Annotated in this window: 43 protein-coding genes and 1 riboswitch; of the genes, 31 read left to right on the top strand and 12 right to left on the bottom strand. The window is 52.4% G+C overall.

Annotation, left to right across the window (positions count from 1 at the left end; translation table 11 throughout):
* Nucleotides 1-89 precede the first annotated feature (89 nt).
* The 7 genes from PBOR_RS30670 (at nt 90) to PBOR_RS30640 (ending at nt 11,310) form a co-directional block, all read left to right on the top strand.
* Complete coding sequence (locus PBOR_RS30670; protein ID WP_052429713.1) at nt 90-2,366, top strand: PAS domain-containing hybrid sensor histidine kinase/response regulator; 2,277 nt, start codon at nt 90-92, stop codon at nt 2,364-2,366.
* 496 nt (nt 2,367-2,862) lie between these two features.
* Nucleotides 2,863-3,939: a bifunctional 3-deoxy-7-phosphoheptulonate synthase/chorismate mutase gene (locus tag PBOR_RS30665; RefSeq protein WP_042217724.1), complete on the top strand. Its 1,077-nt coding sequence runs from the start codon at nt 2,863-2,865 to the stop codon at nt 3,937-3,939.
* Nucleotides 3,940-4,135: 196 nt separating this feature from the next.
* Nucleotides 4,136-5,590 carry a SulP family inorganic anion transporter gene (locus PBOR_RS30660; protein WP_042217722.1) on the top strand — a complete coding sequence of 485 codons (1,455 nt, stop codon included), beginning with the start codon at nt 4,136-4,138 and terminating at the stop codon, nt 5,588-5,590.
* A gap of 202 nt (nt 5,591-5,792) precedes the next feature.
* Nucleotides 5,793-7,550: a methyl-accepting chemotaxis protein gene (locus tag PBOR_RS30655; protein ID WP_042217721.1), complete on the top strand. Its 1,758-nt coding sequence runs from the start codon at nt 5,793-5,795 to the stop codon at nt 7,548-7,550.
* Between the two features lie 127 nt (nt 7,551-7,677).
* The gene (gene deoC, locus PBOR_RS30650; RefSeq protein WP_042217719.1) at nt 7,678-8,355 is read left to right on the top strand and encodes a deoxyribose-phosphate aldolase; all 678 of its coding nucleotides are present in this window, start codon (nt 7,678-7,680) and stop codon (nt 8,353-8,355) included.
* A gap of 308 nt (nt 8,356-8,663) precedes the next feature.
* Nucleotides 8,664-9,959, top strand: coding sequence for a homocysteine synthase (locus PBOR_RS30645; RefSeq protein ID WP_042217716.1), 1,296 nt, complete (start codon nt 8,664-8,666; stop codon nt 9,957-9,959).
* 289 nt (nt 9,960-10,248) lie between these two features.
* Nucleotides 10,249-11,310, top strand: a complete 1,062-nt coding sequence (locus PBOR_RS30640) for a hypothetical protein (protein ID WP_157764172.1) — start codon at nt 10,249-10,251, stop codon at nt 11,308-11,310.
* A gap of 48 nt (nt 11,311-11,358) precedes the next feature.
* Here the strand turns inward: PBOR_RS30640 and PBOR_RS37850 are convergent, their stop codons facing one another.
* Nucleotides 11,359-11,532 (bottom strand): hypothetical protein, encoded by a 174-nt coding sequence (locus PBOR_RS37850; protein WP_157764171.1) that lies wholly within the window; start codon nt 11,530-11,532, stop codon nt 11,359-11,361.
* 1,084 nt (nt 11,533-12,616) lie between these two features.
* Nucleotides 12,617-13,417 (bottom strand): polysaccharide deacetylase family protein, encoded by an 801-nt coding sequence (locus PBOR_RS30630; RefSeq protein ID WP_042217713.1) that lies wholly within the window; start codon nt 13,415-13,417, stop codon nt 12,617-12,619.
* Between the two features lie 223 nt (nt 13,418-13,640).
* Between PBOR_RS30630 and PBOR_RS30625 the strand changes: the two genes are divergently transcribed.
* Nucleotides 13,641-13,838 (top strand): hypothetical protein, encoded by a 198-nt coding sequence (locus tag PBOR_RS30625; RefSeq protein WP_042217712.1) that lies wholly within the window; start codon nt 13,641-13,643, stop codon nt 13,836-13,838.
* Nucleotides 13,839-13,865: 27 nt separating this feature from the next.
* On the opposite strand, the gene PBOR_RS30620 is transcribed toward PBOR_RS30625, so the two are convergent.
* Nucleotides 13,866-14,732, bottom strand: coding sequence for a helix-turn-helix domain-containing protein (locus tag PBOR_RS30620; RefSeq protein ID WP_042217711.1), 867 nt, complete (start codon nt 14,730-14,732; stop codon nt 13,866-13,868).
* Nucleotides 14,733-14,898: 166 nt separating this feature from the next.
* On the opposite strand from PBOR_RS30620, the gene PBOR_RS30615 reads away from it, so the two are divergent.
* The 3 genes from PBOR_RS30615 to PBOR_RS30605 are packed head-to-tail and all read left to right on the top strand — an operon-like array spanning nt 14,899 to nt 22,140.
* Nucleotides 14,899-15,495: a hypothetical protein gene (locus PBOR_RS30615; RefSeq protein WP_245647949.1), complete on the top strand. Its 597-nt coding sequence runs from the start codon at nt 14,899-14,901 to the stop codon at nt 15,493-15,495.
* Entirely contained in the window at nt 15,492-19,670 is a 4,179-nt protein-coding gene (locus PBOR_RS30610; protein ID WP_245647948.1) for a glycoside hydrolase family 2 TIM barrel-domain containing protein, read from the top strand. Before PBOR_RS30615 ends, PBOR_RS30610 begins: the two co-directional genes overlap by 4 nt.
* Nucleotides 19,671-19,686: 16 nt before the next feature.
* The gene (locus PBOR_RS30605) at nt 19,687-22,140 is read left to right on the top strand and encodes a GH36-type glycosyl hydrolase domain-containing protein (RefSeq protein WP_081972257.1); all 2,454 of its coding nucleotides are present in this window, start codon (nt 19,687-19,689) and stop codon (nt 22,138-22,140) included.
* A gap of 134 nt (nt 22,141-22,274) precedes the next feature.
* On the opposite strand, the gene PBOR_RS30600 is transcribed toward PBOR_RS30605, so the two are convergent.
* Nucleotides 22,275-22,886, bottom strand: coding sequence for a class I SAM-dependent methyltransferase (locus PBOR_RS30600; protein ID WP_042217708.1), 612 nt, complete (start codon nt 22,884-22,886; stop codon nt 22,275-22,277).
* A 408-nt stretch (nt 22,887-23,294) separates the two neighbouring features.
* Between PBOR_RS30600 and PBOR_RS30595 the strand changes: the two genes are divergently transcribed.
* The 4 genes from PBOR_RS30595 to PBOR_RS30580 all read left to right on the top strand — a co-directional run bounded on the left by PBOR_RS30595 (nt 23,295) and on the right by PBOR_RS30580 (nt 27,230).
* Nucleotides 23,295-25,241, top strand: a complete 1,947-nt coding sequence (locus tag PBOR_RS30595; RefSeq protein ID WP_425415508.1) for a heavy metal translocating P-type ATPase — start codon at nt 23,295-23,297, stop codon at nt 25,239-25,241.
* 198 nt (nt 25,242-25,439) lie between these two features.
* Nucleotides 25,440-26,381, top strand: coding sequence for a thioredoxin-disulfide reductase (trxB, locus tag PBOR_RS30590; RefSeq protein ID WP_042217706.1), 942 nt, complete (start codon nt 25,440-25,442; stop codon nt 26,379-26,381).
* Between the two features lie 82 nt (nt 26,382-26,463).
* Nucleotides 26,464-26,697 (top strand): glutaredoxin family protein, encoded by a 234-nt coding sequence (locus PBOR_RS30585; RefSeq protein WP_039308604.1) that lies wholly within the window; start codon nt 26,464-26,466, stop codon nt 26,695-26,697.
* 89 nt (nt 26,698-26,786) lie between these two features.
* Nucleotides 26,787-27,230 carry a GNAT family N-acetyltransferase gene (locus tag PBOR_RS30580; protein ID WP_042217705.1) on the top strand — a complete coding sequence of 148 codons (444 nt, stop codon included), beginning with the start codon at nt 26,787-26,789 and terminating at the stop codon, nt 27,228-27,230.
* 132 nt (nt 27,231-27,362) lie between these two features.
* Here PBOR_RS30580 and PBOR_RS30575 read toward each other — a convergent pair whose 3' ends face one another.
* Together PBOR_RS30575 and PBOR_RS30570 are read right to left on the bottom strand one after the other, a co-directional pair.
* Nucleotides 27,363-27,563: a hypothetical protein gene (locus PBOR_RS30575; RefSeq protein ID WP_042217704.1), complete on the bottom strand. Its 201-nt coding sequence runs from the start codon at nt 27,561-27,563 to the stop codon at nt 27,363-27,365.
* A 163-nt stretch (nt 27,564-27,726) separates the two neighbouring features.
* Entirely contained in the window at nt 27,727-28,887 is a 1,161-nt protein-coding gene (locus PBOR_RS30570) for an ROK family transcriptional regulator (protein ID WP_042217702.1), read from the bottom strand.
* 456 nt (nt 28,888-29,343) lie between these two features.
* On the opposite strand from PBOR_RS30570, the gene xylA reads away from it, so the two are divergent.
* The 9 genes from xylA to PBOR_RS30525 all read left to right on the top strand — a co-directional run bounded on the left by xylA (nt 29,344) and on the right by PBOR_RS30525 (nt 44,361).
* A complete protein-coding gene (gene xylA, locus PBOR_RS30565; protein WP_042217700.1) occupies nt 29,344-30,663 on the top strand; it encodes a xylose isomerase in 1,320 nt (439 codons plus the stop codon).
* Nucleotides 30,664-30,849: 186 nt separating this feature from the next.
* Nucleotides 30,850-32,346 carry a xylulokinase gene (gene xylB / locus PBOR_RS30560; RefSeq protein ID WP_042217698.1) on the top strand — a complete coding sequence of 499 codons (1,497 nt, stop codon included), beginning with the start codon at nt 30,850-30,852 and terminating at the stop codon, nt 32,344-32,346.
* Between the two features lie 375 nt (nt 32,347-32,721).
* A complete protein-coding gene (locus PBOR_RS30555) occupies nt 32,722-34,278 on the top strand; it encodes a response regulator transcription factor (RefSeq protein ID WP_042217696.1) in 1,557 nt (518 codons plus the stop codon).
* Between the two features lie 178 nt (nt 34,279-34,456).
* The gene (locus PBOR_RS30550; RefSeq protein WP_042217694.1) at nt 34,457-36,247 is read left to right on the top strand and encodes a sensor histidine kinase; all 1,791 of its coding nucleotides are present in this window, start codon (nt 34,457-34,459) and stop codon (nt 36,245-36,247) included.
* 113 nt (nt 36,248-36,360) lie between these two features.
* Entirely contained in the window at nt 36,361-37,347 is a 987-nt protein-coding gene (locus PBOR_RS30545; protein WP_081972256.1) for an ABC transporter permease, read from the top strand.
* 14 nt (nt 37,348-37,361) lie between these two features.
* On the top strand, nt 37,362-38,261 hold the full coding sequence (locus tag PBOR_RS30540) for a carbohydrate ABC transporter permease (RefSeq protein WP_042217693.1): 900 nt from the start codon (nt 37,362-37,364) through the stop codon (nt 38,259-38,261).
* A gap of 187 nt (nt 38,262-38,448) precedes the next feature.
* A complete protein-coding gene (locus tag PBOR_RS30535; protein ID WP_042217691.1) occupies nt 38,449-40,194 on the top strand; it encodes an ABC transporter substrate-binding protein in 1,746 nt (581 codons plus the stop codon).
* A 97-nt stretch (nt 40,195-40,291) separates the two neighbouring features.
* A complete protein-coding gene (locus tag PBOR_RS30530) occupies nt 40,292-42,670 on the top strand; it encodes a glycoside hydrolase family 95 protein (protein ID WP_052429712.1) in 2,379 nt (792 codons plus the stop codon).
* Between the two features lie 551 nt (nt 42,671-43,221).
* Nucleotides 43,222-44,361, top strand: coding sequence for a transglutaminase domain-containing protein (locus PBOR_RS30525; RefSeq protein ID WP_042217689.1), 1,140 nt, complete (start codon nt 43,222-43,224; stop codon nt 44,359-44,361).
* A gap of 26 nt (nt 44,362-44,387) precedes the next feature.
* Here PBOR_RS30525 and PBOR_RS30520 read toward each other — a convergent pair whose 3' ends face one another.
* The gene (locus PBOR_RS30520) at nt 44,388-44,705 is read right to left on the bottom strand and encodes a DUF3889 domain-containing protein (protein ID WP_052429711.1); all 318 of its coding nucleotides are present in this window, start codon (nt 44,703-44,705) and stop codon (nt 44,388-44,390) included.
* A gap of 149 nt (nt 44,706-44,854) precedes the next feature.
* On the bottom strand, nt 44,855-45,223 hold the full coding sequence (locus PBOR_RS30515; RefSeq protein WP_042220102.1) for a MerR family transcriptional regulator: 369 nt from the start codon (nt 45,221-45,223) through the stop codon (nt 44,855-44,857).
* Nucleotides 45,224-45,323: 100 nt separating this feature from the next.
* Between PBOR_RS30515 and PBOR_RS30510 the strand changes: the two genes are divergently transcribed.
* From PBOR_RS30510 to PBOR_RS30495, 3 genes are all read left to right on the top strand, one after another.
* The gene (locus PBOR_RS30510; protein WP_042217687.1) at nt 45,324-45,974 is read left to right on the top strand and encodes a nitroreductase family protein; all 651 of its coding nucleotides are present in this window, start codon (nt 45,324-45,326) and stop codon (nt 45,972-45,974) included.
* Nucleotides 45,975-46,606: 632 nt separating this feature from the next.
* A complete protein-coding gene (locus PBOR_RS30500; protein ID WP_042210202.1) occupies nt 46,607-46,903 on the top strand; it encodes a transposase in 297 nt (98 codons plus the stop codon).
* On the top strand, nt 46,900-47,772 hold the full coding sequence (locus PBOR_RS30495; RefSeq protein ID WP_157764190.1) for an IS3 family transposase: 873 nt from the start codon (nt 46,900-46,902) through the stop codon (nt 47,770-47,772). Before PBOR_RS30500 ends, PBOR_RS30495 begins: the two co-directional genes overlap by 4 nt.
* Nucleotides 47,773-48,046: 274 nt before the next feature.
* On the opposite strand, the gene PBOR_RS30490 is transcribed toward PBOR_RS30495, so the two are convergent.
* The gene (locus tag PBOR_RS30490; RefSeq protein ID WP_042217684.1) at nt 48,047-49,534 is read right to left on the bottom strand and encodes an amino acid permease; all 1,488 of its coding nucleotides are present in this window, start codon (nt 49,532-49,534) and stop codon (nt 48,047-48,049) included.
* Between the two features lie 154 nt (nt 49,535-49,688).
* Nucleotides 49,689-49,904: riboswitch (Lysine riboswitch) on the bottom strand.
* Between the two features lie 97 nt (nt 49,905-50,001).
* Complete coding sequence (locus PBOR_RS30485; protein WP_042217682.1) at nt 50,002-51,135, bottom strand: virulence factor; 1,134 nt, start codon at nt 51,133-51,135, stop codon at nt 50,002-50,004.
* Between the two features lie 334 nt (nt 51,136-51,469).
* Between PBOR_RS30485 and PBOR_RS30480 the strand changes: the two genes are divergently transcribed.
* Both PBOR_RS30480 and PBOR_RS30475 read left to right on the top strand, forming a co-directional pair.
* Nucleotides 51,470-52,465 (top strand): MBL fold metallo-hydrolase, encoded by a 996-nt coding sequence (locus PBOR_RS30480; RefSeq protein ID WP_042217680.1) that lies wholly within the window; start codon nt 51,470-51,472, stop codon nt 52,463-52,465.
* Between the two features lie 169 nt (nt 52,466-52,634).
* A complete protein-coding gene (locus tag PBOR_RS30475; RefSeq protein ID WP_042217679.1) occupies nt 52,635-54,260 on the top strand; it encodes an ABC-F family ATP-binding cassette domain-containing protein in 1,626 nt (541 codons plus the stop codon).
* Between the two features lie 199 nt (nt 54,261-54,459).
* Here the strand turns inward: PBOR_RS30475 and PBOR_RS30470 are convergent, their stop codons facing one another.
* Entirely contained in the window at nt 54,460-54,645 is a 186-nt protein-coding gene (locus PBOR_RS30470; RefSeq protein ID WP_042217677.1) for a hypothetical protein, read from the bottom strand.
* 138 nt (nt 54,646-54,783) lie between these two features.
* On the opposite strand from PBOR_RS30470, the gene PBOR_RS30465 reads away from it, so the two are divergent.
* Together PBOR_RS30465 and PBOR_RS30460 are read left to right on the top strand one after the other, a co-directional pair.
* Nucleotides 54,784-55,653, top strand: coding sequence for a cation diffusion facilitator family transporter (locus tag PBOR_RS30465; RefSeq protein WP_042217675.1), 870 nt, complete (start codon nt 54,784-54,786; stop codon nt 55,651-55,653).
* Nucleotides 55,654-55,864: 211 nt separating this feature from the next.
* On the top strand, nt 55,865-56,932 hold the full coding sequence (locus PBOR_RS30460; protein ID WP_042217674.1) for a C40 family peptidase: 1,068 nt from the start codon (nt 55,865-55,867) through the stop codon (nt 56,930-56,932).
* Between the two features lie 244 nt (nt 56,933-57,176).
* Here PBOR_RS30460 and PBOR_RS30455 read toward each other — a convergent pair whose 3' ends face one another.
* A complete protein-coding gene (locus tag PBOR_RS30455; RefSeq protein WP_042217672.1) occupies nt 57,177-57,575 on the bottom strand; it encodes a hypothetical protein in 399 nt (132 codons plus the stop codon).
* Nucleotides 57,576-57,671 lie beyond the last annotated feature (96 nt).

Below are 57,671 nucleotides of genomic sequence, written 5' to 3'. Positions count from 1 at the left end.
GACTTTCGCCCGAATATGCAAGATATTTATATTACAGATTTGATATATAATAATTGCATTTATTACTCCACAAACGGGCGGTGGAATTTATGCTAAGACAGCATGCAGAGGCATCTTCTCTATTTGAACATGCATTCAAGACAGGAACTGCCGGAGTCGCATTTCTCTCCATTTCCGAAGAATGGACCAGTGTGAATCCGGCGGTAACCCTGTTGCTCGGGTATACCGAAGAACAACTGCTGGGACATAGCTTCACGGAGTTTCTGTATGAAGAATCCCTGCAGGTACATAGGCAAAAGATGGGGACTCTAAGAGCGGGAGAGGCTCCCTTTTTTGAATGCGAACTGAATTTCCGGCATGCAGACGGCTCTGTGGTTGCAGCGCTGCTGCATGTTTCTCTGATTAGCGAACCCTCTACGGGAATGGGCTTGTATTATATCGTTCATTTGGCTGGACTGCCGCACCCGGAAGCTAAGTCCATGGATGAACTTCCTGCACCTCCTGATGAGCTGTACCGGCTGATCGCAGCCAATATTAGAGATATAGTATATTATGCTTCACCCGACGGGATCTGCCGGTACTGCTCCCCTTCGATTGTGGAAGTGCTCGGATATAAGCCGGAGGAACTGATCGGCCGAGATATCCGCGGACTGGTTCACCCCGGGGATATGGAATTCATGAAGGCTCCGCAGGCGGCGGAGTTTCAGAGTGTACAGCTGAGGATTCTTCATAGCGACGGGCGGTACCTTTGGATCGAATTCACGCTGCGGATCGTGGAAGACAGCGGGAACTGGAGCGTGCTTGCCGTAGGCCGTGATGTGACGCAGCGCAAGATCATGGAGCAGAGGCTGCAGGAATCGGTAGAGAGGTATACCTCGCTGAAGAAATATAACCATGATGCGATCATTTCCCTGGATCTGGAAGGCAATATCATCAACGGGAATGAGAAGGCGGTACAATTGACGGGTTATACGATCCCTGAGATGGTAGGAATGAGTGTCGGCCGGATTATCGGGAACCACCATCTTCATGATGTGATCAGCTTCTGCCAGAAGAAGGGCTCTATGGAGCGGAATATCGACCTCATCTGGCATAAGGACGGGCATTCTGTAGAGGTGCTGACAACGATTGCCCCCATCATTATCAACAAGGATACAGTGGGCTTTTATATTATTGTCAAGGATATTACCGAGCAGAAGAAGCTGCTGATCGCCAAAGAAACCGCCGAGAATACAAACCGGGCCAAAAGTGAATTTCTGGCTATGATGAGCCATGAAATCCGCACGCCGATGAACGGTGTGATCGGGATGACCGATCTGCTGCTGGACCTAAGTGATCCGGATTCACAGGAAAGGGAGTACCTGGAGATTATCCGCCAGAGCGGGGAATCCCTGCTGAATATCATTAACGATATTCTGGATCTGTCCAAGATTGAGGCGGGCAAAACCTCATTGCATGAAGAACCGTTTGTCCTTCAGCACTGCATGGATTCCGCTCTGGAGCTGCTGCAGCTTAAGGCAGAGAATAAGGGCCTCGCCATCCGGGTGGAGGTGGATCCTGATGTGCCCGGTGATCTGATCGGGGACGGAGAACGGCTGAAACAGATCCTGATCAATCTGGTCGGCAATGCGGTGAAGTTCACTCACACAGGCGGTATTACAGTCGGTGTGCAGAGGATACGGGGAGCAGAAGCCGCTGAAGGGGTAACGCTGCAGTTTACAGTGGCGGATACAGGAATAGGCATTCCGGAGGATGCACGCAGCCGGTTGTTTGAACCGTTCTACCAGCTGGATCATTACATGAGCCGCAAACATGAAGGAAGTGGTCTGGGGCTGGCGATCAGCAAGCAGCTGGTTGAAATGATGGGAGGCAGGATTCATCTGGAGCCGCAGACCGGGCAGGGGGCGACCTTTGTATTTACCGTGGCGCTCCGGACTGAAATGCAGACCCTGAATGCAGGGGAGACTGATCCGGATATGCCAAGTCCTCAGCAGCTGCAACGTTCTTTGCGCATTCTGGTGGCAGAAGATAATGTCATTAATCAGCTTGTACTGCGCAAAATTCTGGAGAAGCGCGGGTTCGCCGTAGATGTTGCCGAAGACGGGATGCAGGTAGTTGAGATGGTCCGTCAGCGCAGCTATGACCTGATCTTCATGGATGTGCAGATGCCCGGCATGAACGGCCTGGAAGCAACGTCGAGAATCCGTCAGACACAGCCGTCAGGCTCGCAGCCGGTCATTGTTGCTGTAACAGCCAATGCGCTGAAAGGCGACCGTGAACTGTGCATGGAAGCGGGGATGGATGAGTATATCAGCAAGCCGCTGAGAAGCGAAACCATTGTGAACGTTATCTCAAAATTTTTCTGAGCAGCAGGTAAACATATGCCTATTCACACTTCGTTCACTATGTTGCGGCAAAGCTGTGGAGCGTCACTCTGATATCTTGCATGTGAAAGTCTTTTTGATTAAGATAGCAGAAACTGATGCAGAAGACGCATCAATATACCATTAAATGACGATGACGAAGAGAGTAAGCACTTTATAGCGGATCTTAACAGGGAAGGTGTGCCGGAGACTGAGAGCACCCTCATTTGACGCTTAGTGCCGAAGTTCACTTCCGAGTCGGCCCCTGAAGTACACTGCTGCAGCAGGTATGAGTAGGGAGGCCCGCTTCCAGCGTTAACGGGTGTAAGACAGAGTTAATCCAGTCCGGGATGATGCAACAGCTTTCCGGGTGCTGACGCGTCAGCAGGGTTCATCTCTAAATAAGGGTGGTACCACGGCTCCTCGTCCCTTGCGGCGGGGGGCCTTTTTGCGTTCGTTCATAGAGTTAACAATTAACTACACAAGGGAGTGTCGGGAAATGAGTAATGTGGAATTGGATGAGCTGAGAGCACGGCTTGATGAAATTAATGGACAGCTGCTGGAGCTAATCTCAGAGCGTGCGGGAATCGTTCAGGAAATTGGAACACTCAAGGAGAAGCAGGGCGTGCCGAAGTTCGATCCTGAACGGGAGAAGGCAATGCTGGATAAGCTGGTAGCAAGCAACAAGGGACCTTTCACCAGCGGAACGATCCGTACCCTGTTCAAGCAGATTTTCTCTGCTTCACTGGATCTGCAAAGTACGGAGCATAAGAAGTCCCTGCTGGTAGCCCGGAAAAATCACGCCGAAGATACAGTAATTACTCTTCCGGGTAATGTAACCGTCGGCGGATTATCTTCGCTGATGGTTGCCGGGCCATGCTCGGTGGAGAGTGAACTGCAGACCCGTACAGTTGCCGCTGCCCTGCAGAAGGCAGGAGTAAAGGTTATGCGCGGCGGAGCCTTCAAGCCCCGTACCTCCCCGTATGACTTCCAGGGACTCGGGATGGACGGCCTGAGAATTCTGCGTGAAGCGGCGAATGAGTACGGGCTTCTGACCATCAGCGAAATTGTAGACCCGCGTCATATTGAAGAGGCCCTTGATTATGTCGATGTTATTCAGGTCGGTGCACGGAACATGCACAACTTCGAACTGCTCAAAGCGGTAGGGGAAGTGAACAAGCCGGTACTGCTGAAGCGCGGATTATCCGCTACACTGGATGAATTCGTCCATGCGGCAGAATACATTATGTCCCGGGGCAATATGGAGATCATACTGATTGAACGCGGCATCCGTACCTATGAGAAAGCGACCCGTAACACGCTGGATATTTCGGCAGTACCGATTCTCAAGCAGGAATGCCATCTGCCGGTGCTGGTCGATGTGACCCATTCCACCGGACGCAAGGATATCCTGATACCTTGCGCCAAAGCAGCACTTGCCGCCGGAGCCGACGGCATTATGGTGGAAGTGCATCCCGATCCGGCAACCGCCTTATCGGATGCGGCGCAGCAGCTTAATATTGAAGAGTTCAACACCTTCTTCAATGAAGTGAAAGCATCCGGGCTGTACCGTTAATTTTAATATCTAGAGTTCAGGCGAAAATAGCAGAATCGGTGAGAACGGGGCAGGAAGTAGCGCTTACAAGCACAGGTTGGACTTTTGTGGAGGTTAAGGCGGGTCAGGTACAATAAGAAGCATTGGCGGTGCACCGGCCCCGGGCTTTGTGAAAGAGCCTGATAACCTTTAACAAGACACAGGAGGAAGAGCAAACTTGAAGCAGTCCAGCTTATACAACAACGGTTGGTTTTCCAACACACGGAGCGATGTTCTGTCGGGCATGACCGTGGCCATTGCCTTAATCCCTGAAGCGATTGCTTTCTCCATCCTCGCCGGCGTAAGCCCGATGGTTGGATTGTACGCATCTTTCTGCATTGCTATCGTGACTGCATTTGCCGGCGGAAGACCGGGCATGATCTCAGCGGCGACAGGGGCGATGGCGCTATTGGTCGGCAGTCTGGTGCTGTCACATGGAATTGAGTATCTGTTCGCGGCTACGGTACTGGCGGGAATCTTTCAGATTCTGATGGGGATGCTGAAGCTTGGCAGATTCATCACCTTCCTGCCGCAGCCGGTAATGACCGGATTCGTCAATGCATTAGCCATTCTTATCTTCATGGCCCAACTGGTGCATTTTGAAGGACAGGGCTGGATTATGTATGCACTGGTGGCACTTACACTGGTCATCATTTATACAGTTCCGCGGATCACCAAGGCGGTCCCTTCGGCGCTTGTAGCAATTATCGCAGTTTCCGTACTCAGTATTGTTCTGAATCTGGATGTACGGACCGTAGGGGATATGGGCACCATTACTTCGGCTCTGCCGGTGTTCCATCTGCCGGATCTTCCCTTCACTCTGGATACACTGCTGATCATTCTGCCTTATTCGCTGTCGCTCGCTGTAGTCGGATTGCTGGAATCCCTGATGACTGCAACGCTGATTGATGATATTACCGGCACCGGCAGTGATAAGAACCGGGAAGCAAAGGGACAAGGCCTGGCCAATATCGTGACCGGCTTCTTCGGCGGGATGGCGGGCTGTGCAATGATTGGACAGTCGATGGTCAATATGAAGTCGGGCGGGCGGACGCGGTTGTCTACTTTTGTATCGGGGATCTTTCTCCTGTTCCTGATTCTGGTCCTGGGCGATGTGGTGAAGCAGATTCCGATGGGCGCATTGGTCGGTGTTATGATCATGGTCTGCATTAGCACCTTCGAGTGGGGTTCACTGAAGACATTAGCCAAGGTGCCGCTCAGCGATGCACTGGTCATGATTGTTACGGTAGTTACCGTAGTAGCGACAGATAACCTGTCGATCGGCGTGCTGTTCGGTGTTCTGCTGAGCGCTTTGTCTTTTGCCTGGAAAATGGCTTCCATAAAGCTCAGTGTCCATACGACGGCATCTGTAACTACCTACAAAGTATCGGGCCAGCTGTTCTTCGGAACAACGAGTCATTTCGTGCATGAATTTATGTATGAGAGTGATCCGCAGCAGGTCATTATCGACTTCTCCCATTCCCATGTGTGGGATCAGTCGGCAGTGGGCGCCATTTCCAAAACACTGGACAAATACGCGGCACTGGGCAAAAAGGTAACGATTACCGGATTAAATGAAGAAAGTGCCCGGCTGGTGAAGCGGATTGGCCTGAGCTTGTCGGGCGGACACTAATTAATACAGCTGATGAGAGGCTGTCTTTGGAGCAATTTATGCTTCAGAGGCAGCCTCTTTTTTTCTACTATCTTTTGCGGCAGGAAAAAGGATTTTCGAAAAATTTGTCGAAATTTTCCGGTAGAGGGACATTTGTCATTGCATTTTCAGGGATGACCCTACTTTATTAACGCAATTGCCGTGCGCGAAAGGGAATGCCTACATGTTTTCTTTTATCCGAACAAGACTTATTGCCCGTATTCTCTGTGTCATGACCGTAGTGATTCTATGCATCACGGCAGGGAACATCGCTATTCAGTGGGTGAACACCGGATCAGCGGTGAAAGGGACGATCAGCAGTTACAACATGAGTATTGCCAGCCATTATGTTACGCAGATGGATACGGGCCGTTACAGTGAGTTCCTGGCCGATCCGCAGGAGTCGGACCTGTATTGGTCGCTCCGCAATGAATTGGATCAGTTCCGGAAATCGATCGGTGCGCGTTATGTATACTTTGTCAGGATCGATGAAGCTAATCAGCCGCAGCTGATGATTGACGGCAGACCGGAGGGGGACCCGCTGGCTTCGCAGATCAATGAAGCTACGGATATGCCGGCTGCTGCAGTTGAAGCGGTCCTTGCCGGAGAGAATGCCAGTACGCCGCTGATCATGAATCCTGAATATGGGGATTATATCTCGGCATTTGTACCTGTGAAGGCTGCTGACGGCGTTCTGATCGGGGCGCTGGGCATTGACACCGATGTCGCGGTCCTTAGCACCCTGACCCGTGATGTCCTGAGGCAAAGTCTGCCGCTCTATAGTATTATTCTAGCCTTATCCTTGGCTGCACTGGCAGTCCTGGGCTGGTTTGTATCCCGGTCTTTGCGTCCTCTGGGGATTATTACGGAGAGTGCGGGAACCATGGCCGGAGGCGACTTGGCTGAAGCAGCCCGGATTCTGAATGCCCGTCCGGTCAAATCCCGTGATGAGATTGGAAAGGCTTATCAGGCCATGCTTCAGATGTCAGGTGATTTGAATACAAGAGTAAGAGGAATGGTGTCTGGTGTGTCCACGGCATCCGATTCTCTCTACGGCTCCTCCGAGACATTCGCCAGGAATGCCGATGATGTACTGAAGATGAGTGAGGCCGTCAACGGAAGAATAGGCGACATCTATGCCGGTGCCCATTCGCAGACTGAAGGGGCGCAGAGCAGCGCTATGGCAATGGATGAGATGGCGCTGGGCATTTCGCGTATTTCGGCAGCTTCCGCCGCCGTCTCGGAATTCGCACTTAAAGCACTTGATATCGTGGAGTCTTCCCAGACCGCCATGAACCACACAAATCAGCAGATGAAGTCGATCTCCGTATCCACCGGCCATACTCTGGATATCGTGCTGCTGCTGCAAGGCTATGCGAATGAAATCGAAGGGGCGCTGGCTTCGATCAGGCAGTTCGCCGATCAGACGAAGCTGCTTGCGCTGAATGCCTCGATTGAGGCGGCGCGCGCCGGAGAACACGGGAGAGGCTTCACTGTCGTAGCCGGTGAAGTACGCAAGCTGGCGGAGGGCTCCGCAGCTTCGGTCGAGCGGGTCGCCGATTTACTGATTCACATCGGCAATGCCTCGGCCAGCATTGGCACGCAAATGACGGACGCCTCCCATGAAGTCAGTGAAGGTGTGCGGATGACTGCCGAAGCAGAAGCTGCGCTGCTGGAAGCCTCTTCCGCTTTTCGTGAGGTGGCCGGACAGATCGTCGATATGTCTGCGACGGCAGAGCAGCTGTCTGCAGGCTCGGAGGAGGTTGCTGCAACTGTGGGCAGCATGGCTTCGATTGCCGGAGGGGTCTCGGAGCAGACAAGGCAGATCCGTGAGCTGACCGGTCTTCAACTGGAGAAGATCAAAGAAGTGTACGAGGCTTCGATGATGATCAGCGCGAACACGGGCGACTTGAGGGAAGCTATCCGGCAGGTGAAGGTATAAGCGTCGCTTCAAGTGTTAATCGGGCGTAATAGCAGGTGTTTGCCCTCCGGCTTTCCAAAGTGTTCGACTATTGGTATGATTACAAGGAATGCGAACATCTACTACCGATTACATGGAGGAATTAATAATGAGTGAAACTACAATATCCGGGATTATTGATCATACGCTGCTTAAGGCGGATGCCCGTAAAGACGATATTATCAAGCTGGCTGAGGAAGCCAAAGCATACAAATTCGCTTCTGTCTGTGTGAACCCGGCCTGGGTGTCCACGGCTTATGCAGTGCTGAAGGATACTCCCGAAGTTAAAGTATGTACAGTCATCGGGTTCCCGCTGGGATCGTCCACACCGGAAACCAAGGCCTTTGAAACCACCGATGCGATTGCTAACGGTGCCGGCGAAGTAGATATGGTTATCAATATCGGCGCACTGAAAGACGGCAATGATGAGCTGGTGAAACGTGATATCGCCGCAGTGGTTGATGCTGCCCGTGGTAAAGCGCTGACCAAAGTAATCATTGAGACATGCCTGTTGACCGATGAAGAGAAGGTTCGCGCCTGCAAGCTTGCTGTAGAGGCGGGAGCGGATTTCGTGAAGACTTCGACCGGATTCTCAACAGGTGGTGCAACGAAGGAGGATATCGCACTCATGCGGGCAACAGTTGGGCCAACTATCGGCGTTAAGGCATCCGGCGGTGTGCGCAGTGCGGAAGATGCGCTCGTTATGGTTGGTGCAGGCGCTACACGGATTGGAACAAGCGGCGGCGTAGCCATTGCCAAAGGCGAACAAAGCCAGAGCAGTTACTAATCCGCGGAACAGATTATAGGGTCAGGCTACCGGGGGAACGGATATTCCGTTCTCCTTTTGTATATATAGAAACTGAAGAAATAGCGGAGCGGACGGACAAGCCGGCAGGATAGCAGGCAGATAAAGTGCTTCTTGTAAGCGTATACCGAATGGTTTGATGAGGATGAAAAAATTCATTTGAAAAATATAATAAAACACAGTGGAATAATGAGAATTTTATCTTTTCAAATGACATGGATTGTGAGAGAATAGGTACAATTCTTAATTGTTAACCTTTGCCATTATACCTTTAGAGGAGGAAATACCCCATGTCAGAAGAGCGCAAGCTGTCGTTTGAAACTTTAACCGTTCATGCAGGCCAGGAGATTGATCCAACCACTTTAGCCCGTGCTGTACCGCTGTATCAGACCACATCCTACGGATTCCGTGATGCAGAGCATGCTGCCAATCTGTTCGCACTCAAGGAATTCGGCAACATCTATACCCGGCTGATGAACCCGACCACCGATGTGTTTGAACAGCGTCTTGCGGCGCTTGAGGGCGGGGCGGGCGCACTTGCGACAGCTTCCGGAGCAGCGGCTATTTCCTTCTCTATTCTGAATATTGCCGGTGCAGGGGATGAAATTGTATCCTCTGCCAGTCTGTATGGCGGGACGTATAATCTATTCTCCACGACGCTGCCCAAGCTGGGGATTAAGGTGCATTTTGTGGATTCGGACAATCCGGAGAATTTCCGGGCAGCGATTACGGACAAAACCAAAGCGCTTTATGCCGAAACCATCGGCAATCCGCAAGGAAATGTGCTTGATATTGAAGCGGTGGCGGCCATCGCCCATGAGCATGGGATTCCACTGATTGTGGATAATACCTTCCCAAGCCCGTATCTGCTGCGTCCGATTGAACACGGGGCGGATATTGTGGTACATTCGGCTACCAAATTTATCGGCGGCCACGGCACCTCAATTGGCGGAATCATCGTGGACGGCGGCAAATTTGACTGGAAGGCAAGCGGCAAGTTCCCCGGTCTTACTGAACCTGATCCAAGTTATCACGGGGTAGTCTACACTGAAGCTGTAGGACCTATTGCATATATCATCAAAGCACGCGTACAGCTCCTCCGGGACCTCGGTGCAGCGATCTCGCCGTTCAACTCCTGGCTGCTGCTGCAAGGACTTGAAACACTGCATCTGCGTCTGGAACGCCATAGCCAGAATGCGCTTAAGGTGGCGCAGTATCTGGAGGCTCACGATTCCGTGGAGTGGGTAAGCTATGCCGGTCTGCAGAGTCATCCTTCGTATGAGCTGGCCAAGAAGTATCTGCCTAAAGGCCAGGGCGCGATCCTTACCTTCGGAATCAAGGGCGGAGCAGCGGCAGGCGTCAAGCTGATCGAGAATGTGAAGCTGTTCTCCCATCTGGCCAATGTCGGTGATTCCAAGTCGCTGATCATCCATCCGGCAAGCACTACACATCAGCAGCTGTCAGATGAAGAGCAGGCAACAGCCGGTGTTACTCCGGAGCTGCTGCGTTTGTCGATCGGTACGGAGTCTATTGATGATATCCTGTACGATCTGGAGCAGGCGATCGCTGCCAGCCAGCAGTCTTAACTGCGGTAAGCAGGCTGCGCCGCAGGTTATCGTTGTAAAGGCGATACTTGTGCAGTTGCCGCTTATAAACCATTGTATTACGCGGATTATTCTGCGTATTGCAGTGGTTTTTTTAATTTCAGCTTTCATCTCCGGGAATGGAGCCAGTGAAATCAACGTAGATTTGATACCGTTTGCATATTTTAGGTCCTTTGCCAGTATCTATAGATTGAAGCATCGTAAAATGCCGGTGGCATCGCCTTTAGAAGAGCAACACCGGCTGTAATCCAAAGTTAAAAAGGTGGGTGCGATGATGAAGGGTGAACGCCAGCAGGATTATAATCAAAATAATGAGGAGCGCCCGTTCAAGTATAATGCCGGCGACCGGACGATTGGCATGGAGATGAGCCAGTCTGCATCTGTAGCTTCCGCTGCGGCGGAATTTCTTACCGACGGGGAGCGGCGTAAGAGTAGTGGGAACATGAGCCGGACCTATCTCCGCCGTCCGGGGGAACGTTCGGCTTTTCTGGTGCTGCGCGACGGATTGGGCGACCGGTCCGTTCATCGTGAGGAGCCCGGTACTTACCCTGCGGGTCCCTGTCTGATCCGCGGCGAGGAATGGCTGCTGGAGCCGGAGCTTGCCGCACTCTATTCGGGCTGGCTATCCTGCGCGGATGAGGGGCAGGCGGAGCGTATCCTGCAGCGGATTTATTACCGGCTGCGGGCTGCCGCTGGCGCGCTCATGGAGTCGGCGGACGGCGTTTGGGCCGCGGTAGCTCTGCCCTATACGCCGGAGCTGGCTGAGCGCCCGGCCAGACTGGCCGCGCTGCAGGACGCGCAGCTTGAAGCGCTGTTCGCCGCGGTGGCGGAGAGCCAGCGGCTGGGCGGCGACAGCCGCATCGACCTGCTGGCGCCGTATCCCGCCAGCGCAGCCGAATTCGCGGCACAGCGCGAATTCATTGAGGGCGTGGCCGAGCAGACCCTCGGCCACGCTTACGCGGCAGCGTGCCGCATCGGGGCGCTTCTGCTCCCCGATGTGGGGCGCGCTGCCGCGGGGGAAATCGCGCGCATCGCCGATTTCCTGGTGCTGGACGGCGCGGCCGGCGAAGCCGCGCCGGAGGAGAGCGCCGCCGAAGGCTTCGCCAAGGCGGCGGCTGAGGTGTTAGCCGCCGTGCGCCGGGTGAAGCCGGCGGCGGCCGTGCTCGCCGCGGGGGCACCGGCGGCGTACGCGCTGGCCGATCTGTATCAGATCGGCATGAGCGGGATCTTCTGCAGCGCGGCCCAGCGGACCGAAGCGCTGCTCCGGGCGGCCTGCCTGACGTGGATCGCCCGGCAGGACAATATCGATGCTGCCGCCGGAGGATGGCAGTAGCAGCCTTGCCGTCCGGCTGCCTTAATTCATCCATCTCATCCGCCTCATTCAAGCTGCTGTTACCGCCTTAAGTACCATACAGTCATCCGCCGTGTTCAAGGGGCTACGATCGACAGCCATAAGTACCATCGCTGACACTCCGCTAATTTGGCCTTTGCTGCTCGCAGCCGCGAACCCGTCTAAGTCACCCGCCGTGTTCAAGGTGCTACGATCGGCAGCCATAAGTACCATCGCTGACAAGCACCGCTAATTTGGCCTTTGCTGCTGGCAACCGCGAACCGATCTAAGCGCTCGCCGTGTTCAAGGCGCTACGGCCAGCGATAAGTATCTGCACTGTCAAGCACGCTCCGTGAATCAGGCTACGTCACCAGCCGCGATAAATGCCATCACTGCAGACCTTCAGTGCCTAAGCGCCTTATACATTAACAAAAACCCGATTCCACCAGCCATCCAGGCTGCGGCGGAATCGGGTTTTATTGTGCTCATGGAAAGAAGGGGATAAAGGGCACACAAGTAAAAGAATAGCTCGCCAGCGGAAATTTAAGCGCAAACCAGCATCAGTATCAGTATCTGATTCAGTCCAAACAGGCTAGCAACTCGAGTTTCTGGCTGAATGATGTAACAGCGCTCCAATTATCTAAGCTGAAATTATTAATTAATAATACTCCAACCATATAAATTGAAAATAGATATTAATTTTAGACTAAGCTAAATCAAACCAATGTGTATGGTAGACTTCCTGTGACTGAGACTGAGACTGAGACTGAGACTGAGACTGAGACTGAGACTGAGACTGAGACTGAGACTGTGACTGTGACTGTGACTGTGACTGTGACTGTGGCTGTGGCTGTGGCAACTGATGCTGTAAATAGCGGGCTTTGCTGCGGAAAGCTTTCAAACATGTCTTACTATTGAAAATCTTGCACGAAATACAACATTCTTCTCCCTAAATCGGCTGTAATCCAAAATTGTTGTACGAAATGCAGCATTTCGCCTCCGCTGAGCTGATTAACGAGACAATTCTTGTATTTTGTACAACAATCCACTCAAACACCCACCTATTAATGGATCAAAGCTGCAATTTATACAACATTTTTTGCTAATGGTGACCGAACGTACCCGTGCTCGTACCCGAGCGTGACCACGACCATAACCAGTGCCCGTACTCGTACTCGTACCCGAGCGTGACCACGGCCATAACCCGTGACCGAGATCGAGATCATAACCGAATGGCCGTAAGGAGTTCACCAGAGCCTAGTAACCAACAAAAATCCCCAACAACTCAACAGCAACTCAACAGCAACCCCTAACCCAACCGCACAGTAGCCCCTGCGGATATCCGGCAGGCTTCGTCCTCGACGGTGATCCATACATCGACTGCCGCCGGATTATAGACAATCTCCCGGGAAGCAGAGAAACGCAGTCCTTTTACGGCGGTCAGATAATCGGCGATCTCAATATTGGTGGCATACCAGATCTCTTCATGGCCGCCCATCATGGCGGCGAACTGCTCAAGCTCCTCCCAGTTATTGTTGTCGTTGAATTCATAGCTGTGTCCCCATACATATAGCAGCTGCATATGGGAGAAACGGGGCTGCTCCTCCAGGAACTGCTTGCCCAGTGCCAGCATGTCGCGGTGATGGCAGGTCGGATGCCAAGCCAGCAGGTTATCCGGCAGAGTGAACGTGCCGTGCGATTTTACGGTCCGGGAATACTCAATTCCCAGCGCCGGCAGAACGCTCAGTACCTGATCGTTGTAGTCACCGAACGGATAGGACATGCCCCTTACAGGATAGCCGGCGAGTGCTTCCAGATGTCTGCGGTCTTGCAGAATCTCTTCGGCAATACCCTCACGCGGGGTCATGGAGAGAAAAGGATGAGTGCTCGTATGTGCTGAAATCTCATGCCCCTTATAGAGGGAAGCCACTTCTTCGCCAGTGATGTAGCCCTCATTGCCGAAGAACCCTGAATTCAAATGGAAGGAGCCCTTCAGCCCGTGCCGGTTATGAATCTCCACAAGCCGCCTGTCGTGGATTCTTCCATCATCCCAGCTTAATGTTAGCGCTTTAGTGACACCGCCCGGAAAAAGATCAAACTTGATTTTCATTCCTTGTTAGCCTCCCTGATTTCTCACTATATAGATTGAACTGGAAATTTATAATTTGGGATTTATATCTGAATCCGCGAAAGATTTGGACCTCGGCCCGTTGTCTGATTGCGGATTCCTCTAAGTCACTTCTCCCATTATTAAATTAATAGGTTCCATCTATATAGATTTTGAACGTGAGCGTGTGCTCCTCCTAATTATGGATACAGCTCCATTATGAACAATGCCAGAAGTGAAAGCGATTAGCAAGATTCTTGTTAATGGACGGCATTCCGGCCATATCGCCCGCGTGATTGAGCGGATGAAGGATATGAAAGGCTCCATTCAGGAGACCGCACCCATCGGCATTATCTCTATGGACAATGGGGAATGGCCGCAGGGTGTGGGGCTGTTCGCCTTATACAGCTACTGCCGAAATTGAAAACTGCAGTTTTCTGCTTGTCTGCCGCTATATTCCGGCCTTATGCATCCGGTACTCGGAGGGCGTGCACAGGAACACTTTTTTGAATTGTCTGGAATAGTAATTATGATCCCGGAATCCGCTGTCCATGGCCACCTGAGAGATTGACAATCCGGCATTGCGCAGCAGCGTGCAGGAGTATTCCAGCCGCTTGCGGATGACATAATCCATGGGCGTCGTATGATAATTCCGGGTGAACACGCGGAGGAACTGGCGTTTCGACATATAAGCCAGATCTGCGAGGCTCTGCAGTGAAACGGGCTGCAGGAAATGCTCTTCAATATAGGTAACCGCCTCACCGATCTGCAGCGCCCTGTTCTCCGTTCCGCCGCCATTCTGCCGGTAATATCGTGAGAGTGTGCCGACAAGCGCGGTGAAATAGGTACGGATCATCAGCCGGTAGCCGTCAGACTGCCGGTCATATTCCTCCAGAATCCGGTCCAGCAGAAGAGTAGCCTCTTCCAGCTGTGCGGGCTGCAGGGAGAGCATGCCTTTGAAATACATCTCCTTGCGGAAGAACGGCTCCAGATAGAACAGTGCCTGAAACCCCGGCAGGAGCTTCAGTTCAGGCAGCTGCAGCAGCTGATCGGGATGGAACATCACATTGATGTACTGAATATTCTGCACATTTTTGTAGCCGTGGGAAATATCGCTATGGATAAAAAACACCTGCCCCGCCGATACGGGATACTCCCTTCCTTCGATGATATGAATGGCGCTTCCCTCCAGGATGACCACCAGCTCCGAGAAATCATGGCAGTGAACATAATAATCCTGGGTCAGCGGGCATTTCTGAATGCGGAAAGTGAAGCCGGGCTCGAGTCCTAAATCCCGTGCATAGAGTTTATTTGTCATGTCGCTATTATGCTAAAGAAAGGCATGATCGTCAAGGAACAGGCCAGCCGGATGCGTTAATCTTAAGAGGAAGATGACATACGGTTGGAGGGGAAATATGCAGCGATGTTTATATAGAGCCGAATGCAGAGAGGGCTGCGACCTGGCTGCTTTTTTGGACTCACAAATGGAATTGCTTAATGAACATATGGACTGGCTGGGCGTTTCTTGCCTAAGCATCTTTCAAGACGGCCAGGGGCTGTTTTTGTATTACGAATGCAGCGGCCAGGGGGTTGAGCCGGAGCAGCTGTTTCCCGGAGCAGTGGATATCCTCAAGGTCTGGCCCGGTGGGGAATATCCGCGGCTGTGGGTGCCGATGATGGACATTTTTCATTATCAGCAGCCGGTATCCGGCCAACATTGGGAGCGCAATCAGGTTCCGGGGACACCCTATGGCAGACTGGCAGTACTTAAGCCGGAGCAGGTCTCAAGCTATGTCTACTACCATTACCAATATCAGGAGGAACGCCCGGGAGACGGTGACAAATACGGGATCATCGGTCTTCATGAGAACGTGCTGTTCTTTTACTCCGAGCTGCCCGCAACTGTGGAGCCAGCACCTTATGCCGGAAAGCTCACAACGAATCTCCGGCCGGAGCATTGGGGAGAGGTCATGGAGCCGCATTTTATGAAGTGGAAGAACGTACAACAGGATCAGGAAATCTGGAAAAAGCTTACGACTGTCCTAACTACCGGCCTCCCGCAAAGAGGAAAAGGAGAATGAATATGCTGCGCACATCCATATGTCTAAACGGCGAATGGGATTTCATGCCGCTCTACGATCAGCCGCGCTGCCGCTCTCTTCCCGAGAGGCTGCAATATGAGGCGCGCAAGATACAGGTGCCTTCGAGCTGGCGCCACAGCTATAAAACGCCTTCAGGCAGCAGATTTGGAGAAGTCGCTGACCATAACTTCGCGCCGTTTGATATTTACGGATATCCGCAAGAATGGGATGCAGCCGAGGCCGGTGTGCTGCACCGCGCTTTCCGGGTGCCGGAGTCTATGCTGGAGCAGCGGGTAGTGCTGCGGTTCGACGGAATTATGCAGAAGGCGGCGGTCTATCTGGACCGCGAGCGGATTGCCGTCTGGGAAGACGGGTATCTGCCCTTGCGGCTGGATATTACCCGGCTGGTGAAGCCTGGGCGGGAGCAGCAGCTGCATGTGGTATGCGGAAGCTTCGACATGGCCGTGCTTCCCTCCGGAGAGGAGAAAATCACCGGACTTGCCGGCTCCTGGTTCGGCAGAATCGCAAGGGGGATATGGCAGGATGTCTTCCTTGAAGGCTACCCTCCTGTGTCCCTGGAGGATCTCACGATCCGCACCTCTGTCCGGCACGGCATGCTGGAAGTAGAAGCACTAATAAGCACGGAACCCGGCGGTCCTGCGGTGGAATCGCTGCAGATGTTCCTGAAAATCAGGGAACGGAAGTCCGGTATCCCGGCTATGGAGGAAGCCGGTGCGCTGCCGGTGCTTCAAGCGCAAGCCGGAGTGGATGCCCTGCCTGCCCAGGCTGGAGAAGGACGGCAATTATGCTGGAACACCGGCAGCCGGGAGTGGGGCGGGGCGAAATTTGCGCTGCCCTGGCAGGATGCCGTGCGCTGGAGTCCGGATCATCCGTTTCTATATGAGCTGGAGCTGGAGCTTCAGGCAGACGGGGAGGTCCTTGACCGGCGGACCGATATATTCGGCTTCCGGGAGTTCTGGTGTGAAGGCCCGCAGTTCATGCTGAACGGAATTCCCGTTAACCTGCGGGGCGATTCCTGGCATTTCCAGGGGGCGGCGCAGCAGACAGAAGACTATATCCGCAATTGGTACCGTCTGTGCAGGCAGGCGGGCATCAACAGCATCCGGCTGCATGCCGAGCCGTACCCGTCCGATTATCTGCGGATCGCCGACGAGGAGGGGATGTTGATTGTCGATGAGACAGCAATCTACGGGTCGGGCAAAACCATGGATGCTGCCCATCCTGATTTCATATCCAATTGCCGGGCGCATGTGCAGCGGCTGGTGCAGCGGGATAAGAATCATCCGTCCGTCATACTGTGGAGCGTGCAGAATGAGATGCGCTGGGTCGACGGCAGAGACAGCTACAAAGAGCAGATTCCCGGCCTGATGGAGCTGATGAGAGCGCTGGATTCCACTCGTCCGATCATGGTGGAAGGGGATAACCGGCTGGTCTCCAGGCAGCTGACAGAGGTGGAGAGCCGGCATTACAACATCGACGGCACGATCGCCCAGTGGGACCGTGAGGTTCCGCTCACCTTCGGCGAACATGGCGGCTGGTGGTACATCTGCCCGCAGAACAGCAGTATGTATATGGGACTGGACGCATACCGTGATTCCGATGCTAGTGCCGCCGGTCTGGCACAGAAGGAGCGGCTGTTCGTGGAATATGCACGCCGCCAAGGCGTTTCCGGTATCTCTACCTTCAACTTCGCCCATTATTTCATGCGGGCGATGCCGGAACAGAATATTCAGCTGCCGCCTGCCGACCTGACTACACCAGGCCCTAAGCCTGCAGTAATTCCGGCCTACTCACTTTCACTGAATAACGGGCTGCTGCCGGAGGAATATCCGGCGTATAGAACCAATCCCGCTTTTGCCATTATGGCCGAAGCCTTCAAGCCGGTGACATTGATTGCCGCCGAATATAACCGCTGCTTCTTCGATGACGTGCCGATCCGCCGCAGCTTCGATGTCTATAACGATACGCTGGCAGAACAGGAAGTGACTATTGAATGCACCGTCCGGCAAGGCGGAAGTGTGGTTCACAGCCAGACCTTCCGTTTCCGCCATGAGCCTGCCGCCCGCCGGAGCATCCGGCTGGAATGGATGCCGGAACCGGTCAATGGCGAAGGAGCTGGAGTGGGAGGGGATGAAGGCGTAGGCGTAGGAGCAAGTGCAGTAGATGGGGCAGAAGTAAGAGTAGGAGTTGGAGCACCAGCAGCACCAGCTGGAATAGGAGAAGCAGAAGCCGTGCTGTCTGCCCGGCTGTTCCATGGCGCGGAGCTGAAGCACGAGCTTCAGCTAAGCTACCGGCTGTTGTCCGGGAGCTGCAAGACAGAGCCGGTAGAAGTAGCGCTTCCCGCTGCTTATATAGGCTCTGACCGGGACTATGAGGCGATCCGCGCCCTAGTGCCCGGATTGGTCCGGGAAGCAGAGGAAGCGGTAGGGCGGCTTACGGGCGGAATGCTGCTGATTGTCGGCAGCCGGATGCAGGATAAGGACGGGACGCTTGACCGGAAGCTGAGAGGGTTCGTGCAGCGGGGCGGCAGGCTGCTGCTGCTGGAACAGCTTCACCTCTCTCCGGGCAGGCTGACGCTCAGCCGCAGGAAATTTATCCGTGCCCATACGGGTGATTATGGGCATCCGGTGCTCCAGGGCCTGGGCGCTGAGGACCTGATGTACTGGCATGAGGGGCTGCGCGAGGATGGTCCGCTGCCGATTATCCGTGCAGCGTTCGAGAAGCCGGTGACCGGCGATTTCACCCTGCTGCTGGAATGCAGCGCGGGTGACTTCGGGGATGGCGGCGATCTGTGGTCGCCGCTGCTGGAGTACCGGAGCGGAGCGGGCATGTTCCTGGCGAATCAGCTGGAGATCATGGAATATCTCCACCGGGTTCCCCAGGCTTGCCTGCTGCTGCGGAGCCTGCTCCAGTATGCGGGCCGCGCGTTCGACGCGGCCGCTGCACCGGAGCCCGCTGCGGTATGGGTCCGCAGCGGCGGGGCGGCGGAAGCCTTGCTCGGCAAGCTCCGCCTGAAGGGCCAACGGCTGGACAGCGCCGCAGGCTTGTCCAGCCTGAACCCTGGCCTCCTGGTGGTGGAGGCGGGACTGCTGCACGGCCCGGGCGCGGCGGAAGCCGTCCGGCAGGCAGCGCAAGCCGGCAGCACAGTGCTGGTGCTGCCGGCGGAGCCCGGCGGGCAGGAGGCGCTGGCCCGCCTGCTGGGACGTCCCGTGCGAATAGCGCCGCACGGGACCTATCATCTGGCGGCGGACTATGCGCACGCCGCCGTCTCCGGGATCAGCCCTGTCGACCTGTTCGGGTTCGACAAGGTGCATCTCTCGCCCCGGGATGTGGTCAACCGGGAGCTGGCCAGTCACAGGCTGGAGGTGCAAGGCGCGGAGGTGCTGTGCACCAGCGTGGAAGGCACAGCCTGGAAGGATTATTTCGCCGGGTTGCATACGGCGGAATACAGCAGGCTGGCGCTGGTCGAGCTGAACCGCAGCAAGGCCTGTGCTCCCGGAGTCTTTATGATCCGGCAGGCAGCCGGCGAGGGCGAAATTATCTGCTCGCAGCTGCTCACAGACGCGGGCAGTGACAAAAGCCTGAGGCTGTACACCCGCCTGCTCGGCAATCTGGGTGCCTCGTTCACGGATGAACTGCTGCTCCTTGACAAAGGAGATGCACAGTGGGCGGTGGAAGCCGCGATGACGCTGTTCTGTCCGCCTTATACCGATTATCAGGCCATGAAGGATTATTATACCGACCCCGAATTCTCCCTGAATAATCTGGGTGAAGGCCTGTACGGCTGGATGAAGAAAAAAGAGCGGCGCGAAGACGGAACACTGCTGATCCCGGCACCGGAAGGCCGTCAGCTGTTTCTGAGCTGCTTCGTGCATCTGCCGGAGACAGGCGCGGGCAGCGTGGAAACTGCGGATGTAAGGAACGGCAGGCTGCGGGTAAACTCGGAGTGTGCCTACGAGATCTATATGAACGGTCAGCACGTGAATGAGCCGGAGCAGGAGATCACCTTGAGAAGAGGAGTCAACCGGCTGGTTGCCATCATCCGGGGAGAACGAGAGGATATCGCTTTTGGTATGGTCTTCCTGAACCCGGATGGCACGTATATGAATGATTTGGAGTTCCGCATGACGATGGATGAGGTTGAGCCTAAGTGAGCAATAAGAATAAGCAATGAGTAACCCTAAATGGAGAGGAGCCAGACTGATGACGAACCAACCGGGAACTATCAATCCGGCAGGCCATTCCGGCCGTGCTACAGAGCTGGACCAGTATTTTACCTTCCGCGACGACGCGAAGGAAGTAGAGTTCAAGCGCCATGACATGCCGACCCCATGGCTGAACTATTTATCCAACGGCACCTTCCATACTATGCTGTCCCATGCAGGCGGCGGGTTAGCCTTTTATAAATCCCCGCAGATCTGGCGGATTACACGCTACCGTTTCTTCCACCTGCCGACCGACCGTTCCGGCCCTTATATTTACCTGCAGGATGCCGGGACGGGCAGCTATTGGTGCCCCACCTATGAGCCGGCTTTTCAGAAACCGCAGGAATGGAAGAGCAGCCACGGCATGGGCTATACCCGCTTTGAAGCAGAGCAGAATGAAGTTGCAGCGAAGACCGTCTATTTTGTCGGACCATACGAGAACTCGCTGATCTGGAATTTGACGCTGACTAATCATAGTACCGAGGTCAAAGAACTGAATGTGTATGCCTACGCCGAGTTTGGCATGATGGAATTCATGCGCGAGCTGCAATGGCAATGCTACAACAAACATCAGGTGTCGGTGCAGTATCATGACAAGGAAGCTCTTATTTACAAGTACGGAGTTGAAAATCAGCCCAAGCCGGATGAGACACCGCTGGTCTATATGATGTCGGATGCGCCGCTGGCCGGCTATGACGGAGACCGTGAAGAGTTTATCGGCAGCTACCGCAGCGAATCCAATCCGGCTGCGGTTGAGCAGGGCGGATGCACCGGCTCGACAATACTGGGCGGAGATCCTTGCGGAGCGCTGCAGGTTCAAGTGAGGCTGCAGCCCGGCGAGACGCGTACCGTGAACTTCTTCCTGGGAACGGCGATGACTGAGGCCGAGATCGAACAGGCCATCGGCCATTCCCGGGAGGCGGATTTCGTCACCCGTTCTTTTGCGGCGCTTAAGGAGAACTGGAACAGCTATCTGGGCGCCTGGAACTGCGAATTACCGGATAAAGATGCGCAGCGCATGATCAATATCTGGAATCCGTATCAGTCGCAGCGGAACTTTCTCTTCTCGCGCAATATTTCGTTCTATGCTACGGGTACATTCCGTGGAGTAGGCTACCGGGATACAGCCCAGGATATCCTGGCTGCGGTTCCGTACGATCCCGAGGCGGCGAAGGATAAAGTCCGGCTGCTTCTGGGACAGCAGTATCAGGACGGGCATGTGAATCATTACTTTTTCCCGAATGAAGGCTGGGACCCGGTCACCAGTATTCACTCCGATGACCACCTGTGGACGGCACTCGCCGTATGGGATATTCTCGCCGAGACCGGGGACGCCGGATTTCTGCAGGAGAGTCTGCCTTATTATGACGGTGGTGAAGCGCCGCTGTATGCTCATTTGAAGCGGGCTATCGATTTCACCGTCTCCCGGCTTGGACCGAATGGCTTCCCGCTGATGCTGCGCTCGGACTGGAATGACCAGCTGTTCCGCGTATGCCGCGAGGGCAGAGGGGAGAGCATCTGGACGGCGATGCAGTTCGGGACCGTGCTGCTGCGCATGAAGGATCTGGCGGCGGCAGCCGGTCATCCGGAGCATGCGGCAGAGTATGACAGATTGTATGAGGAGCAGAAGCTGCTGGTGAATACACTGGGCTGGGACGGCAAATGGTTCCGGCGGGCAGTCATGGATGACGGGCGTTACCTGGGCACTGCGGAGCATGATGAAGCCCGGATTTGGCTTAACGCCCAGACCTGGGCGACCCTGTCCGGCATGGGTGAGCCTGATAAAGCGCTCCAGGCTATGGACAGTGTCCGCGACATTCTGGACACGGAGCTCGGCATCAAAAAGCTGCATCCGTCCATCACCAACTTCCCCGATCCCGCAGACCCGTTGACCAATTACAATAAGGGAACAGGGGAGAACGGAGCTGTCTTCTGTCACGCCAATACCTGGGCGATTATTGCCGAATGTATGCTGGGCAGAGGGGATCAGGCCTACAAATATTACCGCCAGCTCATTCCGAATGTTGCGATGGAGCAGGCCGGGTTATGGCGTTATAAGGCGGAACCGTACGTCTATGCCTCCAACCTGTTCGGACCGGAATCCGACAGATTCGGACTGGCGAATGTATCCTGGCTGACCGGAACTGCCGCATGGATGTATGTAGCTGCTACGCAGTACATTATGGGTATTAAGCCAGTACTGGCCGGACTCTCAATTAACCCGTGCATCCCGTCTTCCTGGGAAGGCTTCTCGGTTACCCGTAGATTCCGCGACTGTCTGTACGAGATTACCGTGAAGAATGACAGCCGTGTCTGCACAGGTGTCAAAGAGATCCGTGTCGACGGTGAACTGCTGGATGGAACCGTAATTCCCGCCTATCCGGACAGAAGTTCGGTGAAGGTGGAGGTTATACTGTAGCCGTAAGCATAATATAAGTGCATAAAATATAAAGTGTCCCGCCGGCTGCACTGAGCAGAACTTTGGCGGGACATTTTTTTTGAAATATAAGAAAGTAAATGTTTTACGCCATCCTTATAAGGACAGAGTAGCGTTTATTTTCTGATGGAAGGAGAGCGCCTCAGGATGACAAAGTCAGCCGAGGACTGATCAGGAAACCGCTGCGGAATAATCTGCTGCACCTTGAACTCGGGATAATCGGGCAAATAATGAAAGAGATCGCGGTCTTGAATCGTACTGACATCCGGAGCTTCGTTCTCTTTCAATCGGGTATATAGTACAACCCACTCTGCCGAGGAGTACAGGAGGTCGTATAGCGTATTGCGAAAATCGGTTTCATCCGTAATATGGTACAGCACATCGAGACATACGGTGAGATCGGCTTGCAGGAAACCACGGTTAATCCACAGGCCCGGTGTATATAGCATGAAACTTTTGGAGGAATCATCGGCAAATTTGGAGGCACAGAGCCGCACCGAGGTGGCCGCCACATCTACTCCCAAATACTCGCCATAGTTCATATATTGCAACTGATTGCCGTCCCCGCAACCAAACTCAATGACGCGGGTAATGTTCTCACGTTGAATCAGGCCGTTGACCACCTCTGCCTTAAATTCGGCCAGTACGCCATACGAACCTCTTCCCGATGTCTCGCCTGATTGATACGTTTTCTCCCAATACCCTTTATAATCAAAAGACTGATTCATATGGTTCCCCCGCTTCTGTGAATGCAATCCGGAATAGCTACTATACAAAGATTATGCGGAAGATCTGCGGGTGTGAATCCTTTATCATTATTCCTCCCGAAGCGGTGGTCAACCCTTCCGAAAAAACAGGCTTGTTTCCGGGTTTACTTTTCCGCCAGGCGTGATATAGTATAGCTATAAGTTGCATTGAGGAAATATAGTTGCATTATTGCAACAATGATTATCATTCTCATTTAACATGCTGTCCCGGCTAAGCCGGGGCAGCATGTGTCATTTTAAGGGTCTTAATAATGGCTCTCATTCTCAGTAGCCTCATAATGGTTCCCATTCTGGCTCTCATTCTCAAGTGTGCCTCTTATACAATTACAATCAGGAAGGTGATTTATTATGCAAGCAACCTCGAAACAAATGCCTAAATCCGTCGCGCGTCAAGGAGGGGCGCAGCAGCCGCGGACGCCGGAGCCGCGCCGCTTCGATCCGCTGGCGATGATCTCAAACGCCGAAATGCAGGCAGCGCTCGGAAGCGGGCTGATGATGCTGATCGCCTGGGCCGCCAGCGGCTGGTCTGAGACAATATCCGTAATTCTCTACGTTATTTCCTATTCGATAGGCGGCTGGATCAAGGCGAAGGAAGGCGTGGAGACGCTGGTCAAAGAACGTGACCTGGATGTCAATCTGCTGATGATTGCCGCGGCTCTCGGTGCAGCTTCCATCGGTTACTGGAATGAAGGAGCGATGCTGATCTTCATCTTTGCGCTGAGCGGAGCGCTGGAGAGCTACACGATGGAGCGCAGCAAGAAGGACATTTCCTCACTGCTGGCGCTCAAACCTGCCACGGCTGTACGCATCGAGCAGGGGGCTATGAATGAGGTAGCGATTGATCTGCTGGCCATCGGAGATCTGCTACTGGTCCGTCCCGGTGAGCTTATCCCTGCAGACGGCAAGGTGTGCCGCGGGGAATCCTCTGTCAATCAGGCGTCCATTACCGGAGAATCGCTTCCCGTGGACAAGGCAGCCGGAAGTGAAGTGTTCGCCGGTACAGTGAATGGTGAAGGTCCGCTCTATATTGAGGTTACCAAATCGGCAGAGAATACCCTGTTCGCCAAGATCATCCGGATGGTCGAAGAAGCCGAGAATGAGGTGCCGGATTCTCAGCGTTTCATCAAACGGCTGGAATCCATATATGCCCGCGCCGTAGTAGCGTCAACGGCCCTATTGATCGCTTTGCCGCCGTTTCTGCTGGACTGGAGCTGGAATAATACCTTCTATAAAGCAATGGTATTCCTGGTAGTGGCTTCTCCATGTGCGCTCGTATCCTCCATTATGCCGGCTATGCTGTCGGCAATCTCGAAGAGTGCACGCAAAGGCATTCTCTTCAAAGGCGGTGTCCACCTGGAAAATATGGCGCGTACCTCTGTAGTTGCTTTTGACAAAACAGGCACATTAACGGAAGGGGTTCCGCAGGTAACGGATTTTATCGCCGGAGAAGGATATGGACGTGAAGAGCTGCTGGCCGTCAGTGCTTCGATTGAGAAGCTGTCCGGTCATCCGCTCGCGGAAGCGATTGTTGCGCTTGCTGAAGCTGAGCAGGTAGAGCTGCATGACATCGAAGAGAGCAAATCGGTTACCGGCTGGGGCATTGAGGGAACCATTAACGGCCAGCTGTGGCGGATCGGCAAGTCCAATCTGCTGGATGAAGTGGACGGCGCTGCACCGCAGGAGGGATCAGAAGACTGGAGAGCGCTGCGCAGCCGGCTGGAGCAGGAAGGTAAGACGGTGTCGCTGATTCTCGCCGGTGATACAATCGCCGGAATGATTGCGCTGCAGGATACCGTACGTTCCCAGGCAGAGACAGCAGTACGCAAGCTGCAGGAACTGGGCATTAAGGTAGCGATGCTTACCGGTGACCGTGAGGCCACCGCGCATGTGATTGCCGGGACAACCGGAGTGGACCTGGTATTCGCCGGTCTTTTGCCAGAGGATAAGGTATCGCATATCAAAACGCTTCGTGAACAATACGGCCATGTAATTATGGTTGGTGACGGTGTTAATGATGCGCCTGCGCTGGCTACAGCAACGGTCGGTATGGGGATGGGCATGAAAGGCAGCGGAGCCGCCCTGGAGATTGCCGATGTGGTGCTGATGAACGATAATATCGAGGAGATTGCTTCTACAATTGCCCTGGCCCGCCGTACACAGCGGATTGTGAAGCAGAATATGATTTTTGCCGTGACCGTTATAGCTACACTGATGATCAGCAATTTTGTACAGGGTATCGCACTGCCGTTTGGCGTGGTGGGCCATGAGGGCAGCACCATTCTTGTCATCCTTAACGGACTGCGTCTTTTGCGCTAAAAAAAGCCGAAAAGGCCGTTTAACCGACCCTGCCAAATATTTAATTGCTTAAAATTGAATTGTTCACAAAATAGGAACGTTTACACCGTGTCTGGCATATTGACATATTCCCTTGAGATGATCATAATAAATACTACATTATAATAATTTTAATTAAGAAATGGCGTCTTTGCCGTCCATCTCAAGGAGGATATAATCATGTACAAATCAATTATTGTAGGTACTGGACCGGCCGGATTGACGGCTGCCATATACTTGGCCCGGGCGAACCTGAACCCGCTCGTTATCGAAGGTCCGCAGCCAGGCGGACAGCTTACAACTACAACAGAGATCGAGAACTTCCCCGGATTCCCGGAAGGTATTCTGGGTCCTGATCTGATGGATAATATGCGCAAGCAGGCTGAGCGTTTCGGAGCACAGTTCGTTACCGGCTGGGTGAACAGTGTAGAGCTGGGCGAACGTCCGTTCAAGCTGAATGTTGAAGGCATGGGCACACTGGTTACAGATACATTGATTATTTCCACCGGCGCTACGGCGAAATATCTCGGGATTCCCGGGGAGCAGGATAATATCGGACGCGGTGTCAGCACTTGCGCAACCTGTGACGGATTCTTCTTCCGCGGCAAAGAGATTGTCGTTGTCGGCGGCGGCGATTCGGCGCTGGAGGAAGCGGGCTTCCTGACAAGATTTGCGTCAAAAGTAACCCTGGTGCACCGCCGTGAAGAGCTGCGTGCCTCCAAGATTATGCAGGACCGTGTACGCGATAATGCCAAAGTTACCTGGGGACTCAACCGTACGCCTGTTGAAGTTATTGCCGGAGACAAAGGTGTGACTGGTCTGAAGGTGATTAACAATGAGACCGGTGAAGAAGAATTCATTGAAGCCAGCGGTGTATTCGTAGCTGTCGGCCATCATCCTAATACTTCTTTCCTGGGCGGACAAATTACTACCGATGCTAACGGCTACATTGTGTCGAATCCCGGAACCTCCGAGACGAATATTCCCGGCGTGTTTGCTTGCGGTGACGTGCAGGATACCCGTTACAGACAAGCGATTACGGCTGCAGGCAGCGGCTGTATGGCGGCGATGGATGCCGAGAAATATATCGAGAGCCTGGAGCACAGCGCGGTTATTCTGTAAGATTCCATTTGGAATAGAAGGCACTCCGGTGCTACAATAGATCACAGATTCTTATACTTACAAATTAGGAGGAAATCATACTATGGAGAATGTAATTGTGTATACTTCAACCAATTGTCCGCATTGCCGTCAGGTGAAGAGCTTCCTGAACGATAAAGGGGTAGCCTACGAAGAGCGCAACATCGAGCAGAACGATGATTATGCACAGCAGGTATGGGATATGGGCATGAGAGCTGTTCCTATTACGGTTATCGGTGAGTTCAAAATCGTCGGCATGAACAAAACCAAGTTTGATAAGGCTTTGGCTACGATTTAAGGAATAGCTGAACGGACTGAAGAAAATACATTAGCCGCTTCCCTCCGGAGGCGGTTTTTCGTTGTCCTGAATGAGAGGAGAAGAGGGAATTGTTAATTAGCTTAAAGAATTACTGGGACAGCGATGCGGTGAAGAGCCTGCTAGCAGAATGTATGTGGGCAGATGATAACAGGGTCAACGAAGAGCTGAAGAGATATCTGGCTGCGGATGGTTGTGAGCTATTCGGCTGTTTCATTAACGGGGAGCTGGCCGGAATCGCGGGAATCAGCTGCGCTGCCGCACATGAGGTGGAGATCAGACATCTGGCTGTCCAGAAGAGCTGGCGCGGAAGAACACTGGGCAGCAACATGGTCGCAGAAATTGCCGGATGGGAACGGGTAGAGCTGCTCAGGGCAGAGACGGATCAGGATGCAGTGGGCTTTTATAGCAAGGCAGGATTCGAGATTAACAGTCTGGGGGAGAAATATCCGGGCGTTGAGAGGTTCGAGTGTGTGCTGCACACCAGGCCGGTAGCAGAGATAAGCGGTGCATAGACTACACAATAGATATAGCAAAAAGCAGTCATTGTTATGGCTGCTTTTTGTATTTCCCGCTGAAACAGATACCTGAAAGTGGTACCGGGTTTCGCTGCTCCGCAGGCATAAGCCCTTTTGGAGGCCGCTGGGCTAGGAGTGAGTAAACGACATGACAATTTGAAAAACAGCATATACGGCAATGCCGCTGCTAATAAGCATAAATCCGGATTTCTTCCTCGATTGGAACAGGCGCAGGACGCCAAGGCTGATGAGTGGAGCGATGATAAGCAGCAGCAGCAGCACGGTGATGAACATCTTCGCCGAAATATCTGACGTATCAACATAGGTCATGGATGCTCTCTCCATTTCAGAAAAAGGGGTATGGTGATAAATGTCACACGTATATCCTTATTATATAGGATTGCTATTCCTTTTAGTTCAGGAAATGCTGCTGCAAATGCGGCAATTTTACGAAAATATAAGAATTTATATGTTTTACGCTAAACTTATCCTTCTATAGGGTTACCCGGATATTGCCGAGAAAGTGCATGACCGCTGAAAAGCCTGCGCCAATCATCGTTCCGCGGCTGCCCAGCCTGGAGAAAGTGATCTCAAGCTGCTGCTTGTGGTAAGGAAGTGTACGCTCGGCGACCACCCGGCGCAGCGGTTCACCCAGCCAGGGTTCAGCCTCAGACAAAGCCCCTCCGATTACGATTAGCTCCGGATTGAAGCTGTTAATTAGATTAGTGACCCCGATGCCCAGGTATTCCCCGATGGAGCCAAAGTGCCGCAGAGTATCCGGCTGCCCCTCCAGCGCATAAGCCACCAGTTCGGTCGTTGTGCGGGCAGGCAGGGATAGGCCCGGATTATCGTACGTTTTCTCCGAGGCATAGAGCTCCCAACAGCCCCGGCTGCCGCAGCTGCAGGGCTTGCCTTCCGCTTCAATCGTCATATGTCCGGTCTCTCCGGCGTATCCGCGAGCCCCTTTATACAGTTCACCGCCAATAATGATCCCGGACCCGATCCCCGAGCCCGCACTGATATACAGCAGATGGCGCACATCGCGCGCCGCCCCGAAGTTCAGCTCCCCTTGGGCTCCCGCATTGGCTTCATTGTCAATGGTGACCGGAACCGCGAAGGCGCTTTCCAGAATCGAACGCAGATCGACCATCTCCCAGCCAAGGTTGGGCGCAAACAGGACGACTCCGTGTTCATCCACCATTCCCGGTACGCCGACTCCGATGCCGACGAGGCCATAGGGTGAAGGGGGTGCTTCTGCAATCAGCTCCGAGATCATCTGCTGCATCTGCCCCAGCACATAAGGGAAGTCATGGGCTTCCAGCGCACAATCCCGTTCATGAAGAATTCCGCCTCCCAGATTGCAGAGCACGGCCTTAAGCTGTTTAACACGCAGCTCGATCCCGATGACACTGCCGGCCATTTCGTTGAAATGCAGCATAAGCGGCTTGCGTCCCCCGCTGGATTCTCCGGGACCGGCTTCGGTAACCAGCTCCTGTCCGCACAGCTCGGCGACTAGATTGGAGACCGTAGCCTTGTTAAGACCTGTCATCTCGGACACCTTGGCCCGGGATACGGGGGACTGCATGCGGATCGTATGTAAAATAATCGATTTGTTGATTTTTTTGACCAGCGCCTGATCACCGGTAACTTTCAAGAAGCACACTTCCTTTTTTGAAATATAAGACCATCCGGCCTCCTGAACGCATCACATAACAATGAAACAAAGCGATTGATCGGGGCGGAGCTTATAGGTTTCGGGTTCCCTGCATACGTAATGCAATAAGCCTTGAGACAGTGTTTACGCGGAGAAGGTATGCCACTTAGTCTAGAATGAAGAGCGGCAAAATGCAACTAGATTAACGTACGGCTAGTGGGAGAAATTACTGCTTTACGCATAGGCTGCACAACCGGAGGGAACTTTATGTTCAGCATCATCCGGTCAAAATCAGGGGAGAAGATAGAGGCTGCTCTGCCCGGCACAGGACAAAAAACGGACAAAATAAAAGTTCTCAAAAACTTTGTTTAACCAATATACAAAGTTCGAAAGATGTGTTAAGATGATGCTGTAAACGCTTGCGGGCGAAGCAAAATATCGAGGAGGATTTTACAAATGGCTTATTTTGAAACAGTGAGCAAGATCTCTTACGAGGGAAGCCGTTCCACCAATCCATACGCATTCAAATTCTACAACCCTAAAGAAATCGTAGCCGGCAAAACTATGGAAGAGCACCTGAAATTTGCAATGGCTTATTGGCATACATTAACAGCTGGCGGTTCCGACCCGTTCGGCGCTGAAACTGCAGTCCGCGCTTGGGATAAGCTGAGCACGCTGGACAAGGCTAAAGCCCGTGCAGAAGCAGCATTTGAATTCATGGAGAAGATGGATCTGCAGTACTACTGCTTCCATGATGTGGACATCGCTCCTGAAGGCGCGTCCCTGCGTGAATTCTACAGCAACATCGATACAATCGTAGATATCCTTGAACAAGGCATGAAGGCTTCCGGCAAAAAATTGCTGTGGAACACTGCCAACATGTTCACTAACCCGCGCTATATGCACGGTGCAGGCTCAACCTGCAACGCTGACGTGTACGCACACGCTGCTGCACAAGTGAAGAAAGGTCTGGAAGTGGGTAAACGTCTTGGCGCTGACAACTATGTATTCTGGGGCGGACGTGAAGGTTACGAAACGCTGCTGAATACTAACATGAGTCTTGAGCAGGACAACATTGCCCGCCTGTTCAGCATGGCTGTTGATTATGCTAAGGAAATCGGCTTCGACGGCCAGTTCCTGATCGAGCCTAAACCGAAAGAGCCTACCAAACACCAATATGACTTCGATGCAGCAACCTGTATCGCATTCCTGCAGAAGTACAACCTGGATAAGCACTTCAAGCTGAACCTAGAAGCTAACCATGCCACACTGGCAGGCCATACTTTCGAGCATGAGCTGCACGTAGCCCGTATCAACGGCATGCTGGGATCGCTTGATGCGAACCAGGGCGATCCATTGCTCGGCTGGGATACCGATGAATTCCCTGCAAGCATCTACGATTCTACTCTGACTCTGTATGAAGTACTGAAGAACGATGGTCTGGGCAAAGGCGGAATCAACTTTGACTCCAAAGTACGCCGTCCTTCCTTCGAGCCTGAGGATCTGTTCCTGGCACACATCTCCGGTATGGACGTATACGCCAAGGGTCTGAAAGTAGCTGCCAAGCTGCTGGAAGACGGCGTATTCGAGAACTTCATTGCTGAGCGTTACAGCAGCTTCAATGAAGGTATCGGTGCGGACATCGTATCCGGCAAGGCGACACTCGCTTCGCTTGCTGACTATGCACTGAACAACGAAAACCCGCGTCCGAACAAGTCCGGACGCCAGGAATTGCTGAGAGCTACTCTTAACCAGTACATCCTGACAGCTGAGTAAGACTGTACTGTAATTGCAGTACTGAACGTAGATTCATCAGACTACAAATGCAACGGGGGTTGCTGAAGAGAGCATTCTTCGGCAGCCCCTTTTCTGTTGAACTGATAACTCATGCTTATAGAAGCGAGTTATATTGCGGAGATGTATCAAGATGGAATGCTTCATATAACTTTTAGGAGGATAACTATGAATTATGTAATCGGTGTCGATCTCGGAACCAGTGCGGTCAAGACGGTATTGGTAGATCCAAAGGGCAAAGTAGCTTTCGAACACTCTGAAGCTTATCCGCTCAGCAGACCCCAGACGAACTGGAGTGAGCAGAATCCGGAGGATTGGGTTAAAGGAACCATCGTCAGCCTGAAGCGGCTGATGGAGGTATCTGGAGTAGAACCGTCACAAGTGGATGGAATCAGCTTCTCCGGCCAAATGCACGGACTTGTACTTGTTGACGGCGAAGGCAAGGCGCTGCGTCCGGCTATTCTGTGGAATGATACACGCACAACAGCCCAGTGCCGCAAGATTGAGAAGACGCTTGGCGGCAAGCTGATCGAAATTGCCAGAAACCGCGCGTTGGAAGGCTTCACGCTTCCGAAGATTCTGTGGGTTCAGGAGAACGAGCCGGAGGTATTATCCCAGGCAGAATTATTCCTGCTGCCGAAGGATTATGTGCGTTACCGCCTGACTGGTGACTACGCTATGGATTACTCAGACGCAGCCGGAACACTCCTGCTCGACGTAGGCTCCAAGCAGTGGAGTTCTGAGATTGCCGAAGCCTTCAATCTGCCGCTCTCGATCTGCCCAAGACTCGTAGAATCCTTCGAGCAGACCGGGACCCTGCTTCCGGAGATTGCTGAAGCTTCCGGACTGCTGCCGTCCACCAAGGTATTCGCCGGTGGTGCGGACAATGCCTGCGGCGCACTGGGTGCCGGAATTCTGGGTGAAGGCCGGACGATGTGCAGCATCGGGACTTCCGGAGTCGTGTTGTCTTATGAGAGCAACAAGGATCTTAATCTCGAAGGCAAAGTCCATTTCTTCAACCACAGTGAGAAGGATGCCTTCTATATCATGGGCGTTACGCTGGCGGCGGGCCACAGTCTGACCTGGTTCAAGGAGACTTTTGCCGCTGAGAAGAGCTTCGACGAATTGCTTCACGGCGTTAATGATATCCCGGCGGGCAGCAGCGGTCTGCTGTTCACACCATATATCAGCGGAGAACGTACACCGCATCCGGATGCGAACATCCGCGGCAGCTTCATCGGCATGGATTCCGGCCATACGCTGTCACACTTTACACGCGCTGTGCTGGAAGGCATCACCTTCTCGCTGCGTGAATCGATTGAGATTGTGCGTGAATCCGGCAAAGAGATTACTGAGGTAGTGGCGATCGGCGGCGGCGCCAAGAATGAAGCCTGGCTGCAGATGCAGGCCGATATCTTCGGCGCTTCAATCATCAAGCTGGAGAGTGAGCAAGGTCCGGCGATGGGCGCGGCGATGCTGGCTGCTTACGGAGCCGGCTGGTTTGAATCGCTGGGAGCGTGTGCAGAAGCCTTCATCCGTCCCGCTGAAACCTACACTCCTAATGCAGAGCAGGCTGCACTGTACGATGGTATCTTCGCCTTGTATCAGGATGTTTACAGCCAGACCCGCGAGCTGAATGAGAAGCTGGCTTTGTATCGTAAATAATTTAGTGTAAAATATAAACTATCCCATATTTTAATGAACTTGTATAAGTTGAACTTAATTCCATACCAAAAGGGCTATAGTAACGGAGGGGAATTTTGGAACTGGAAGGAGCGACAGCGTCCGCCTGAAAGCTTTCCGCAGGAAAGCTCGCTTCGGAAGCATCATCAGTCACCGGATATCTACCGCGATTAGCGGTTTAGATTAGGAAATCTGGGGACAACAGCGGCCGGAAGTCCAAATATTCACTGTAGTTACGTCCTCTCCTAATGGGAGATCATTTGTTCATTTTATACCAGTCGTATATCCAGCACTTAATGTCTGCCATTCCTCACAGGGTGGCAGCTGTTTTCTTTTAAATGAGGGGGTGAACCCATATTGATCAAAGTACTTATTGTAGATGATGAGCCCAAGCTAAGAGAAGGGATGCGGACGCTGATCCCCTGGGAAGAACAGGGCTATACCGTAGTGGCCACAGCTGCGAACGGATATGAAGCGCTCGATAAATTCCATGCGCTGGCACCTGGCCTTGTGATTGCCGATATCCGCATGCCCGGGATGGATGGTCTGGAGCTGATCTCTGAACTCCGCAAAGAGAGTCCCAATTGCCATGTGCTGATTCTTAGCGGCTATGCCGATTTTGAATATGCCAAACGGGCGATTGCCTACCATATCGACGGTTACTTGCTTAAGCCGGTCGATGAGGAGGAATTGATCAACTATCTGCAGGAACTGCGGGAGAAGATAAGCCTGGAGGAACGGATCAGCGAATGGCAGGCCACGGAACCGGCGAGGAACACTGAGGTATTATTGCGCGAGCTGCTGCAGCCGAAGGAAGGCGGAGAGTCTCCCGCAGAAGCAGCGGGTCAGCTGGGTCTCGAAGGATGCAGCTGCGAAGTGGTATTGCTGGAATTGAAAGGGCTTAACAAAGGCGAAGACAGCCGTGAGGAACAGGTGAAGAGCCTGATGGAGCGGCATTGGCTTGAGGAGGAAGAGCGCGGATTATTCTTCACGCTTCCCCCGTACATGGGGATTCTTATGAAGGAACCGCTTGCAAATGACAGCGCCCGGAATTCGCTATGGCAGGAGCTGCATTATATTACAGCGAAGGAAGGACTGGAGTTTCAGGCGGCGGCAGGCGGTGCAGCCGGCAGGCCGGAGGAAATCTGCCAGTCATTTGCCACGGCACGTGCGCGGCTGGACGATGCTTTTTTCGGGCAGAAGGATACGCTGCTCAGCGGAAAGCCGGACAACTGGGATGAACCCGTGAAGAGGCCCGGAGAATTCGAGGAGGAGCCGGACCCGGAGCGGGATGTGGAGGTACAACTGCTGCTTGCGGTTGAGGCCGGAAGCGGTGAGGTGGCCCGCGGGCTTATAGGGCAAATTGTCCGCCAGCTGGTTCATGTCCGGCGCGAAGAAACTTATATCAAGGATAATCTGATGCGGATTGTCAGCAGTACCATTGCCCGTCTGGAGGCAGCTAATCCGGACATCCGGCCGCTGATTGCCGGTCAAGCCTCGCCTATGGGTGAAATGTACAGCAGCGGTAATCTGCATGATGTGGAGCAGCTGGTATCAGCTTATATGGAGCAAATTTCCGGGCTGATGGGCAGCGGCGGGCGCGGAGATGAAATCAAGCGGATCACAGACCTGATCCAGCGCCGCTATAATGAGAATTTGAAGCTGGGCTCGCTTTCCGAAATTTTCAACTATAATAGCGCATATTTGGGCAAAATGTTCAAGAATCAGGTGGGAGAACACTTTAACACGTATCTGGATAAAGTCAGAATTGAGAAAGCCAAGCAGTTCCTGACCCAAGGCATGAAGGTCTATGAGGTTGCAGAGCGGGTCGGTTATATGAACTCCGATTATTTCAATGCCAAATTCCGCAAATATGTCGGAGTGTCCCCGTCCGCCTACCGCAAAGAGAATTAGGATCCCGGCTGCCGGGCAGGCCCGCAAGCCGCAAGACGGGCTGTATGAACTGTTAACTTGCCGAACGTTCAGCGTGAGGCTTATGATATACAGGCTGTTCCCTATCTGCAAAGGATGAGGGGAACAGCCTGTTTTCCATTGAACGGAAGGGGGAAGTGTTATTAAGAAGCTCGTGCGTATGATCAATAATATGAAGCTTAAATATAAGCTGATTTTTTTCTACATCATTGTCGTCATGATACCTGTGCTGATTGTTGGTATTATTCTTACAAACTATTTTCGTGAGGGAGCCTTGAACAGAGCGATTGATCAGGCCACCAACAACGTGGAGAAGATCAAAAGCCAATTGTCCAGCAAGCTGCGTGTTCCGACGGATATTTCTAATCTGCTCTATTTTGACGAGGATCTTGAGCGGCTGGTCACTACGCATTACCCGGATGCACTGGCGCTTACAAAGGCTTATTTGAATTACACGGATATCCGTGTATATGTTCTGCGGTACCGGGAAATTTCTAATATCCGCTTTTTCATTGATAATCCGAGCCTGGTTGATGATATGTCGATTGCGCCCTTGACACCGGAGCTGGAGTCGAGAGCCTGGTACAAGAAGGCCATGCAGAGCGGAGAGATTTACTGGATGTATATTTCCGACAAGGAAAAATATTTCAACAGCCCCAAAGGGACGATCAACAAGCTCAGCCTGATCCGTCAGGTATACTACCGGGAATCCGGCAAATCCGGAATACTGATGGTGCAGGTCTCTCAGGATGAACTGAATCAAATGCTCTACCAGGAGCCGTTCGATACGTTAATCATCGATGAGCAGGGTTATATTGTGTCGGCCAACGATCCGCAGCTTGTAGGCAGCACAGTAGATGCTTTTGACATTGGCGTTGATGTGCAGTCGCAGTCCAAGGGTGTGCTCAAAACCAGGGTGAAGGACAAGGATTCTTACGTCATTATTGATGAAATGTCTCCTGAGCTGAGCAGCAGCAAGCTGAAGATTATCTCTATATTTGAAACCAAAAGCATTCTGAGCGATGCCAATAATGTCAGTAAGCTGGGCCTCTTGATCGTTATTGGTGTGCTGCTGGTTGCCCTTGTGTTTGTATACACCATCTCCCTGCTGACCACCAACCGTCTGCTGCGCCTGAGCCGCCAGCTGAATCAGGTAGCCCTTGGTAATCTGAATATCGTCTCCCGCATTGACGGGACGGATGAGATCGGCCAGCTGTCGCGGCAATTCAATTACATGGTGGCTAGTATTAACCGGCTGATCACCCAGGTTATTGAGAGCAACGAGAAGAACAGTGCCCTGGAGATCGCCCAGCGGGAGATCAAGCTGAAGATGATGGCGAGCCAGATCCATCCGCATTTCCTGTTCAACGCACTGGAATCGATCCGTATGAATGCCCATCTTAAGGGCGAGAAGGAGATTGCGAACATCGTCCGACTGCTCGGTAAGCTTATGCGCAAGAACCTCGAAGTAGGCCGCGAACGGGCGCCGATCAAGGAAGAAGTAGAGATGATCCGCTCTTATCTGGAGATTCAGAAATTCCGGTATGAGGACAGGCTGGAGTATGAGATTAAATTTGACCCTAGAACAGCTGAAATTATGATCCCGCCGCTCATTATCCAGCCGCTCGTAGAGAATTCCGTAGTCCACGGGCTGGAGAATAAGCAAGGTACCGTTCATGTCAATGTCAGTATAACGCTGGATGAGAACCAGGAGGTTCAGGTGCTTGTGACAGATGACGGCATCGGCATGAAGGAGGAAAGGCTGTCCGAGATCGTGGATGTGATTAGCAAAGTGGAGGAAGAGGAGCGGGGACGGATCGGCCTGCGCAATGTGCATCAGAGACTGACCCTGTATTACGGAGAAGAGCATGGACTGAGAATTACAAGCCAGTCGGGGGAGGGCACGAAGATAGCGTTTTCTATTCCCGTTGAAAGCGAGTTCAAGTCTTAAGCGGCGCGGCCTGGGAGAATCTCTAATTTAGACAGGATTTTACGTGAAATCTGTTGGGTATTCTCTCCCGGGGTGCTGCGGTAAGATAAGACTATAAAAACGAAGGGGGAATAATGATCGTGAAAGCGCTCACTGAAAACGGTGTTACAGCTAATGAAAGCGTAACCCCCCGCCCACCTGCGAAACGGAATAGTGGATTTTGGAAAAGCGTACTGCAGCAAAAGTACTTATATCTGATGTCTCTTCCATTCGTGATCTGGGTATTTATTTTCAGCTATGTGCCCATATGGGGATGGTTGATGGCATTCCAAAATTATAAGCCGGCTAAATCATTCGGCGAACAGAAATGGGTCGGACTGGATAACTTCAAGGAGTTGTTCCATGACGAACGTTTCTATCTCGTATTAAGAAATACCCTGTCCATGAGTGTCCTCGGGCTGATCTTCGGCTTCGTGGTTCCAATTACGTTTGCAATCATGCTCAATGAGCTGCGGGGGAGTATTTTCAAGAGAACGGTTCAAACCGTATCTTATCTGCCTCACTTTGTCTCCTGGGTCGTTGTAGGCGGGATTGTGTACAAGACACTCGCTATTGATGGGGGTATCGTGAATGATCTGCTGATGTGGCTTCATATCACTGATGAGCCGATCCAGTTCATGGCCCAAGGTAAATATTTCTGGGGAATTTTAACTGCATCCGATATATGGAAAGAAACAGGCTGGGGCGCAATCATCTATTTGGCAGCGATTACAGGGATCGATAAAGAGCTGTACGAAGCGGCAAAAGTGGATGGTGCGGGCAGAATTAAGCAGGCATTTAATATTACTTTGCCGGGTATCCGTTCAACCGTTATGGTGCTGCTCATTATGAACATCGGCCACCTGATCGGTATCGGCTTCGAGAAACAGTTCCAGCTGCAGAACAACCTTGTCACCGATTATTCGGAAGTGCTGGATTTGTATGCGCTTAAGTACGGTATTCAGATCATGCGGTTCTCTTATGGTACTGCAATAAGCATGTTTACCTCAGTAGTCAGTGTAATCCTGCTGTTCACGGCTAACGGTCTGATGAAGAAATTCACTAAAGAAAGCATTATGTAAGGAGGGGACCATAAATGGGTGGCAAAGCATTTCAAATGACAAAAGGTGAGCGTGCATTCGACATCTTTCTGTACACTGCTCTTACATTAATCATGATTGTGACGTTGTATCCCTTCCTGAACGTACTGGCGATTTCTTTCAATGAATCTACAGACACCGTTCGGGGCGGCATCTATATCTTCCCGAGAGCCTGGACGCTTGAGAATTACCAGCGGATCTTCAGCTATACCGGCCTGATTCAAGGCTTCAAGATCTCCATTCTGCGTACCCTTTCAGGTACACTTCTGGGTCTGATCAGTGCTTCCATGCTGGCCTTTACGCTCAGCCGTCCGGAATTCAAAGCGAGAAAATTCATCTCGACCTTCCTGGCTCTGACAATGTATTTCTCCGGCGGTATGGTGCCTATGTACATTCTGATGAAAGATTTGAATCTGATCGGAACGTTCTGGATTTACATCCTTCCGGGTATGGTTTCCGCATTTAACGTCTTCATTATCCGTTCCTTTATGGACGGGCTGCCATTTGCCCTTCAGGAATCCGCCAAGCTGGACGGGGCTAATGACTTTATGATTTTCTATAAGATCATTCTTCCGCTCTGTAAACCGGTACTGGCAACCATCGCACTGTTCCTGGCTGTTGGCCAATGGAATGAATGGTTCACAACGTATCTGTATAACGGTAATAAGCCTCATCTGACCACACTGCAGTATGAGCTGATGAAGGTATTATCCTCCACCAATCAGGGCAGCGGCATGGTGAATGCGAACGATATGGCGCGGCAGATGGCGCAGATTTCACCTGAATCGATCAAGATGGCCATTACAATTGTAGTAACCGTACCTATTCTGGTTGTGTATCCGTTCCTGCAAAAGTACTTCGTAGGCGGTATGACACTGGGTGCAGTTAAGGCGTAAGCCTGGTAATAGAGTGAAATGGAACAGCTGCCTGGTTCAGTGCAGGATCAGGCGGCTATCCATTCTGAGTTTGATGTTAAAAAGTGGAATTTATATTTATGGTAGTTTTGCAAGCGTTAACAATGGTATATTCAGGTCAATCCTGATATGCATAGATGAACATACTAATTTACAAGGGGGATATACAATGAATCGCAAGAGTACCAAAACAATCTTTACACTCATGCTTATGAGCTCTATGCTGATCGCCGGTTGTGGAGGCAATAACAATAATGCGGCCAACAACACGACATCTAACAACACAGGAAACACACCTGCAACCAATAATGCAGCAGCAGATGATACCGCATTAGATACTTCTCCGTTTACGATCTCCTTCTTCGGCGGTGACGCCAGTCCAAACTGGAACAAAATGCAGGATGAAGTCGGTAAAGCTATTACTGAAAAAACAGGTGTAACCATTGACGCTGAATTTGATGTAGGCAGCGGCGGCGGCGACCAAAAAATCCCGATGATGGCTGCCAGCGGCGACGTACCTGATCTGATCTTCGCCAAAGGAAATCTGAGCACCCTGGTGGATGCCGGCCTGATTATTGATATGACGGAACTGATCGATAAATATGCTCCGAACCTCAAGAAGGTCTACGGCGAAAACATGGGCCGTCTGAAATACAGCCTGGATGACCAAAGCATCTATCAGATTCCTACGAATATGGGTGTCGGCCAACAAGCCTTCGACGCTACTGGCGGATTTGAAATTCAACACCGCGTATTGAAGGAACTGGGCTATCCTGAAGTGAAAACATTGGCAGATTATGAGAAAGTGCTGAAGGATTATGTGGCTCTGCATCCGGAAACCGATGGCCAGCCTACAATTCCTCTGACGCTGAATGCTGATGACTGGAAAATCATGATCACAGTTACAAACCCGGCTTTCACTACAACAGGTGCACCGGATGATGGCGAGTACTATGTAGATCCTGAAACCTATGAAGCACAGCTGCACTACAAACGTCCGGCAGAAAAAGAATATTTCCGCTGGTTGAACGGAATGTACGCTCAAGGTCTGCTTGATAAGGATACCTTCGTACAAAAAGACGACCAATACAAAGCTAAAGTTGCCAGCGGCCGTGTACTCGGTCTGATCTCCCAGGAATGGGAATACTCCGATGGTGAGAATGCTCTGAAGGCAGCCGGTAAAGACGAATATACTTACGGTCACTTCCCTGTAACCCTGTCTGATGAGTATAAAGATCATTCCTTCATGCAGACAGGTATCGACGGCTATGGTCTTGCGATTACTACCGCAGCCAAAGACCCTGTCCGGATCATCAAATGGCTGGACTGGATGTCTTCCGATGAAGGCCAGATTCTGAGAACCTGGGGTATTGAAGGTACGCACTACACTGTAAATGCAGATGGTAAACGCGAAGTTCTTCCTGAAATCAGCGACGGTCTAGCTAACGATACCGCAAACACCCAGAAGAAAACCGGGATTGGCCAGTACCTTATCTTCGGTGCACGTTATGGTGATGGTGTGAAGGATTCCACTGACAACTACTACACTACAAGCTTCCCGGATCAGATCGTAGCTTCTTACTCCGATGCTGAGAAGGAATCACTTGCAGGATACAAGGCTACTACATGGAAAGATCTGTTCCCTAAAGAAGATGAATTCCCGATCAAAGAAACAGGCGCCCTGTACAACCTGCCGGTTCCAACTGACGGTCAATATCAGGTAATCTACAAGAAGACACAGGATATCATCCGCAAACGTATTCCTGAAGCCATCCTGTCGAAACCAGCAGACTTCGATAAAGTGTATGACGCCTTCCTGGCAGAGCTGGACAAAGCCGGCGCTCAGGATATGGAAAAAGAATTCACAGAGCTCGTGAAAAAGAGAGTAACGCTGTGGACAGGTAAAACGTTCTAATCAATAATTGGATGTAGGTCATTCCATACAGCGAAGGCCCGACTTAGGTCAGGGCCTTTTGCCGTACTCAGATATTATGACGGAGGGCGAGAATAGAATGGATAACAACAGGCATAACCCTTGGAAATTAAAGTACGGCCAGCCGGCGGCAGTCTGGGAAGAAGCGCTGCCGCTCGGGAACGGGAATTTGGGCGCCATGGTATTTGGCGGAACCTCCAAAGAACAGATCCAGTGGAATGAAGATACCCTGTGGTCCGGATTTCCGCGGGACACGAACAACTATGAAGCCCTGCGGTATCTGAAGAAGGTACGGGAGCTGGTATCCTCCGGCAAATATGGTGAAGCTGAGGATGTGGTCAACGCGCATATGCTTGGAGTGAATGCCCAGGCATATATGCCGCTGGGTGATCTGTTGCTGGAGCAGGCTGGCGTAGAGAACTGCACGTCATATGAACGTGAACTGGATCTGGACAGCGGGATTGCCAAGGTGAGGTATCAGAATGAGCAGGGGGCATTTACCCGGGAAGTCTTTATCAGTGCTCCGGATAAGGTAGGTGTCGTTCACCTCACAAGTGAGCAGCCGGGCGGACTTCAGCTTGAGCTTGCTCTCAGCAGCCAGCTGAAGCATACGGTCAGCCCAGGAGGTGCGCAACAGCTGGTGCTCCAAGGCCGCTCACCGTCGCATATTGCCGACAATTATCATCAGGATCATCCGGTGGCGGTTCGCTATGAGGAGGGTCTCGGAATTGCCTTTGAGCTGCACTTGCAGGTGCAGGTAACCGGGGGAAGCATCCGGCATTCGGATGGCAGGCTTGTCATATCCGGCGCTGATCGTGTATTGCTGCTGCTTGCAGCCGGCACAGATTATGAAGAGGTGCGCTCCAGGGCAAGCCACAGGAAAGCCGGAGCGGCGAAGGATTCCGCAGTTATTGTAAGCCCTGCGCAGGTTTGTGCAAGCAGGCTGACCGCTGCTGCGGGCAAATCCTATGAGGAGCTGCGGAGACGGCATACAGAAGATCATCAGGCGGTATTCCGCCGCATGGATCTGGATCTGGGCGGTCATGAAGCAGACAACCAGCCGACCGATGAACGTCTGGCTGCCTATAAGAACGGCCAGGAGGACCCGGCGCTGGAAGCGCTGCTGTTCCAATATGGCCGCTATCTGCTGATGGGCAGCTCGCGGGCCGGAACCCAGGCCGCCAATCTTCAGGGCATCTGGAATAATCATGTACAGCCGCCATGGAACAGCAATTATACAACCAATATTAATACGCAGATGAATTACTGGCTGGCAGAAGTCTGTAACCTCAGTGAATTTCATGAGCCGTTGATTGAGCTGATCAAGGAGCTTAGTGAGACCGGGGCCAGAACGGCTGCAATTCATTACGGGGCACGCGGCTGGGTAGCTCATCACAATGTCGATTTGTGGAAGGCGTCTAACCCTTCCGGCGGAGATGCCAGCTGGGCGTTCTGGCCGATGGGCGGCGTCTGGTTATCCCGCCACCTGTGGGAGCACTACGAATTTACACCGGATGCCGCCTATCTGGAAGAGACAGCTTATCCGTTAATGAAGGGAGCGGCGCTCTTCTGCCTGGACTGGCTGGTGGAAGGACCGGACGGCCAGCTGGTGACTAACCCGTCCACTTCACCGGAGAACCGGTTTGTAACTGAAGACGGCAGACCCTGCAGCATATCCATGGGATCAGCTATGGATATGAGCCTGATCAATGAGTTATTGCAGCATTGCCTGCAGGCTGCACGGATTCTCGGCGTGGATCCGGAGTTCCAGGCTGAATTGGAGAAGACGCTCTCCCGCCTGTCACCGCTGAAGATCGCTGAAGACGGGCGGCTGCAGGAATGGATCTATGACTTCGCTGAATCCGAGCCGGGACACCGTCATGTCTCGCACTTGTACAGCCTTTATCCGGGCAACCGTATCAACAAACGGGATACTCCGGAGCTGCTGGAGGCGAGCCGCTTATCGCTTCAGAAGCGGATCTCTTCCGGCGGAGGACACACCGGCTGGAGCTGCGCCTGGCTGATTAACCTGTATGCCCGCCTGGCGGATAGCGAGTCGGCTTATGGTTTTGTCCGTACGCTGTTAACCCGTTCGGTATATCCGAATCTATTCGACGCGCATCCGCCGTTTCAGATTGACGGTAATTTCGGCGCTGCTGCAGGGATTGCGGAAATGCTGCTGCAGAGTCATCTGGGTGAGCTTACGCTGCTTCCGGCGCTGCCCGGAGCCTGGAAGAACGGCCGGATTAGCGGCCTGAAGGCACGCGGCGGCTATGTGGCCGACCTGGAATGGCAGGATGGAGCGCTGGTATCTGCACGGATCACAGCGAAGTACGATGGGCTGCTGCGTCTCAGCTATGCGCAGGAGCTGAAGCTGCAGCTGCCTGACGGCAGAGTGCAGGCGGCGGATACTGCGATTGAGGTTAAAGCGGGCGAGACATATCTTATAACGCTCTAAGCTGAGGGCGTGAACGCTTAGTAGAGAACAGATAAGTGCAGCCGAAGCTGCTGCTTCCCGGAGATAACCCTGGAAGCAGCGGCTTTTTTTTAAAAGAGAATTTATAGGTTTTGGGGTCCCCGGAAAGTACCTGAGTAATCATCGAAGCTAAGGCTCCACTTTGTGGGGTTATTTTGGATGACTAATTTCCACGTCTGCGTACCTCTTAAGCGCTCTGCCGGTGCTGCCACTACGTTATTCTACCTGCTTGGAACTACGGAGAAAGTATGCCAAATTAAGAAATAAGCGCCGTGTGGTCCGCAGCGGTTAGGAGCAAAATGTCTGACATCAATCGGCGCGGGGCAATTATTGCTTTTCATGATATGATTTGTGGGGTGAATACTTATGGGCCGGGTGTGCCGGGCCGATAATAATGAATATAACAGGTATCTCAGGTTCATCTTCAAAGGTTTCAGGGGTTGGGGTTGTATACAGGGGATTTCCGGCATTTACTATAGAGTACAAACGGCCTGGTCATCCATTATATAGATTGCAGGAGGCACTTGAAGGATATGGGAAAGAGACGTATATCGCTGATGAAGACCATAATTGGGGGCATGCTGTTTTTTGCTGCTATCCCGCCCGCAACATACTGGGGGTATGAGCATGCCTATGCTGCTGCCGATTCTGTGGTGCTGCGCTCCGTCAATGAAATGACACAGAAGCTGACCGGGGCGATGAGTAACCGCAGAGAGACGATTATCTTCACTTATCAGGGCAAAACAAATAAGCTGAAGAGCCAGGTACAGACGGCAATTGATCAGGCGATGGGAAGCGATCCGTATCTCTATTATATTATTGACAGCTACGCGTTCTCTTACCGGGGAAGCACACGCTCTGCCAATGTTACGGTTCAGGTAGAATATCGGGAGACGCTGCAGCAGACAGCATATGTTAACAAGCAGGTGAAGGCTATTCTGCAGGAATTAATTACCCCCGGGATGAACAATCATCAGAAAGTTAAAGTCATTCATGACTGGGTTGTGCTGCATTTGCAATATGATAATTCTTACCGTAAATATACGGCGTATGAGGGACTTCAGACGGGCAGTGCAGTATGTCAGGGGTATTCCCTGCTGACCTATAAGCTGCTGCTGGGAGCGGGTATCCCGAATAGAATTGTCGAAGGTACTGCGAGACCTGAGGGAGGGGTTGCCCAGTCGCATGCCTGGAATCTCGTGCAGCTGGACGGACTCTGGTATCATCTCGATACGACCTGGGATGATCCGGAGCCCAGTCCGGAAGGCGGGATCAGTACGGTGTACTACATGAGAACGGACGCCCAGATGCGCCGTGACCACAGCTGGACCAAGACGTATCCGGCTGCCTCAACCGGCTATGCCCAGACGCTGTCTCAACTGGTCAGCCGGGGCGGACAGGGGATAGACATATACAAGAAGCTGCAGGAGGTGCTGGATTACAGGCTGTATGAGGAGAATCAGGTGATCGTTTCGGCGGCAGATTTGAAGAAGCTTGCGCAGCAGGCGGCCGATTCCGGCCAACAATCGCTGCTGTTCCGTTACCGGGGCAGTGAGAAGCTGCTGAGGCAGGACCTGCAGGTGCTCTACGAGATAGGGCTGAATAATCTGGCGTTTAACAGTTCACCTTTTGACAATACAGGGGACCTTAAGGTATATGTGACTTGGAAATAAGAGTATTGAAAGGGATACAGTATGCTTTATCGCCATTGATCCGTCTCCGAGAAAAGAATGGTTTGAAGCTGATCGTCCGACGGGTCAAAGCGGACCATGACGAATACGCCAAATTCCCGGCCGGTCTTGCTCCGGATCCACAGCTTGAATTTCTCCTCCGCAAGCGTCGGCTTGATTTGAGTGCGGCCTACATGCTTATAATCAATAATCTCGGCATTGTATTTCTGCTGCGCTGCTTTCACCGCTATGACACCCCATTTAGCATAGTCTGGGGCGGCTGAACCCACCGGGCTGTTAAGGGTGAAAACAATCGCCAGCAGAGCGGTCATGTAAAATTTTCTCATGGGCAGTCTCCTTAGATTGGGAATACTCGTTAGTCTGCCCTGAAATAAAAATAACATCAGGACTGCAAACAAACAGGGATGTCTGCCGCGCCGACAGGCTGCGGGACATCCCTGTTTGTTGTAGTTCCGTATAATAAGCCAGGAGCGGCTTATGAATATTTTCCGAACCCGTCCTCGCATGTTATATCCGACTCAAGAAGGCCGTAAAGAGATTGCTTGGAATCCTCAAGATTTTTTTGAGCAGCTTCAATTTCAGATATCTTTTCTTTGATGATACGTGTTTGTTCTTCTTTGGAGATTCCATTCTTAGAGATCATGGATTTTATATCATTTATTGAGAATCCGACAGCCAAACAATTTTTGACAACACCCAGATGGCGAATGATTTCCACATCATAATTCCGGTAATTGTTCTCTTCTCTCAGGATATATTCATCCGTGATAATGCCCATTTTCTCGTAGTAACGGATGGTTGATATAGGCAGGTCAACAATTTTGGCTACTTTACTAATCTTCATGTTAATCACCCCGTTTTTCCCTCTTGCTATAAAGTATACTTCATAGTTTAAAATTCTTGTAGTGATGATAAAACCTATAGATAAAAGGAGAGAAATTTACATGAGTACAATCACTGGGAAATACCATACAACCAACGATTTCAATGAGATCGTCCTGGAGCGCCGTTCCGTGAAGGCCTATGATCCTGAAGTGAAAATCAGCCGGGAGGAAATGAGCGAAATTCTGGCGGAAGCCTCCCGTGCCCCATCTGCCATTAACATGCAGCCATGGCGTTTCCTTGTTATCGACAGCGCTGAAGGCAAAGAAAAGCTTGCCCCGCTGGCCTCCTTCAACCAGACACAAGCGCTGACCTCCTCGGCAGTTATTGCGGTATTTTACGATGCGAATAATATAGAATATATGGAGGAAATTTTCGGCAAATCTGTGGAACTTGGATACATGCCGCGCGAAGTCATGGATATGCAACTGCAACAGGTGAAGCCTTATTATGCTGCCATGTCCGCATCCGAGCTGCGTGATGTGAACCTGATTGACTCGAGCCTTATTTCAATGCAGCTGATGCTTGTTGCCCGTGCCCACGGATATGACACCAACCCGATGGCCGGTTATGAGAAAGACAAGATCGCGGAAGCTTTTGGCCTGGACAAAGACCGGTTCCAGCCGGTCATGCTGATCTCAATAGGAAAAGCAGCCAAAGAAGGCTACCCGTCCTACCGCCTGCCGGTTGAGACCATCACAACCTGGGCATAATCAACAGCCCCAAGTAGATATGCTTTAGAGCAAAAACATACTTAAACTTAATCCCCTGACGCAAAAAAAGACCGGTTCAGGCCACGATGATGTGGTCGAAGCCGGTCTTTTTGCTTAATGCCCAGAAGCATCCTAAATGGGGGATTAAGGGATAAATTCCTCTGATTCCGCCGAAAGTGAGCAATAAGGAGAAACCAAAGGTAAAAATCCCTCTGATTCGTCCGGAAGTGGGCGATATGGAGAAATCAAAGGTAAAAATCCCTCTGATTCCGCCGGAAGTGGGCGATATGGAGAAATCAAAGGTAAAATCCCTCTGATTCGACCGGAAGTGGGCGATATGGAGAAACCAAAGGGAAAAATCCCTCTGATTTTCCTGGACGTTGACGGAGGAGCAAATGAGGAGCATTAGTGCCCTTGATTTCCCAAAATGCGGGCCAAAGGAGCAAATGAGGAGCATTAGTGCCCTTGATTTACCCAAATGCGAGCCGAAGGAGCAAATGAGGAGCATTAGTGCCCTTGATTTCCCCAAATGCGAGCCAAAGGAGGAAATGAGGAGCATAAGTGCTGTTAGTATTAATCGTGGACACCCGTTAAGAGAATAGGGATAATGAGATTAACGAGGAGGTGCCCACATGAGTGGAACACGGAGAAGCTACAATGAAGAATATAAAAAACAGACCGTAAAGTATATCCAGGAGCAAACCAAGACGGTGGCAGAACTCGCCCTGGAACTGGACATCCCCGCCAAAACCCTGCACCAATGGCTGGGGAAGTACCGGTCGTTTCAGAGTGAGCCCATAGCCACCCCAGACAAAGTCAGAGAGTTGGAACGTCAACTGAAGGAACGCGACCAACAGGTGGCAGACCTGACGGAGGAAATGGCCATCCTAAAAAAAGCAGTGCACATCTTCAGCAACCCAAAGAACTGAGATTCCAGTTTATAGAAGATCATCGCTCCGAGTTCCCAGTGGAGAAGATGTGCAACGTCTTTCAGGTATCACGGAGCGGTTATTACAAATGGAGAACAGCGAAGCCCAGCCCCCAAGCCACCCGCAAAGCGTTACTGCTTAAGCGGATTACCTATCATTTTCACGACTCGCATGGTCGTTACGGTAGCCCCAAAATTACGGTTCTCTTGAAGCGTGAGGGGTACAAGGTAAGCGAACGCACAGTAGGAAAGTACATGAGAGAACTGGGCCTGCGCTCCTGTGTCGCGAAGAGGTTTCGCGTACACACGACCGACTCTAACCATCCTTTGCCCATTGCCCCTAACTTGCTGAACCAGCAATTCCAAACCGAAAAGCCAAACCAGGCGTGGGTCGCAGATATTACTTACATTCCCTGTCGGGAAGGGCGGATGTACTTGGCGAGCGTGCTGGACCTATGCACCCGGGAGATCGTAGGCTGGCGGCTGGGCGACCGGATGACCACAGACCTCGTACAGGGCGCTCTAGACGATGCCTACCAAGCGAAACGCCCCGGGAAGGGCTTGATTCACCATTCGGATCGAGGCTCGCAGTATGCCTCTGCAGACTACCGGGGACGCCTGGAGAAGTACCAGATGACTGCAAGTATGAGCCGCAAAGGGAACTGTTATGATAACGCCTGTATCGAATCTTTTCACAGCCTCTTGAAAAAAGAGTTTGTGTACTGGACTCGATTTAAAACAAAGAAGCAGGCCTATGATTCCATCTACCAATACATTGAATTTTTCTACAACTGTAAACGAATCCATGGGGCACTGGGTTACGTATCTCCGGTTCAGTTTGCAGCAACATTTAAGCGGAAAACCGCTTAGGTTCACGTCTACTTTCTTGACAGAGGTCCAAAGTGCCCTTGATTTCCCCGATTGCGGGCTAAAGGAGGAAATGAGGAGCATTAGTGCCCTTGATTACACTGGTTTTGCCTCAGATGCAGTCTGGATGGAGCAATATGAGGCGGCCTTAAAACTTGCATAAGCTGCACAGGTCGCACCGGCCGAATCGGTCGCATAAACTCCAGCTTTGTTCACCCATAAGGATGTTTTGTTCATTCAAATAGGCTAGGTGAATGAATTTATGAGTTACTAAGAGTTACTCTGCGTGAGTGCTCAGGTCACATTTGTCGAGCGGGACAATGCTGCTCTTGCGGAACCAGCCGTAGCCCAGCCAGATCAACAGGAACAGTGGTACGCTAACGTAAGAGACCAGAATGCCGTACCAGTCGATCTTGGAACCGGTGAAGGCGCCCATGTTCTGGCCGAATACGGCCACCATACAGAGCGCGAAGGCAAATAGCGGACCGAACGGGAACCATTTCGCCCGGTAAGGCAGTTCATCAAGCGAATGTCCCTGCTTGATGAAGGCGCGGCGGAAGCGGTAATGACAGACGGCAATCCCGAGCCAGTTGATGAAGCCGCACATCCCGGAGGCGTTCAGCAGCCAGTTGTAAACCGCGCCGTCTCCGAAGAAGGAGGCGAGGAAGGCCAGCATGCCGACAGCTGTGGTCACGAGCAGCGCGCCTACAGGCACGCCTCTGCGGTTCAGCTTGCCGAGGGCACGCGGAGCCATGCCGTCCTTCGCCATGGCGTACAGGACACGTGTAGAGGCATACATCCCGGAATTACCGGCTGACAGGACGGAGCTGAGGATGACGGCGTTCATTACTGAAGCGGCAATTGCCAGTCCGGCCTTGTTAAAGACGATCGTGAACGGGCTGACACCGATATCATCAATTCCGCCGCGGAGCAGATCGGGATTCGTGTATGGAATCAGCAGGCCGATTACGAGAATAGCGAAGATATAGAAGATCAGAATGCGCCAGAATACCTGGCGGATGGCCACAGGTACATTCTTGCGGGGATTCTCACTCTCGCCCGCAGCGACCCCGACCAGCTCCGTCCCCTGGAAGGAGAAGCCGGCGGCCATGAAGACCCCGACGAAAGCGAAGAAGCCGCCGTGGAACGAGCTGCCTCCAAGCTGGAAGTTGCTGAGTCCCACAGCCTTGCCGCCCATAATGCCGAAGATCATGAGGACTCCGACAACGAGGAAGACAACGACGGTGATGATCTTGATGATGGCAAACCAATATTCCGACTCGCCGTAACCGCGTGAGGAGAGGAAGTTCAGGCCGAACATGATCAGCAGGAACAACAGGCTCCAGAGCATGGAGGGGCTGTCCGGGAACCAGTATTTAATAATGACGGTAGCAGCCGACAGCTCTGCTGCTATCGTTACCGCCCAGTTGTACCAGAAGTTCCAGCCGATGGCGAAGCCGAAGGCGGGACTGACAAACCGGGTTCCGTACGTGCTGAAGGAACCGGAATCCGGCAAATAAGTCGCCAGCTCGCCGAGGCTGGTCATAAGGAAATAGACCATAATGCCGACTGCGGTATAGGCAAGCAGGGCTCCGCCCGGACCGGAGGAGGCGATCGCACCGCCGCTGGCCAGGAACAGGCCGGTTCCGATGGAACCGCCCAGGGCGATCATGGTCAGATGTCTTGCTTTGAATGTTTTGCGCAGGCCCGGAGTATTGGCGTTACCTGCCTGTACTGCCGGCTGCGTATCTTGCTTCGCTTGCATGAATAGGACACTCCCTTTAAGTTGTTGGTTCGGTTCACAGCGGGGAGTTGCCGCAGCCTGCTTGGCCCTGTGTCTTCTGCTTAGCGTTATGCACACAAAAAAACCGCAGACGGACGCTGCGGTTTCCTGATTATAGGCTCCGCATCATACTCCCTGTTAAGATAGCGCAACACGGTGCACTTCCCGCAGTTTCCTGACAGGCATGTACACGGTGACAGTTCCGCGCCTTTCGGCTGCGGCCCCAATCTGCACTGCTAAACTAAGAGCAGCAGTGCAGATTTCGGCGGATATTCCTTTCGGCGCGTATCATAGATGGCTCTTAGGCATCTCCACGCGCGTACTCTTTATATCCGCGACCTCTACCTCATCTTAGGTATGATGAGGCTATCTTTATACGATATGAACAACAGGAATCAGTATAATGCAACTTGGCCTTACAGGCAATGACAAAATACGGCAGGTTCACGTCAGGTCCGCCGGCGCTCAGACATCTGCTGCCAGACGGTGCCCGCAGCCTCTTCGCCGGACAGGATCCGCTCCAGCGCCATCTTGGCCTGCAGTCCGACCTCGAATTCAGGATCCTCGGCCGCAATGCTTAGGGCTTCCTGGGCTTCGGCCGTGCCGACCTCATACAGGAAGCGTGCCGCCCGCCAGCGCACCAGCTTGCTGGCATCACTCAGCGACGCCGTCATCACCGGCGTCGCTGCCGGGTCGCCGATGTCGGACAGCGTGTCGCCGGCGGTGCGCCGGACGGCGGGGGCGCTGTCCTGCATCGCCTCATAGAGCAGCTCCATCGCCCCTGGCGTGCGGATGTCGCCCAGGTACACGACCGCCAATCTGCGGATATGCAGCTTGGGGTCGTGCAGCGCCGTGCGCAGCTCCGGCAGGAGCTGCTCGCTCGGCGCCAGGTCCTCCAGCGCGGCGTAGCGCACGCGCCAGTCCGCATCCTGCAGGTCGCGCAGCAGCTCGGCCTGCTCTTTCTTGTGCCGCTGCTCGACGAACTCGCCGGCAGCCCCGTGCGCGATCGCCTGCTGCACGAGGGAGTCGAGGCGTTCCTGCGGATACGCCGCCTCCAGCTCCTGCTCGACCTCGCGCGCAATGTCTGCCGGCTCGCCGTAGCGTACGCCGTAATCGGTGAGCTTGCGCTCTTTGATCAGCACGGCGCTGGCCACATCGGTCACCGCCTGCGTGAAGCGGCTGGACAACGCGATGCGCTCTTCCTTCGCGCCGGTCTTGACGCGGATCTGAATCGGGATCGCGCGGAACATCTGCACGAACACCTGGGCTTCCCCGAAATGGGCGCCGGCGTTCTCATCGCTCAGGCTGAAATCGGCGGAAAGGCCGTCCGCGCCGAAGCGGTTCTGGACCTCGCGGAGAATAGCGGCCCAATCGGCACTGCCCTTGCGTTCCAGGGCAGCGAAATCGGCAGCATGATAGATACTTGTGACACCAGGGATTTCCAGCATATCCTGCGCCCAGGAAGGGGCAGAACGTCGGCTTTCCGGCGTATAGGTCCGGCGGATGCCGGGTTCCAGACTTTCGTCCAGATGAAGCTTCATCGTATTTGGACTTGGAGTCGGTTCAATAAATGTGATCTTCATACGTCAGCTCCTCTTTGATAAATGGCATAAGCACCGTGCTCTTTACCCGCATTTTACAACATTTCAGCTGCCAAACACAAAAGGGTAGAGGTCTGAATACCTTAAATTTTGAAATAATTTATAGATTGAGCTGTTGTTGTACATAGCAGACGTTTCCGTTTGGGCCAAATGGGTAACATTTGTAATGGGTGTCAGTATTCGTCTGTACACTCTTGTACGTACCTGCTCACACCTGTGATTTTGCAAACGGCCTTGCGGAACTCTATAGTTAAGGGTATCTGATCTGCCGTACACAAGAGATCCGGCAGAGCTGTCATAAGGAGTGGTTTCATCCATGGCTAGAATACGCTACAACAACATCGATAATGTAAGCACCGATAAAACGCTTAAGGAATTCCGCCAATGGCGCGAAGAACGCCGCCGGAAGAAGAAGGATTATACCTATAAAGTGCCGAATCATCCGCCGCAGCTGGCTTATCTGGCCGGGAACCGGCTGGATACGACGATTACGTGGATCGGGCACTCCACTTTTTTTCTGCAATATGAAGGGCTTAATATCATTACGGACCCGATCTGGGCGCGCAGACTGGGGTTTGAGAAGCGGATCGGTCAGCCGGGGATTCCGATTGAGGAGATTCCGCCGGTTGATCTTATTCTGATTTCCCATTCCCATTATGATCATCTGCATATCGCCTCCATCCGCAAATTGTACCGGGCAGGAACGACCCTCGTGGTGCCGGAAGGACTGAAGCGCAAAATGGTCCGCAAAGGGTTCCCGGACTGCCTGGAGATGCAGTGGTGGCAGGAGCTTACGCTGGGTGCCGTCAAGCTGACCTTCGTCCCGACCCAGCACTGGACCCGGCGGACACCGTTTGATACGAATTCCTCACACTGGGGCGGTTATGTGCTTCAGCCGGCGGATCCGCAGAAGCACCCTGAAGGCGAAGAGGGCAAGGGGCAGCGTAAGCTTCCGCCGAATCTGTATTTTGCCGGGGACAGCGGCTTCTTTCCGGGCTTCAAGGAGATTGGCAGCCGCTTTAAGCTGCATGTCGCACTGATGCCGATCGGCGCTTATGAGCCGGAGTGGTTCATGAACTCCCAGCATGTGAATCCCGAGGAGGCTGTGCAGGCATTCGTGGATGTGGGGGCGGAGCTCATGATTCCGATGCATTTCGGGACGTTCAGGCTGGCTGATGACACCGCGCGCGAAGCGCTGGACCGGATGGAGCTGGCACGTGCAGCACAGGGGATCAGCGAGGAACGCATCCGTACCTTAGGTTATGGTGAAACGCTGGTGTTGCATCCTGAGGACCGGCCTCCCGGACAATAACCGGAAGAGGCTGGCCGGAGAGCTGTTCCGCATAAGCCTTCTACTTAAATAAGAAATATACCTGGAACCAGGCAAAGATCCGCGCTGTGAAGCCAGAATAACGGGCCATTTGCCTTGATTTTATGCTATAATGAGCCGGAACCCTAAGTGAAAAGGATGGTAATGCTTAATGATTAGCACAAGCGGCGTAACACTCCGCTACGGAAAACGCGCACTATTTGAGGACGTAAACATAAAATTCACCCCCGGCAACTGCTATGGTCTGATTGGCGCGAACGGCGCCGGCAAATCAACCTTTCTAAAGATTCTGTCCGGAGAGATCGAAGCCAACATCGGCGATGTGCATATTACACCCGGCGAACGTCTGGCCATACTGAAACAGAACCATTTCGAGTATGATGAATTCCAGGTTCTGGAGACGGTAATCATGGGTCATACCCGCCTTTATGAAATTATGAAGGAGAAGGATGCCCTGTACGCCAAGAGCGACTTCACGGAAGCTGACGGTCTTCGCGCCGGTGAGCTGGAAGGCGAATTTGCTGAACTGAACGGCTGGGATGCAGAGCCTGATGCAGCTGCTATGCTGATCGGACTTGGGATCACACGTGAAATGCATGACAAACAAATGGCCGAACTCAGCGGCAACGAGAAGGTACGGGTATTGCTTGCACAAGCGTTGTTCGGACGCCCGAATAACCTGCTGCTCGATGAGCCTACCAACCATTTGGATCTCGAATCCATCGGCTGGCTGGAGAACTTCCTCATGGACTACGAAGGCACCGTTATCGTGGTATCCCATGACCGTCACTTCCTGAACAAGGTCTGCACGCATATTGCGGATATCGATTTCGGCAAAATCCAGATGTACGTCGGCAACTACGACTTCTGGTATGAGTCCAGCCAGCTGGCCCAGGCGCTGCAGCGCGATTCGAACAAGAAGAAGGAAGAGAAGATGAAGGAGCTGCAGGCCTTTATCCAGCGCTTCTCGGCCAATGCTTCCAAATCGAAACAGGCTACTTCCCGTAAGAAGCAGCTCGAGAAGATTACGCTGGACGATATCCGTCCTTCTAACCGTAAATATCCTTTCTTGAACTTCAAGCCTGAGCGTGAAGCCGGCAAACAGCTTCTTACGGTCAGCGGACTGAGCAAGTCGGTTGACGGTGAGCAGCTGCTGGATGAAGTCAGCTTTGTGGTGAACAAGGGTGACAAGATCGCTTTCGTAGGTCCATACTCTCAACCGAAATCGCTGCTGTTCGATGTGCTTATGGGCGAGAAGGAAGCAGATGCCGGTGAATATACTTGGGGGGTTACAACAACCCAGGCTTATTTCCCTAAGGATAACTCGAACTATTTCGACGGTGTGAACATGAACCTGGTAGAATGGCTTCGCCAGTATTCCAAGGATCAGGATGAAACGTTCCTGCGCGGATTCCTGGGCCGGATGCTGTTCGCCGGTGAAGAAGCGCTGAAGAAGGCGAGCGTACTGTCCGGGGGCGAGAAGGTTCGCTGCATGCTGGCCAAGATGATGCTTAACGGGGCGAATGTGCTAGTGTTTGATGAGCCTACCAACCACTTGGATCTGGAATCGATCACAGCGCTCAATAACGGTCTGATCGACTTTGACGGCACCATCCTGTTCACTTCACATGACCATCAGTTCATTCAGACGATCGCCAACCGCATCATTGAGATTACACCGGCAGGAATTATTGACCGCTCGATGAGCTATGATGAGTATCTGGAGAGTCCGGAAATTAAGGAAATGCGTGCCCGGATGTACCCGGTAGAGGCTTAGGAACTAGATATATGTATAATGGACAGTAATGAGTTCATACGAAAACGGCTGCGTCATCCCTGGAGGGATTACGCAGCCGTTTATGTTCAAAGATAAGGATTTATATGCTTCGCGCAATAAATGATCCTTATCTTTCTCGCTGAAACGGTACCGTCCTATAAAAGGACGGCAAAGCCGTTTCTACTTGCAAATGGAAGGTTTAGGATCCGCCAGTACGACGGCGTTGATTGTTTGGCTTCTTATTGTTCTGGCTTTTCAGCGGTTTCGCGGAACCGGCTTGAAAGGTTGACCCCGGTTTACCCGAAGCATGCTGTTTCTTCTGTTCAAGCTTCTGGCGGATCGCCTCGGCCAAATTAATTTTTGGTTTCTCATTGTTCTCGCTCATTATGTTAACCCCCTTAGGCAGCAAGTCCTTTTCCTTATTCTAATTGTTTTTAAATGCTGCCACAAGGGCAAGAATAACTCAAAGAAAGTTTTCCTGTATTTATGTGACAAGGATGGAGATTGACAGGGGGTGGCAGGGATGACCGATATTTATGAGGATATACGCAAAGGAGAAAAAGGCGCACTGGTCAGTATTGTCGCTTATCTGGTTTTGTCTGCTTTCAAGCTGGTCTGCGGCTACTTGTTTGCTTCCAGCGCACTCCTGGCAGACGGCTTCAACAATCTGACTGATATTGTGGCTTCACTTGCGGTGCTGATTGGTCTGCGTATCTCACGGAAGCCGCCGGATTCAGATCATACCTACGGGCATTTCCGGGCCGAGACGGTCGCTGCGCTGATGGCTTCTTTTATCATGGCGATGGTCGGCATTCAGGTTATTGTGGAAGCGGTGCGCTCCTTGTTTGAAGGGGCGAAGGCAACGCCGCAGCTCTGGTCGGCGGGAGTTGCCCTGGTGTGTGCCGTGGCCATGATGGGGGTATATATATATAACAAGCGTTTGGCGAAGCAGATTAACAACAATGCGCTGATGGCTGCAGCCAAGGATAATTTCTCGGATGCCATGGTTAGTATCGGAGCTGCTGTAGGTATTGTCGGAGCACAGTTCGGCCTCCCGTGGATCGATTCCGCTGCCGCTGTTGCGGTCGGATTGCTGATCTCCAAGACGGCCTGGGATATTTTCCGCGACTCCACTTACCGGCTGACTGACGGCTTTGACGAAGATAAACTGCTTGATCTGCGCAGCACCATTGCCCGGACACCTGGAGTAGAAGGCATCAAGGATTTGAAAGCACGTGTTCACGGCAATCATGTGCTGGTTGATGTAGTTGTAGAAGTAAATGCGCAGATGACTGTGATGGAGGGGCACGCCATCAGTGACTCCATCGAAGAGCGGATGAGTAAACTCCACAACATAATGAATGTGCAGGTTCACGTCGAGCCCAAAGACTAACATTCCTTAATTTCTCCTAGTTAGCTGTAATTTCCACCAAATCCAAGGAGAAATCGAGACTATAGACCTGGGTGTTACCATAAGATGGAAAGGTTTTTTGTGAAATTTGGAGCATGTTCCAAATCCCGGGCAAGCCTATAATGAGGGCAGAAAGCAACAAACGTAGCGCGCGCCGTTGTTGAATTCTCAATACGCTAAGCGGGGGAACGCTATGATCGTATCACATAAGAAACTGACAGCATCGTTACTGGTCTCAGCAACACTTGCACTATCCTTGGGAGTGTTAAATCCTCAGCAGTCCTTCGCCGACTCGGTTTCTTCCAATTCGGCCTTGGCTGCGTCAGCTATACAGACAGGTGTAATTGAATCTTCGGTCCGGCTGCGCACGACTCCATCTACTAGCGGTAAAGTATTAAGGTACCTCAGTAAGGGAGACCAGGTAACAATCCTGGAAGCGACTAACAGCTATTGGTACAAAGTTAGAACTGCAGACGGCGAGATCGGTTATACCAGTACGGGAGACCAATACATCAGTGTGATTACGGCCCCGTCCGCTACACCTGCAGCACATACAGCAGTCATCCAGTCCACAGTCCGTCTTCGGGAGACGCCTTCCACGAGCGGTAAAGTGCTGGGATACCTATACAAGAATGACCAGGTTACGATCCTGGAAGCGACTAACAGCTATTGGTACAAAGTAAGAACAGCTAACGGTACAACCGGTTATACAAGCTCGGAGGATCAGTATATTGAAGCAACGGCAACACCTGCTCCGGCGCCTGTACCTACACCGGTGCCAACACCTGCACCTACGCCAGTTCCAACGGCTCCGACTCAGGCGGCTGTAATTGAACGGGTAATTGCTGCGGGAATGGGCTACCTTGGCACACCGTATGAGTTCGGCTCCAGCCGGAATGATACCAGCACGTTCGATTGTTCCGATTTCATCCGCCAGATCTTCATGGACGCAGCGAATCTGAAGCTGCCTGCCGATTCACGGCAGCAGGGGGATTGGGTGAAACAGAACAGCGCCGTAGTAACGGACATTGCAGGGTTGAAACGCGGGGATTTGATGTTCTTCATGGATTATAAAGGAAGCTCGGCTTCTGCATATGCGGGAATCGACAAATCTGCAGCAAGAATTACGCATGTGGCGATGTATCTTGGAGACGGGCAGTTATTGCAGACCTATTCCGTATCTTCCGGCGGCGTAAGAGTAGACAAATTAAGCGCTTCTTGGGTGAATCGTTTCCTTTATGGAGGCTCGGTCATCCGCTAATGATAGATGTAGAGAGCATGAAGCGGCAGTAGTACAAGTTTGTGACGGGTGAACGAACTAGGGCGGATGTTTTGTGGGGTTATCCTTACAGTAGATTCTTCTACTGTAAGGATAACCCCTTTTCCTGTTTCACAGCAAAAAGGCCGTCAGGACTCAGGTCCACGGGCCTCTTGAGTATACGTTCGCGAAGTCATAGCAAAGGTAGCACATCAGCTGTTATGACTTCGCTTATCGCGTTAAGTATTTATGGAGTGATTATATAAGCGGAAGCAGGAACCTTAATCCAGGCTTTGCCCAGCCAGGTATACACTTCTCTCCACTCATTGCCCCAAGTATCGGTTGTGATTACACCTGTAGTATCAACCGTCTGTGCACCCAGCCAGCCGATAGGGGTTGTGCTGCCCACGGAAAGGTGGAAAGCGGTGATTTTGGTCAGGATAATCTGAGGAGTCGCTAGTTTAATATCTGCTGGTGTGATTACAGTGTCGAATGGCTCCAGGTATGTGCTTCCGCTTACAGTTACTGCTGTATCAGAAGTAGGTGTAGTAGTAGTTGTTGTACCTGTTACTTCAGCAGCTGAAGCTGTTGCTGCTATGGAAGCCATAAGACCCATTGCTACTGTTAAGCTGGCTAATTTTTTCATCGATGATTCCTCCTGATTTGGTTTAGTGGTTTACTTTTCCATGTTTGTGCTGTGCTAATAAGCATGTAAACATAAAGTGTATGGAATGAACCAAAC

Source organism: Paenibacillus borealis (assembly GCF_000758665.1).
In the GTDB taxonomy this organism is placed as follows: domain Bacteria; phylum Bacillota; class Bacilli; order Paenibacillales; family Paenibacillaceae; genus Paenibacillus_AQ; species Paenibacillus_AQ borealis.
Note: the sequence above shows the minus strand (reverse complement) of the source record. Positions and strands in the feature narration are given on the sequence as shown.

Coding starts and splice junctions, on each gene's coding strand:
- PBOR_RS30620 (WP_042217711.1), bottom strand. CDS start 14,732: ATGACAAATAAACTCTATGCACGGGATTTAGGACTCGAGCCCGGCTTC.
- PBOR_RS30655 (WP_042217721.1), top strand. CDS start 5,793: ATGTTTTCTTTTATCCGAACAAGACTTATTGCCCGTATTCTCTGTGTC.
- xylA (WP_042217700.1), top strand. CDS start 29,344: ATGGCTTATTTTGAAACAGTGAGCAAGATCTCTTACGAGGGAAGCCGT.
- PBOR_RS30460 (WP_042217674.1), top strand. CDS start 55,865: ATGATCGTATCACATAAGAAACTGACAGCATCGTTACTGGTCTCAGCA.
- PBOR_RS30605 (WP_081972257.1), top strand. CDS start 19,687: ATGAGTAACCCTAAATGGAGAGGAGCCAGACTGATGACGAACCAACCG.
- PBOR_RS30520 (WP_052429711.1), bottom strand. CDS start 44,705: ATGAGAAAATTTTACATGACCGCTCTGCTGGCGATTGTTTTCACCCTT.
- PBOR_RS30500 (WP_042210202.1), top strand. CDS start 46,607: ATGAGTGGAACACGGAGAAGCTACAATGAAGAATATAAAAAACAGACC.
- xylB (WP_042217698.1), top strand. CDS start 30,850: ATGAATTATGTAATCGGTGTCGATCTCGGAACCAGTGCGGTCAAGACG.
- PBOR_RS30665 (WP_042217724.1), top strand. CDS start 2,863: ATGAGTAATGTGGAATTGGATGAGCTGAGAGCACGGCTTGATGAAATT.
- PBOR_RS30465 (WP_042217675.1), top strand. CDS start 54,784: ATGACCGATATTTATGAGGATATACGCAAAGGAGAAAAAGGCGCACTG.
- PBOR_RS30615 (WP_245647949.1), top strand. CDS start 14,899: ATGGAATTGCTTAATGAACATATGGACTGGCTGGGCGTTTCTTGCCTA.
- PBOR_RS30525 (WP_042217689.1), top strand. CDS start 43,222: ATGGGAAAGAGACGTATATCGCTGATGAAGACCATAATTGGGGGCATG.
- trxB (WP_042217706.1), top strand. CDS start 25,440: ATGTACAAATCAATTATTGTAGGTACTGGACCGGCCGGATTGACGGCT.
- PBOR_RS30550 (WP_042217694.1), top strand. CDS start 34,457: ATGATCAATAATATGAAGCTTAAATATAAGCTGATTTTTTTCTACATC.
- PBOR_RS30470 (WP_042217677.1), bottom strand. CDS start 54,645: ATGAGCGAGAACAATGAGAAACCAAAAATTAATTTGGCCGAGGCGATC.
- PBOR_RS30610 (WP_245647948.1), top strand. CDS start 15,492: ATGAATATGCTGCGCACATCCATATGTCTAAACGGCGAATGGGATTTC.
- PBOR_RS30510 (WP_042217687.1), top strand. CDS start 45,324: ATGAGTACAATCACTGGGAAATACCATACAACCAACGATTTCAATGAG.
- PBOR_RS30545 (WP_081972256.1), top strand. CDS start 36,361: ATGATCGTGAAAGCGCTCACTGAAAACGGTGTTACAGCTAATGAAAGC.
- PBOR_RS30530 (WP_052429712.1), top strand. CDS start 40,292: ATGGATAACAACAGGCATAACCCTTGGAAATTAAAGTACGGCCAGCCG.
- PBOR_RS30585 (WP_039308604.1), top strand. CDS start 26,464: ATGGAGAATGTAATTGTGTATACTTCAACCAATTGTCCGCATTGCCGT.
- PBOR_RS30455 (WP_042217672.1), bottom strand. CDS start 57,575: ATGAAAAAATTAGCCAGCTTAACAGTAGCAATGGGTCTTATGGCTTCC.
- PBOR_RS30640 (WP_157764172.1), top strand. CDS start 10,249: ATGATGAAGGGTGAACGCCAGCAGGATTATAATCAAAATAATGAGGAG.
- PBOR_RS30625 (WP_042217712.1), top strand. CDS start 13,641: ATGCCAGAAGTGAAAGCGATTAGCAAGATTCTTGTTAATGGACGGCAT.
- PBOR_RS30485 (WP_042217682.1), bottom strand. CDS start 51,135: ATGAAGATCACATTTATTGAACCGACTCCAAGTCCAAATACGATGAAG.
- PBOR_RS37850 (WP_157764171.1), bottom strand. CDS start 11,532: ATGGCTGCCGATCGTAGCACCTTGAACACGGCGGGTGACTTAGACGGG.
- PBOR_RS30630 (WP_042217713.1), bottom strand. CDS start 13,417: ATGAAAATCAAGTTTGATCTTTTTCCGGGCGGTGTCACTAAAGCGCTA.
- PBOR_RS30645 (WP_042217716.1), top strand. CDS start 8,664: ATGTCAGAAGAGCGCAAGCTGTCGTTTGAAACTTTAACCGTTCATGCA.
- PBOR_RS30515 (WP_042220102.1), bottom strand. CDS start 45,223: ATGAAGATTAGTAAAGTAGCCAAAATTGTTGACCTGCCTATATCAACC.
- PBOR_RS30480 (WP_042217680.1), top strand. CDS start 51,470: ATGGCTAGAATACGCTACAACAACATCGATAATGTAAGCACCGATAAA.
- PBOR_RS30600 (WP_042217708.1), bottom strand. CDS start 22,886: ATGAATCAGTCTTTTGATTATAAAGGGTATTGGGAGAAAACGTATCAA.
- deoC (WP_042217719.1), top strand. CDS start 7,678: ATGAGTGAAACTACAATATCCGGGATTATTGATCATACGCTGCTTAAG.
- PBOR_RS30475 (WP_042217679.1), top strand. CDS start 52,635: ATGATTAGCACAAGCGGCGTAACACTCCGCTACGGAAAACGCGCACTA.
- PBOR_RS30575 (WP_042217704.1), bottom strand. CDS start 27,563: ATGACCTATGTTGATACGTCAGATATTTCGGCGAAGATGTTCATCACC.
- PBOR_RS30490 (WP_042217684.1), bottom strand. CDS start 49,534: ATGCAAGCGAAGCAAGATACGCAGCCGGCAGTACAGGCAGGTAACGCC.
- PBOR_RS30595 (WP_425415508.1), top strand. CDS start 23,295: ATGCCTAAATCCGTCGCGCGTCAAGGAGGGGCGCAGCAGCCGCGGACG.
- PBOR_RS30540 (WP_042217693.1), top strand. CDS start 37,362: ATGGGTGGCAAAGCATTTCAAATGACAAAAGGTGAGCGTGCATTCGAC.
- PBOR_RS30670 (WP_052429713.1), top strand. CDS start 90: ATGCTAAGACAGCATGCAGAGGCATCTTCTCTATTTGAACATGCATTC.
- PBOR_RS30535 (WP_042217691.1), top strand. CDS start 38,449: ATGAATCGCAAGAGTACCAAAACAATCTTTACACTCATGCTTATGAGC.